At 69.4% G+C, this 57,671-nt stretch carries 42 protein-coding genes (1 of these 42 running past the window's edge); 21 read left to right on the top strand and 21 right to left on the bottom strand.

All coding sequences use genetic code 11. From position 1 onward, the window contains the following. On the bottom strand, positions 1-108 hold the 5' portion of the coding sequence (locus UG56_RS09475) for a hypothetical protein (RefSeq protein ID WP_045549034.1). It extends 1,107 nt beyond the left edge of the window; the window shows 108 of its 1,215 coding nt (coding positions 1-108); it begins with the start codon at positions 106-108; the stop codon falls past the left edge of the window. 131 nt (positions 109-239) lie between these two features. Here UG56_RS09475 and UG56_RS09470 point away from each other — a divergent pair, with 131 nt between their 5' ends. Together UG56_RS09470 and UG56_RS09465 are read left to right on the top strand one after the other, a co-directional pair. Further along, a complete protein-coding gene (locus UG56_RS09470) occupies positions 240-827 on the top strand; it encodes a nucleotidyltransferase domain-containing protein (protein ID WP_045549033.1) in 588 nt (195 codons plus the stop codon). Further along, a complete protein-coding gene (locus UG56_RS09465) occupies positions 827-1,228 on the top strand; it encodes a hypothetical protein (protein WP_045549032.1) in 402 nt (133 codons plus the stop codon). Before UG56_RS09470 ends, UG56_RS09465 begins: the two co-directional genes overlap by 1 nt. Before the next feature lie 239 nt (positions 1,229-1,467). Here the strand turns inward: UG56_RS09465 and UG56_RS09460 are convergent, their stop codons facing one another. From UG56_RS09460 to UG56_RS09440, 5 genes are all read right to left on the bottom strand, one after another. After that, on the bottom strand, positions 1,468-4,014 hold the full coding sequence (locus tag UG56_RS09460; RefSeq protein WP_045549031.1) for a bifunctional FO biosynthesis protein CofGH: 2,547 nt from the start codon (positions 4,012-4,014) through the stop codon (positions 1,468-1,470). Positions 4,015-4,050: 36 nt separating this feature from the next. Beyond that, the gene (locus UG56_RS09455; protein ID WP_052693576.1) at positions 4,051-6,318 is read right to left on the bottom strand and encodes a serine/threonine protein kinase; all 2,268 of its coding nucleotides are present in this window, start codon (positions 6,316-6,318) and stop codon (positions 4,051-4,053) included. A 111-nt stretch (positions 6,319-6,429) separates the two neighbouring features. Further along, on the bottom strand, positions 6,430-7,833 hold the full coding sequence (locus UG56_RS28310; RefSeq protein WP_177191449.1) for a hypothetical protein: 1,404 nt from the start codon (positions 7,831-7,833) through the stop codon (positions 6,430-6,432). A gap of 100 nt (positions 7,834-7,933) precedes the next feature. Continuing rightward, on the bottom strand, positions 7,934-10,168 hold the full coding sequence (locus UG56_RS09445; RefSeq protein ID WP_045550432.1) for an MMPL family transporter: 2,235 nt from the start codon (positions 10,166-10,168) through the stop codon (positions 7,934-7,936). 91 nt (positions 10,169-10,259) lie between these two features. Next, positions 10,260-11,300, bottom strand: a complete 1,041-nt coding sequence (locus UG56_RS09440; protein ID WP_045550431.1) for an LLM class F420-dependent oxidoreductase — start codon at positions 11,298-11,300, stop codon at positions 10,260-10,262. Between the two features lie 23 nt (positions 11,301-11,323). Between UG56_RS09440 and fgd the strand changes: the two genes are divergently transcribed. The 3 genes from fgd (at position 11,324) to UG56_RS09425 (ending at position 14,339) form a co-directional block, all read left to right on the top strand. Beyond that, entirely contained in the window at positions 11,324-12,328 is a 1,005-nt protein-coding gene (fgd, locus tag UG56_RS09435; RefSeq protein WP_045550430.1) for a glucose-6-phosphate dehydrogenase (coenzyme-F420), read from the top strand. A gap of 168 nt (positions 12,329-12,496) precedes the next feature. Beyond that, complete coding sequence (locus tag UG56_RS09430; RefSeq protein ID WP_084100831.1) at positions 12,497-13,459, top strand: RNA polymerase subunit sigma-70; 963 nt, start codon at positions 12,497-12,499, stop codon at positions 13,457-13,459. Positions 13,460-13,556: 97 nt separating this feature from the next. Beyond that, positions 13,557-14,339 (top strand): SDR family NAD(P)-dependent oxidoreductase, encoded by a 783-nt coding sequence (locus UG56_RS09425; protein WP_045550429.1) that lies wholly within the window; start codon positions 13,557-13,559, stop codon positions 14,337-14,339. A gap of 9 nt (positions 14,340-14,348) precedes the next feature. Here UG56_RS09425 and UG56_RS09420 read toward each other — a convergent pair whose 3' ends face one another. Together UG56_RS09420 and UG56_RS09415 are read right to left on the bottom strand one after the other, a co-directional pair. Beyond that, positions 14,349-16,085 carry an ABC transporter ATP-binding protein gene (locus UG56_RS09420; protein ID WP_045550428.1) on the bottom strand — a complete coding sequence of 579 codons (1,737 nt, stop codon included), beginning with the start codon at positions 16,083-16,085 and terminating at the stop codon, positions 14,349-14,351. Then, positions 16,082-17,818 (bottom strand): ABC transporter ATP-binding protein, encoded by a 1,737-nt coding sequence (locus tag UG56_RS09415; protein ID WP_045550427.1) that lies wholly within the window; start codon positions 17,816-17,818, stop codon positions 16,082-16,084. Before UG56_RS09415 ends, UG56_RS09420 begins: the two co-directional genes overlap by 4 nt. A 92-nt stretch (positions 17,819-17,910) precedes the next feature. Between UG56_RS09415 and UG56_RS09410 the strand changes: the two genes are divergently transcribed. The 3 genes from UG56_RS09410 to UG56_RS09400 all read left to right on the top strand — a co-directional run bounded on the left by UG56_RS09410 (position 17,911) and on the right by UG56_RS09400 (position 20,253). After that, positions 17,911-18,636: an acyltransferase gene (locus UG56_RS09410; protein WP_256206524.1), complete on the top strand. Its 726-nt coding sequence runs from the start codon at positions 17,911-17,913 to the stop codon at positions 18,634-18,636. Positions 18,637-18,725: 89 nt separating this feature from the next. Next, positions 18,726-19,604 (top strand): glycerophosphodiester phosphodiesterase family protein, encoded by an 879-nt coding sequence (locus UG56_RS09405; protein WP_045550425.1) that lies wholly within the window; start codon positions 18,726-18,728, stop codon positions 19,602-19,604. 28 nt (positions 19,605-19,632) lie between these two features. Beyond that, the gene (locus UG56_RS09400) at positions 19,633-20,253 is read left to right on the top strand and encodes a TetR/AcrR family transcriptional regulator (protein ID WP_045550424.1); all 621 of its coding nucleotides are present in this window, start codon (positions 19,633-19,635) and stop codon (positions 20,251-20,253) included. 23 nt (positions 20,254-20,276) lie between these two features. Here the strand turns inward: UG56_RS09400 and UG56_RS09395 are convergent, their stop codons facing one another. Then, positions 20,277-20,927, bottom strand: coding sequence for a TetR/AcrR family transcriptional regulator (locus UG56_RS09395; RefSeq protein ID WP_045550423.1), 651 nt, complete (start codon positions 20,925-20,927; stop codon positions 20,277-20,279). 95 nt (positions 20,928-21,022) lie between these two features. On the opposite strand from UG56_RS09395, the gene UG56_RS09390 reads away from it, so the two are divergent. After that, positions 21,023-22,222, top strand: coding sequence for an FAD-dependent monooxygenase (locus tag UG56_RS09390; RefSeq protein ID WP_045550422.1), 1,200 nt, complete (start codon positions 21,023-21,025; stop codon positions 22,220-22,222). A 4-nt stretch (positions 22,223-22,226) separates the two neighbouring features. Here UG56_RS09390 and UG56_RS09385 read toward each other — a convergent pair whose 3' ends face one another. Together UG56_RS09385 and UG56_RS09380 are read right to left on the bottom strand one after the other, a co-directional pair. Further along, positions 22,227-22,481 carry a hypothetical protein gene (locus UG56_RS09385; protein WP_045550421.1) on the bottom strand — a complete coding sequence of 85 codons (255 nt, stop codon included), beginning with the start codon at positions 22,479-22,481 and terminating at the stop codon, positions 22,227-22,229. Then, positions 22,478-23,788, bottom strand: coding sequence for a PspC domain-containing protein (locus UG56_RS09380; RefSeq protein WP_045550420.1), 1,311 nt, complete (start codon positions 23,786-23,788; stop codon positions 22,478-22,480). The genes UG56_RS09385 and UG56_RS09380 overlap by 4 nt, the downstream gene beginning before the upstream one ends. A 124-nt stretch (positions 23,789-23,912) precedes the next feature. Here UG56_RS09380 and UG56_RS09375 point away from each other — a divergent pair, with 124 nt between their 5' ends. Both UG56_RS09375 and UG56_RS09370 read left to right on the top strand, forming a co-directional pair. Next, entirely contained in the window at positions 23,913-25,223 is a 1,311-nt protein-coding gene (locus UG56_RS09375) for an ATP-binding protein (protein WP_071326991.1), read from the top strand. After that, positions 25,220-25,867: a LuxR C-terminal-related transcriptional regulator gene (locus UG56_RS09370; RefSeq protein ID WP_045551512.1), complete on the top strand. Its 648-nt coding sequence runs from the start codon at positions 25,220-25,222 to the stop codon at positions 25,865-25,867. The genes UG56_RS09375 and UG56_RS09370 overlap by 4 nt, the downstream gene beginning before the upstream one ends. Positions 25,868-25,879: 12 nt before the next feature. Here UG56_RS09370 and UG56_RS09365 read toward each other — a convergent pair whose 3' ends face one another. Beyond that, positions 25,880-28,150: a SulP family inorganic anion transporter gene (locus UG56_RS09365; RefSeq protein WP_045551511.1), complete on the bottom strand. Its 2,271-nt coding sequence runs from the start codon at positions 28,148-28,150 to the stop codon at positions 25,880-25,882. A gap of 169 nt (positions 28,151-28,319) precedes the next feature. On the opposite strand from UG56_RS09365, the gene UG56_RS09360 reads away from it, so the two are divergent. After that, a complete protein-coding gene (locus UG56_RS09360) occupies positions 28,320-28,682 on the top strand; it encodes a hypothetical protein (RefSeq protein ID WP_045551510.1) in 363 nt (120 codons plus the stop codon). 61 nt (positions 28,683-28,743) lie between these two features. Beyond that, the gene (gene pcrA, locus UG56_RS09355; RefSeq protein WP_084100819.1) at positions 28,744-31,203 is read left to right on the top strand and encodes a DNA helicase PcrA; all 2,460 of its coding nucleotides are present in this window, start codon (positions 28,744-28,746) and stop codon (positions 31,201-31,203) included. A 126-nt stretch (positions 31,204-31,329) separates the two neighbouring features. Here pcrA and UG56_RS28660 read toward each other — a convergent pair whose 3' ends face one another. Next, positions 31,330-33,357, bottom strand: coding sequence for a M23 family metallopeptidase (locus UG56_RS28660; RefSeq protein WP_218145179.1), 2,028 nt, complete (start codon positions 33,355-33,357; stop codon positions 31,330-31,332). A 470-nt stretch (positions 33,358-33,827) separates the two neighbouring features. On the opposite strand from UG56_RS28660, the gene sucC reads away from it, so the two are divergent. The 3 genes from sucC to UG56_RS09335 all read left to right on the top strand — a co-directional run bounded on the left by sucC (position 33,828) and on the right by UG56_RS09335 (position 36,825). Next, positions 33,828-34,991 (top strand): ADP-forming succinate--CoA ligase subunit beta, encoded by a 1,164-nt coding sequence (gene sucC, locus UG56_RS09345; RefSeq protein WP_008364063.1) that lies wholly within the window; start codon positions 33,828-33,830, stop codon positions 34,989-34,991. A 17-nt stretch (positions 34,992-35,008) separates the two neighbouring features. Further along, positions 35,009-35,905, top strand: a complete 897-nt coding sequence (gene sucD, locus UG56_RS09340) for a succinate--CoA ligase subunit alpha (RefSeq protein ID WP_045551348.1) — start codon at positions 35,009-35,011, stop codon at positions 35,903-35,905. Positions 35,906-36,018: 113 nt separating this feature from the next. Further along, positions 36,019-36,825: a muramidase family protein gene (locus tag UG56_RS09335; protein ID WP_084100813.1), complete on the top strand. Its 807-nt coding sequence runs from the start codon at positions 36,019-36,021 to the stop codon at positions 36,823-36,825. A gap of 22 nt (positions 36,826-36,847) precedes the next feature. On the opposite strand, the gene UG56_RS09330 is transcribed toward UG56_RS09335, so the two are convergent. Continuing rightward, entirely contained in the window at positions 36,848-37,684 is an 837-nt protein-coding gene (locus UG56_RS09330) for a helix-turn-helix domain-containing protein (protein WP_045551347.1), read from the bottom strand. 102 nt (positions 37,685-37,786) lie between these two features. Here UG56_RS09330 and UG56_RS09325 point away from each other — a divergent pair, with 102 nt between their 5' ends. Continuing rightward, on the top strand, positions 37,787-38,383 hold the full coding sequence (locus UG56_RS09325) for an NADPH-dependent FMN reductase (RefSeq protein WP_045551346.1): 597 nt from the start codon (positions 37,787-37,789) through the stop codon (positions 38,381-38,383). Between the two features lie 54 nt (positions 38,384-38,437). Here the strand turns inward: UG56_RS09325 and UG56_RS09320 are convergent, their stop codons facing one another. The 6 genes from UG56_RS09320 to UG56_RS09295 all read right to left on the bottom strand — a co-directional run bounded on the left by UG56_RS09320 (position 38,438) and on the right by UG56_RS09295 (position 46,049). After that, positions 38,438-39,805, bottom strand: a complete 1,368-nt coding sequence (locus tag UG56_RS09320; RefSeq protein ID WP_045551345.1) for a dicarboxylate/amino acid:cation symporter — start codon at positions 39,803-39,805, stop codon at positions 38,438-38,440. A 119-nt stretch (positions 39,806-39,924) separates the two neighbouring features. Beyond that, on the bottom strand, positions 39,925-41,439 hold the full coding sequence (locus tag UG56_RS09315; RefSeq protein ID WP_071326989.1) for a hypothetical protein: 1,515 nt from the start codon (positions 41,437-41,439) through the stop codon (positions 39,925-39,927). Between the two features lies 1 nt (position 41,440). Then, the gene (locus UG56_RS09310; RefSeq protein WP_045549323.1) at positions 41,441-41,944 is read right to left on the bottom strand and encodes a SigE family RNA polymerase sigma factor; all 504 of its coding nucleotides are present in this window, start codon (positions 41,942-41,944) and stop codon (positions 41,441-41,443) included. 116 nt (positions 41,945-42,060) lie between these two features. Next, positions 42,061-43,587 (bottom strand): hypothetical protein, encoded by a 1,527-nt coding sequence (locus UG56_RS09305; RefSeq protein WP_045549324.1) that lies wholly within the window; start codon positions 43,585-43,587, stop codon positions 42,061-42,063. Next, positions 43,584-44,093: an RNA polymerase sigma factor gene (locus tag UG56_RS09300; RefSeq protein ID WP_045549325.1), complete on the bottom strand. Its 510-nt coding sequence runs from the start codon at positions 44,091-44,093 to the stop codon at positions 43,584-43,586. Before UG56_RS09300 ends, UG56_RS09305 begins: the two co-directional genes overlap by 4 nt. Positions 44,094-44,210: 117 nt before the next feature. Next, complete coding sequence (locus tag UG56_RS09295; RefSeq protein WP_045549326.1) at positions 44,211-46,049, bottom strand: hypothetical protein; 1,839 nt, start codon at positions 46,047-46,049, stop codon at positions 44,211-44,213. A gap of 161 nt (positions 46,050-46,210) precedes the next feature. Here UG56_RS09295 and UG56_RS09290 point away from each other — a divergent pair, with 161 nt between their 5' ends. After that, on the top strand, positions 46,211-47,467 hold the full coding sequence (locus UG56_RS09290; RefSeq protein ID WP_045549327.1) for a cell division protein PerM: 1,257 nt from the start codon (positions 46,211-46,213) through the stop codon (positions 47,465-47,467). Between the two features lie 28 nt (positions 47,468-47,495). Here the strand turns inward: UG56_RS09290 and UG56_RS27500 are convergent, their stop codons facing one another. Beyond that, positions 47,496-47,906 carry a winged helix-turn-helix domain-containing protein gene (locus UG56_RS27500; protein WP_084100807.1) on the bottom strand — a complete coding sequence of 137 codons (411 nt, stop codon included), beginning with the start codon at positions 47,904-47,906 and terminating at the stop codon, positions 47,496-47,498. Between the two features lie 215 nt (positions 47,907-48,121). Here UG56_RS27500 and UG56_RS09280 point away from each other — a divergent pair, with 215 nt between their 5' ends. The 3 genes from UG56_RS09280 to UG56_RS09270 all read left to right on the top strand — a co-directional run. Next, positions 48,122-48,598, top strand: a complete 477-nt coding sequence (locus UG56_RS09280) for a hypothetical protein (RefSeq protein ID WP_143054974.1) — start codon at positions 48,122-48,124, stop codon at positions 48,596-48,598. Between the two features lie 124 nt (positions 48,599-48,722). Further along, positions 48,723-51,548: a LamG domain-containing protein gene (locus tag UG56_RS09275; RefSeq protein WP_143054973.1), complete on the top strand. Its 2,826-nt coding sequence runs from the start codon at positions 48,723-48,725 to the stop codon at positions 51,546-51,548. A gap of 666 nt (positions 51,549-52,214) precedes the next feature. Then, positions 52,215-57,671 (top strand): LamG-like jellyroll fold domain-containing protein (locus UG56_RS09270; protein WP_218145178.1); only part of this gene is annotated, 5,457 nt, incomplete at its 3' end.

Here is a 57,671-nt window from a genome sequence, read left to right as displayed (position 1 = left end):
CAACGGCGGCAGTCCCAGCCGTCGCCGGCGCGCCTCCTCGGCCGCTGCGTTGGCGAGGTCGGTCGGTTTGAGGCCTTGTTGAGCGGTGCTTCCGTTGGGGTCGGACATCTCACTCCCTCGAGAACGGTTCAGCGAGGATCGTAGAGGGTAGTCGTTTCAGATACCCCCTGCCACTCCCTCAGAAGCTCCACATCAAGCTATGACTGGAAATGTGGTCATGTGACCGATAATTTAGTCATATGGACCTCAGCGAACCCTTTGGGGGCGTCATCCCAGGCGCCAGGGGCGCTGTGCTGGCTGCCCTGCTTCGCACAGGGCAGGAGCTGACGGGGCGTCAGGTGCATGGTGTGGTTGGCGCCTACAGTCTCGGGTCGGTTCAGGACGCTTTGAAAGCCTGGGAACGGCTCGGGATCATCGAGTCGCGCACCGTAGGTCGAGCGTACGTCTATCGCGTCGAAGAGTCCCATGTCGCCGTGGGGCCGCTTCGGGCTCTGCTCGATCCGCTTTCTGTGTTGACCGAGATCGTTTCACGAGTGGTCGGCGACAGTGCCGAGTCCGTGATCCTCTTCGGATCCGTCGCTCGAGGTGAGGCGAACGCCGACAGTGACATCGACCTTGCCGTGGTCGCTCCTGAACCTTGGGATGGGCGTGCAGACCTGCGCGAGGCGATCAGGGTCGCCACTGGCAACGACAGCGACATCCTGGTCTTCACGCCAGCTTCATTTTCGGACGCTCTCGACCGAGGTGAACCTGTGGTCGCCGACATCGTCAAGGACGGCGTCGCTCTTGTCGGTAGCAAGCCCAGACGTCGGAAGAGGTCAGCCTGATGGTCACGGCCGCTCAGCGGAACCATGCCAAGGCGTTCCTGCAGAAGGCAGAGGAGTACGTCGAGTCGGCCGAGGACAACCTCGACCTGGAGCGATACACCCCTGCCGCTGGTGACGCTATTCATGCGGGCATCAGCGCCAAGGACGCGATCGTCACGTCGCTGTCGGGTGCGACCGGCAAAGCCAAGGATCACGCCCGCGCGGCCAAGGAGCTCTCGGAGGCGCTCGGAACTCGCGCCGAAGGAAAGCCTGCGGAGCGGGCGCTACGCGACCTCATCTCCGCCAAAGGTGACGTCGAGTACGGGGTCGAGCTCATCACCGCGGTGAAGGCCGAGACCATGGTGCGTCGAGCACGCACGCTCGTCGACCTCGCGATCTCGATCGTTCGGCTCGGACGCTGACCGGTTCTATCGCAGGAGATCGCCGGGACCACTTCGAGGTGTTCCAGCGCAGCGTCGAGGAACATCACCGAGTCCGCCTCGTACACATCCGCTCGAAGGCGGTTGGACCTGAGCGGCTCCACTGCCGCGTCGCCGGCGATCAGGACAGCTGCCGTGCACAGCGGAGCGGCTGTCAGGTCGCCGTCGCATCAACTTCAGGTAGAACGGCGCGACGAGTCGTCGCTCCACCTGCCGCAGGTTCATCGCGTCCCGTACAGCGTGGTCCGTTCGTCGACCGGGCGGCCGATGCCTGAGCCGATCTCCTCGAGCTCGGCGACGGTCTTTGCCGAGCCGTGCTCGGAGCCGGCCATCCGGGAGATGGTCTCCTCCATCAGGGTGCCGCCGAGGTCGTTGGCGCCGGCCTGGAGCATCGCCCGGGTGCCGTCGACACCGAGCTTGACCCAACTCGTCTGGATGTTGTCGATGCGGCCGTGGAGCATGATCCGCGCCAGCGCGTGCACGGCGAGGTTGTCGCGCATCGTCGGGCCCGGGCGGGCTGCGCCGGCGAGGTAGATCGGTGCGCTGGTGTGCACGAAGGGGAGCGGCACGAACTCGGTGAAGCCGGCGTTTCCGTGCTCGCGGGCCTGGTCCTGGATGCCGGCGAGGACGCGGAGGTGGCCGACCCAGTGGCGCGGGTTGTCGACGTGGCCGTACATCATCGTCGAGGTCGTCGGGATGCCGACGCGGTGGGCGGTCGAGACGATCTCGATCCAGGTCTTCGCGGGCAGCTTGCCCTTGGTCAGCACCCAGCGGACCTCGTCGTCGAGGATCTCGGCCGCCGTGCCCGGGAGCGAGCCCAGCCCGGCCTCGCGCACCTTGATCAGGAAGTCCTCGATGGAGAGGCCGGTGCGGGCGGTGCCGTTGACGATCTCCATCGGGGAGAACGCGTGCACGTGCATCTCCGGCACCCGCTGCTTCACCGCCTGGACGAGATCGAAGTAGGCGGTCGAGGGCAGCTCGGGGTCGATCCCGCCCTGCATGCAGACCTCGGTGGCGCCGAGGTTCCACGCCTCCTCGGCGCGGTCGGCGACCTGGTCCAGGTCGAGGGAGTACGCATCCGCGTCCGTGCGCCGCTGGGCGAAGGCGCAGAACCGGCAGCCGACGTAGCAGACGTTGGTGAAGTTGATGTTGCGGTTGACCACGTACGTCACGGTGTCGCCGTTGACCTCGCGGCGCAGGTCGTCGGCGAGCCTGGTGACCTGGCGCAGGAGGTCGCCCTCGGCGGTCATCAGGGTCAGCGCGTGCTCGTCGGAGAGGTTGCCGGGGTCCTTCTCGGCAGCTCTGAGCGCCGCAAACCCCTCGCTGGACCCGGTGGTCGAGCTTGTCGAGACCACCCCGGAGGAGGCAGTCTCCACCGCTGCTTCCCGCACTGCGTCCCAGTCGCCGTAGACCGTCTCGAAGTCGTCGCGGCGGTCGTGGGTGCGACCCTCGGTGTCGACGGAGGCGTGCAGATCGACCCGGCCGGCGGAGGTGAAGCCACCGTCGGGCTCCTGCCACGGGTGACCCTCGGGCCGGACGCCGTCACGGGCCAGCCCGTCCTCGTCGGCGAGCGCCTCCACGTGGGAGAGGACGCGCGGGTCGATCCAGGCCTGGCCGTCGCGCAGGGTGCCGGTGACGTACTCCGGGTGGACGGTCAGCCGCGGCCGGAGCTGGAAGCCGGCCTCGGCGGTGACCTGGCGGAGCGCGTCCAGGGAGGGCCAGGGGCGCTCGGGGTTGACGTGGTCGGGGGTGAGCGGAGAGACGCCGCCCCAGTCGTCGATCCCGGCGCCGAGCAGCGCCCGGCACTCGTCGAGGTCGACCAGGTTGGGCGGGGCCTGGACCCGGGCCTTGGGTCCGAGGACGATGCGGGTGACCGCGATCGCGGCCAGATACTCGTCCAGGCCCAGGTCGTCGACGTGACGCATCGCGGTCGACGGCTTCGCCCGGAAGTTCTGCACGATGATCTCCTGCAGCCCGGCGTACGCCTTGTGCACCTTCCGCAGCGCGAAGATCGTCTCCGCGCGCTCGGTGAGCGTCTCGCCGATGCCGACCAGGAGGCCGGAGGTGAACGGGATCGAGAGGCGTCCGGCGTCCTCGAGCACCCGCAGGCGCACCGCCGGGTCCTTGTCGGGGGAGCCGAAGTGGGCCTCGCCCTTGGTCTCGAACAGCCGGCGCGAGGTGGTCTCGAGCATCATCCCCATCGACGGGGAGACCGGCTTGAGCCGGTTCATCTCCTCCCACGACATCACCCCGGGGTTGAGGTGGGGGAGCAGCCCGGTCTCCTCGAGCACCCGGATCGCCATCGCCCGCACGTAGTCGAGGGTCGACTCGTAGCCGCGGCTCTCCAGCCACTCCCGCGCCTCGGGCCAGCGGTCCTCGGGGCGGTCGCCGAGGGTGAAGAGCGCCTCCAGGCAGCCCAGCTTCGCTCCCTCGGCGGCGATCTCGAGGATCTCGTCGGGGCTCAGGTAGGGCTCGCGACCCTCGCGTGCCGCCTGTCCTGGCGTCTCCACGAACGTGCAGTAGTGGCAGCGGTCCCGGCACAGCTTGGTGATCGGGATGAAGACCTTCGGGGAGTAGGTCACCGTCTCCGGGCGCCCGGCCGCGACCAGCCCGGCGTCGCGTACCTTCGCGGCGGCGGCGGTCAACCGTTTCAGGTCGTCGCCACCCGCCGCGAGGAGAGCCGAAGCCTCCGCCACGTCGAGGGCTGCGCCGCGTTCGGCCCGGGCCAGGGCCCGGCGGATCTGCTGAGGTGTCGGCTGCTCGCTCATCACGAGCAGCCTAGTAGGCACCGCCCAGTTGTCGAACTAGTTGTCGATCTGGGCGCTCGCGCCGGGTGCGGTGGCGACGAACTTGGCGGTCCAGTTCTGCGGGCCGGACCAGTCGACGACAGCGCCCTTGCCCTCGCCGTCGGGGGTGCCGGGCCAGACGCACTTCGCGCCCTTCCCGTCCGAGCACTTGCCGCCGTTGAGGGTGAGCTTCACGTCGAACCTCTTGCCGGGCTGGAAGCCCTCGAAGGTGAGTCGCCAGGTGTTGCACGCGACCTTCTGCTTCGTATAGATCGGGTCGGTGCACTTGTCCTGCTTGACCCACTCGAGCTTCTTCGGCTGAGCCTTGCCGCAGGCATTGGCGTCGGTGGCCTTCTCGGTGCCCCAGGCGAAGGTGACGGTGGTCTTGACCGCGATGCAGCCCTCGACGCCACCTTCGGTGACGGGGAGCTCGTAGGAGGAGCCCTTGAGCTCCTCGTAGCTGCTGCTGCCCGACTTGGCGATCCCGATCACCGACTGCCCGCCGGGAGCGGTGGGGTCCTGCACGTCGAAGTCGACCTGCATGTAGGCGGGCTTGGGGGTCACCTTGGCACCGAGCGCGTCGGCCTTGACATAGCACGCGTCGAGGGCCTTGACGGCCTTCTCGCTGGCCGGGCCGGCGGCGCCGGTGTCGCCGTCCTTGAGGAGGTCCGTGACCGCGAGGAGGCCGGCCATGGAGGTCTTGTCGACCTCCTTCTCCATGCAGCGGGTGTCGCCGACCTTCCAGTTGTCGCCGATCTCGGTCGACCAGGACTCGGTGCAGTCGAGCAGACCCTGGGTGAACTTCATCGCGTCGTCGGCGGGCCACGCGCCGGTGTAGGTCCAGTCGTCGCCCGCGTCCACGATCCCGTGGGAGCGCAGCTCGTTGGCCGGAACCTTCCCGACCAGGGACTCGGCCGCGCAGGTCATCTGGTCCTCGCTGGCCCACCCGGGCTTGGGTACGCCGCTGGCGATCGCCTCGGCCGCCTTGGCGTCGTCGCCGTGGAGACCGAACATGCCGAAGCCCTGGGTGAAGATGCCGACGCCGACGAGCAGGACCGCGGCGACCCCGCCTCCGATGATGGCGTAGCGCTTCTTCTTCTCGCCGTCGCCGCTCTGGCCGGCGTTGGAGTGGTGCGACGGCAGCCACTCGGGCTGGCCGCCGCCGGTGCCGCCTGCGGAGGAGGCCGCGGCGGCCGCAGCGACCGCCGGCAGGCCCTTGCCGCTGTGCACGACGGTGGAGTCGGTCTCGTTGGCGAGCGGGGCCGGGGTCGGGGTGCCGTCGCCGGGACGCTTGACGATCGTCGGCTGGGCCTCCGCCTCGGGTGCGGGAGTGCCGGCTCCGGAGGCGTCGCTCGACGTGGTGTCGTAGCTGGCGCCGGGACGGGAGCCGAGGTCGGCGGCGGCCGCTCCGGCGGCGCCACCGATGATGCCGCCGCCCAGACCGGACTCCTCGAGCCGGTCGGCCGCCTTGTCGAGCGCCTTGGCGAGCTCGGCAGCGGTCGTGAAGCGGTTCTCCGGCTTCTTGGCCAGCGCCCGCTGGATGATCGGGTTGATCAGGTCGGCGCCCGGGGTCGCGGCGGGCAGCCGCGGCACCGGGCTGTTGATGTGGGCGCTCATCAGCTCGAAGTCGGTGCCGGCGTAGGGCGCCTTGCCGGTCAGGCAGGCCCACAGCAGACAGCCGGCGGCGTAGATGTCGCCCGACGCGGTCGCCTGCTCGCCCATATGGCGCTCGGGCGACATGTAGGGCAGCGAGCCCACCACGGAGCCGGCCCGGGTCACGTTGGAGTCGCCTTCGGTCGCGATGCCGAAGTCGGTGAGGTAGGGGACGAGCTCGCCCTCCTGGCGCTCCCACAGGAGCACGTTGGACGGCTTCACGTCGCGGTGGACCACACCGGCGCGGTGGGCGTCGAAGAGCGCGTCGCTGACGTCACCGACCAGGCGCAGGGCCTGGACGGTCTCCAGCGGCCCCTTGGTCTTCAGCCAGCCGTGGAGGTCGCCGTCGGGGACGTACTCGGTGACGAGGTAGACGGTGCCCTCGACCTCGCCGTACTCGATGATCTGGACGATGTTGCGCGAGCGCAGCTTGGCCAGGATGTTGGCTTCCCGCTCGAAGCGGGTGATGAAGTCCTTGTCGACCGTGAGCGAGGGCAGCACGAGCTTGAGCGCCACCTTGCGGCGAAGCGCCGGGTCCTTCGCCTGGTAGACGACACCCATGCCACCTTGACCCAGGACCCGCTCGATCACGTAGCGACCGAACTGCTCGCCTTCCTGGGGGAACGCAACCATCTTTAGAACCTCGCCCTGATTTTTTTACCCGAATGACCTCTGCCGAAACCCTAGCGTCCCGTCAACGATCGGCGCGCTCCAACGCCACGGGCGAGACCAATTGTTAAGGCGTTAGTTAGGAAGTACGGCGGTCAGTCCGTCGACCTGCGCGGTGAACCGGTCCTTCCAGCCCTTGGGTGCGGTCCAGTTGGTCCAGGTGCCGCTCGGCTTGGTGACGAACGCGGTGTCCGAGCAGGACCCGGAGGCCGAGCGGCAGTCGCCACCGTTGAGCTTCAGCTTGATGGTGACGCTGGAGAGGAGCTCGTAGCCCTCGTAGTGGAGCGTCCAGGAGCTGCACGGGGCGTACTTCGGCTGGGCGCACGACTTGTCCTTCGTCCACCACAGCCGGCGGTCCTTCGCCTTGCCGCAGGCCTCGGCCTCGCTGGTCTTCGTGGTGCCCCACGGGTAGCTGATCGAGGCCTCGAACGTCGCGCAGCCCTCCTGGCCGCCCTCGCGTACGGGGATGTTGACCTTTCCGCCGGTCACCGGGGTCCACTCGGTGGAGTCGGCGGACTTCGCCCGCACCACGACCTCGCTGCCCTCGACGGCCGGGGCCTTGACCGAGAAGTCGACACCGAGCACGGCGGGGGTCGCCGTCGCGGTCGGCGCGGTGAGCTCGTCGCTCGCGTAGCACTCGTCCAGCGCCGATACGGCCTTGTCGGCCTGCTTCGTCACGCCGGCGTCCTCGACCTCCATGACCTGCGTGGTGATCAGGCCGGCCATCGCGGTCTCGTCGACGTCACCGAGGCAGTCGGTGTCGGTGAGCGCCCAGTCCTTGCCGATCGCCTTGCTCCAGTCGCCGGTGCAGGAGAGCAGACCCTGGGAGTACGTCGTCGCCTGCTGCCCGCGCCAGGCGCCGGTGTAGGTCACCGACTCGTCGGCGGTCGTGATCAGCCCGGCCTTGGTGAGGCCGTCGGTGCGTTCGTCCTTGACCAGCTGCTCGGCGGCGCACGTCGCGTCCCCGGCCGAGGCCCAGGCCGGCTTCGGCGCGGCCGCGGCGATCGCGGTCACGGCCTTCTTGTCCTCGGCGCTCAGCGGGCCGAACCCGAGACGCCCGGTGAAGAACGCCCACGCCCCGGTGCCGAGCAGCAGGACCAGCACCACCGCGCCCGCCGTGCCCAGGCCGATCAGCAGGCCCTTGTTGCTCTTCTTCGGCTGGTGGTGCGACGGCAGGCCGTACGCCGAGCCGTAGACCGTCGGCGGCTGCCCCGGAGGGGGACCGTAGCCGCTGGGCGGTGCCGCGGGCATCGCCATCGTGGGCGGTGGCGGAGGCGGTGCCGTGGGCGGCTGGGCAGGCGGCGGCGTGGTCGGGGGAGGCGGCGGGAAGCTCGGCGGCGGAGGCGGGGTGGGGCGCGCGCTGGGGATCCGGGTTGCGTCCGGGTCGATCGGGTTCGTCGGCTCAGGCGTCGGAGGCGTCGGCGGCGGCGTGGGCCGCGGCGTACCGGGTCTCGTCTTGTCCTGGTCGTCTGGCCCCATGTCGCACGCCCCGCATGTCAGTGAAGTGGAGCGACCGGGCCGAGCGACCCGAGTCGTAGGGCACATAGTAAAGACACTTCGCCGAATCCGCAGCCAGGACTCAAGAGCGGCCGGGATCGCGTGGTCGGGGCTGCGGACGGCCGCGCAGATCGGGACGGCGCGGGAGGTCCCGCGGAGGCATGGGTCGCCGGACCGGCTCGGGATGCGGTGACCGAGTCGTCGTTCGTCCGCGGGTGAGCCTGCTCGGCCACCAGATGATGTCGCCGAGGTCGAGGTTGACGGCGGTGACCAGGATGGAGCGGACGACGAGGGTGTCGAGGAGCACGCCGAGGGCGATCGCGAGGCCTATCTCGATGAAGCTCACGTGCGGCAGCGTGGTGAGCACCGCGAACGTCGCGGCCAGGACGATGCCGGCGCTGGTGATGACGCCGCCGGTCGCCGAGAGCGCGACGAGCGAGGCGCGCCGGGTGTCGCCGTGCGTGACGACCTCCTCGCGGACGCGGTGCATCAGGAAGATGTTGTAGTCGATGCCCAGCGCGACCAGGAACACGAAGACGAACAGCGGGAACTCGCGCCCCTGCCCGGCGAAGCCCATCGCGTCGAAGATGACCGCCGAGAGGCCGAGTGCCGCACCGAAGCTCAGCACGACGGTGGCCATCAGCAGCAGCGGGGAGAGGACGGAGCGGAGCAGGATCATCAGGATGATCAGGACGAGCCCGAGCACCAGCGGCATCACGACCTTGGTGTCGCGGTCGGTCGCCGAGGCCATGTCGAGCTGGATCGCGGCGGTGCCGGTGGCGAGCGCGTCGGCTCCCTCGACGGTGTGGACCACGCTGCGTACGTCCTCGACGGTGTCGAACGACGCCTTCGACATCGGGTCGGTGGACAGCGGGACCGCGGTCAGCGCGACCTCGTGGGTGCCGTCGGTGACCGGGGTGACGCCCTGGTAGCCGGCCTTCGTGAGCGCCTCGACGACGTCCTTCTCGCTGCCCTGGGCCGAGACGACCTGGATCGGGTTGGAGGGGTCACCGAGGTCGTGCTCCTCGAGCACCCGGTCGCCGACGAGCGAGGGGAAGTCCTTGGTGTAGGTCTCCGAGCTGTCCAGCGTGGTGATGTTGAGCATCGAGAGCCCGCCGCAGCAGGCCAGCAGCACGGCGGCGGTGCCGATCCAGACCGCCCGCGGCCGCTTCCGGATCCAGCCACCGAGTCGTGCCCAGATGCCGCCGTGCTTCTCGCCGGAGGTGCCGTACGCCGGCCTGACCGGCCAGAACACCCAGCGGCCCGTGATCACCAGCAGTGCCGGGAGCAGGGTCAGCATCACGACGAGGCCGGCGACGATGCCGATCGCGCAGACCGGGCCGAGGCTGGCGGTCGAGCCCATGGTGGCGACCATCAGACCGAGCATGCCGACGGTGACGGTCCCGGCCGAGGCGATGATCGCGGGGGCGGAGCCGCGCAGCGCCGCCGCCATCGCGCGGTGCCGGTCCTCGTGCCGGCCCAGCTCCTCCCGATATCGGGCGATGAGCAGCAGCGCGTAGTCCGTGCCGGCGCCGAAGACGAGCACGTCGAGGATGGCCCGGTTCATCTGGTTGAGGGTCAGGCCGGCGTACTTCGCGCAGAGGTAGACGACGCCCATCGACACGACGAGCGCGACCAGTACCGAGACGAGGGGGAGGAACCACAGCACCGGGCTGCGGTAGGTGATCAGCAGGATCACGATGACCACGCCGGCGGCCGCGTAGAGCAGCGCACCACCGATCCCGGCTCCTGCCTCCATCTGGTCGGCGGTGGAGCCGCCCGCACCGCCGATGTAGACGTCGACGCCGTCGATCTCGGTCAGCTCGACCAGGTCGTCGCGCAGGTCGAGCAGCGCGGTCGGGTCCTCGTCGGCGTAGTTGACCACGAGAGAGACCGTGGCGACCTCGCCGTCGGCGGAGACCAGACCCTGCTTCTGGCCCTTCTTCTCCCCGGTCGGGTAGGCGATCGCGGGCATGACGGGCTGGTCGGGCTTGCTCTCCTGCGTGACCACCCCGTCGAGGGACGCGATCTCGGGAATCTGCAGCACGATCGCGGTGTAGTCGGCCTTCGTCAGGCCACCCTCGCGGTGGTAGACGATCGTGGTGGTCAGGTCGTCGGGGTCCTGCACCTTGGCGAGCTCGTCGATCGCCTGGGTCGACTCCGCGTTGGCGGGGAGCCAGTCGGAGTTGTCGTGGGACTCGACGTCGCCGAGCTTGCCGGTCAGCGGCCCCACCAGGACCAGCATCACCAGCCAGAAGCCGAGCACCACCCACTTCGTGACGGGCCCGGTGATGGCGCTGACGATCCGCTCAGACATGCGTCCATGCAACCAATGCCCGTGGGGGCAGGTCACAGGGGGACGGCAGGGCCGGCTGTGGGTGTAAGCGAGTTCACAGCCGGCCGGGCGATCAGACCAGCCACTCCTTGACCTGGGCGATCGACGCGAGCCCGTCGGTGCCGGCGGCGGGTGTGACCTGGAGGCTGGTCACACCGGCCTCCTTGAAGGCCGCGATCCGCTCCTTCACGAACGACTCCGGTCCGACCAGGTTGCCGGCCTCGAGCCAGGCCTCGGGGACCTCGGCCTCGGCGTCGCGCTTGTGGCCGTCGAGGTAGAGGTCCTGGATCTTCTTGGCCGCGTCGCCGAAGCCGTACTTCACGGCCATGTCGTTGTAGAAGTTCTTGCCGCGGGCGCCCATGCCACCGACGTACAACGCCAGCAGGCCGCGCATCGTGTCGCGGTGGCGCTTGGCCTCGTCGGGGTCGTCGGTGATCGCGAGCAGGCCGCCGGCGGAGATCTCCAGGGGCTTGAGGTCGGGCGAGCGCTTGGCCAGGCCCTTGTCGAGCGCGTCGCCCCAGACGTCGCGCGCCTTGTCGGGCAGGAACTGGAACGGCAGCCAGCCGTCGGCGACCTCGGCGGTCATGGCGACGTTGTTGTCGCCGAGCGCGGCCACCCAGATCGGGGTGTCGGCACGCTCGGGCCGGTTGAGCAGCTTGAGCGGCTTGCCGAGCCCGGTGCCCTGGTCGGCCGGCAGCGGGATCTTGTAGAGCCCGTCGCTCTGCAGCCGCTCACCACGCAGCCCGGCGCGCAGCAGCCCGATGATCTCGCGGGTGCGGGCCAGCGGCTTGTCGTACGCCACCCCGTGGAAGCCCTCGATGACCTGCGGTCCGCTCGCGCCGAGGCCCAGGATCGCGCGGCCGCCGGAGACGTTGTCGAGGCCGGCCGCGGTCTGGAGCAGCGCTCCCGGCGTACGGCTGTAGATGTTGAGGATGCCGGCCCCGAGCTCGACCCGCTCGGTCTTGGCGGCCAGGTAGCCGAGCAGGGAGACCGCGTCGAAGCCGTACGGCTCGGCGACCCAGAGCTGGTCGAGCCCTGCCTTCTCCAGGCCGACGACCTGGTCTGCGGTGTCACGCGGGTTGCCGAAGTAGGTCAAGGGCATCGCAAGCTTCATGAAGGGGAGGCTACCGTGGGCGCGTGACGGAGATCAGGTTCGGATACAAGGCGTCCAACGAGCAGTTCGCACCGACAGAGCTGCTGAACTACGGCGTGATGGCGGAGGAGCAGGGTTTCGACTCGGTCTTCATCTCCGACCATCTCCAGCCCTGGCGGCACGACGGCGGGCACGCGCCGTTCGCGATGACCTGGCTGGGCGCGCTCGGCGCGCGCACGGAGCGGATCGTGATGGGCACCTCGGTGCTCACCCCGACGTTCCGCTACCACCCGGCGATCGTGGCGCAGTCCTTCGCGACCCTGGGCTCGCTCTTCCCCGACCGCGTCGTGCTCGGCATGGGCACCGGTGAGGCGATGAACGAGGCCCCGCTGGGTGTGGAGTGGCCCGAGGGCAAGGTGCGCTTCGCGCGCTTCCGCGAGGCCGTGCGGGTGATCAAGAAGCTCTGGACGGAGGACCGGGTCACCTTCGAGGGCGACTACTACCAGCTCGACCGGGCGACCATCTACGACAAGCCGTCCACCCCCGTCCCGATCTACCTGGCGGGTTCGGGTCCGGCCGCGACCAAGTACGCCGGCCGTGCCGGTGACGGCTACATCACCACTTCCGGCAAGGGTGCCGAGCTCTACACCGACACGCTGCTGCCGGCCGTGCGGAACGGCATCGAGCTCTCCGGCCGCAAGCCGGAGGACGTGGACATGATGATCGAGGTCAAGGTCAGCTTCGACCACGACCTGGAGCAGGCCATGGAGGCGACCCGGTTCTGGGGCGCGCTCGGGCTCACCCCCGAGCAGAAGCACTCCGTCGAGGACCCGGTGGAGATGCAGCGCCTCGCCGACGCGCTGCCGACCGAGGCGACCGCCAAGCGGTTCATCGTCTCGACCGACCCCGACGAGCACGTCGCCCGGATCAAGGAATACCTCGACATGGGCTTCACCCACCTGGTCTTCCACGCCCCGGGTCCCGACCAGGCGAAGTTCCTCGAGCTCTACGGCACCGAGATCCTCCCCAAGCTCCGCGGGCTCGTCTGACCGGTCCGAAAACGCACCAGGGCCCCGGCCGGGAGCACTGCGGCCGGGACCCTGGGAGGACCGCCCCACATACTTCGTACGTCGTGCGGATGGGTTGCGTTGCACCGGTTTGACATTGCTTGCAAAATCGGTCTCGCGACGGCCGTCCGGGGTTTACGCTCGCCAGCCATGGAAGCGTTCGTGGAGGCCGCGGAACAGCACCGGCGCGAGCTGAGGGTGCACTGCTACCGGATGGTGGCGAGCTTCGACGAGGCCGAGGATCTGGTGCAGGAGACCCTGGTCAAGGCGTGGGAGCGGCGTGACCAGCTGACCGACCCCGGGGCGATGCGCGCCTGGCTCTACCGGATCGCGACCAACACCTGCCTCGACTTCCTGCGTCGCAACGAGCGGCGGCCGAGGACGTACGCCCCGCTGCCGGGGTTCGACCACGGCACCGGTGAGCCGCCGGAGCTGCTGGAGTGGCTCCAGCCGTTCCCCGACTCCCTGCTGGAGCCGGAGCGCCCCGAGGAGGAGGCGGTCGCGCGGGAGACGATCGAGCTGGTCTTCCTGATCGCGATCCAGCACCTGACCCCGCAGCAGCGGGCGGTCTTCGTCTTCCGGGAGGTGCTCGGCTGGTCGGCCGCCGACACCGCGGCCGCGCTCGACGTCGGTGTCGCCACGGTCAACTCGCTGCTCCAGCGCGCCAAGCCGGCCCTGCGGCGGCATCTGCCCGAGGACCGGTCGACCTGGCGCACGGAGGGGCCGACCGAGGAGGAGCGCAAGGTCATCGACGCCTACATCGCGGCGGGGGAGAGCAACTGGCGGGAGGGCATCGTCGACCTGCTGACCAGCGACGCGGTGCTGACCATGCCGCCGAACCCGTTCTGGTTCACCACGCGCGACGCGATCATCGACTTCGTGGTGCCCAACCTCGACCCGTCCTCGCCGACCTACCTCGGCGAATGGCGCTTCGTCCCGGCGAGCGCCAACCGGATGCCGGCGGTCGCGGGCTACGTACGCCGGCCGGGGACGACGGTCTTCCGCCCGCAGATGCTCGACGTGCTCCGGGTCGTCGACGGCCGGCTCGCCCAGATCACCACCTTCGAGCCCCATCTCTTCCCCGCCTTCGGGCTTCCTCGGACGCTGATCTGAAAAAAGTTTCGGCCGACCCGATGAGTGGACGACGCGGCGTACGTCCTAACGGTCAGATCACGCGCACCAGGTGCGTGACGACACCTCAGGAGACATCGTGAACGCACAGCTTCAGGACCGCACCGCCATCGTCTGGGGCGGCGCGGGTGACATCGGCTCGACCACCGCCAAGGCGTTCGCCGAGGCGGGCGCCAAGGTCTACCTCGCGGGCCGCACCGAGGCCACGCTCGCGGCCCGGGCCGAGGAGGTCGGCGCCGCCGGCCACGGGGTGGTCGACGTGCTCGACGAGGACGCCGTGGTCGCCTTCGTGGAGCGGGTCGTCGCCGCGACCGGCTCGCTCGACATCTCGTTCAACGTCGCCGACCGTGGCGACATCCAGGGGCAGGCGCTGCTGGAGATCTCGGCGGCGGACTACACCCAGCCGGTCGTACGCGGCATCACCGGCTCCTTCCACACCGCCCGCGCGGCGGCCCGGCAGATGGTGGAGCAGAAGCGAGGCGTCGTGATCGCGCTCGACTCCGGCTCCGCGCGAGGCTCGGCGCCGGGCATGGGCGGCACCAGTGCCGCCGACGGTGCGCTCGACGCGCTGGTCCGTGACCTGGCGGCGGAGGTCGGGCCCTCCGGCGTACGCGTCGTGGGGATCTGGACGGCCGGGATCACCGAGACCTTCACCGCGGAGAAGTTCGAGCGGGTCCTCGGGACACGGCTCCCGGAGGAGGCCCTCGAGGGGATCCGGGCGAACCTCGACGGGCTGCGGATGACCAAGCGGTCACCGCGGCTGCGGGAGGTCGCCGACACCGCGACCTTCCTCGCCTCCGACGGCGCCGGGGCGATCACCGGCACCTGGCTCAACGTGACCAGCGGGATGTACCCGAGCTGAGCCGTGCTGTCAGATGCGCCAGGAGTCCCAGAGCCGGGCATAGGAACCGCGAGCGGCGACGAGCTCGTCGTGGGGGCCGAACTCGGTGATCCGGCCGTCCTCGACCACGGCGACGCGGTCGGCGTCATGGGCGGAGAAGAGCCGGTGGGCGATCGCGATGACCGTACGTCCCTCCAGCACCGCCGCCAGCGACCGCTCCAGGTGGCGGGCGGCGCGGGGATCGATGAGCGAGGTCGCCTCGTCCAGCACCAGGGTGTGCGGATCGGCGAGGACGAGCCGGGCGAGGGCGACCTGCTGGGCCTGCGGTGCGGTCAGGGCACGGCCGCCGGAGCCGACCGCGGTGTCCAGGCCGTCCGGGAGCGCCGAGACCCACTCGCGGGCATCCACCGCCGCCAGGGCGTCGAGCACCTCCGTGTCCGAGGCTCCGGGGCGGGCCAGGACGAGGTTGTCGCGCACGGTCCCCGCGAAGACGTGGTGCTCCTGGGTGACCAGCGCGACGTGGCCGCGCAGCTCGTCGAGCGGGAGGTCGACCAACGGCACATCGCCCACGGTCACGGCTCCCGTGCGCGGCGGATGGATGCCCGCGAGCAGCCGCCCGAGCGTCGACTTGCCGGCGCCGGAGGGCCCGACCATGGCCACCCGCTCGCCGACCCCGACGTCCATCGAGATCCCGTGGAGGACGTCTCGGCCCTCGACGTAGGAGAACGTCACGTCGGTCGCCCGGATCCTCTCGCCGGCGGGCTCGGCGCCGGTGGCCACCCGGTCGTCGGGGACGTGCGCGACACCGAGAAGGCGGGCCAGGGACGTGTTGCCCATCTGGAGCTCGTCGAGGATCGAGACGATCCGGTCGACGGGGTCGATCAGCATCTGGACGTACAGGGTCGCCGCGGTCACGTCGCCGAGCGAGCAGACGCCCTGGGTGTAGAGCCAGCCGCCGAACAGCAGGGTGACGACCGTGGGGACGAGGTAGGAGATCTCCATCGCCGGGAAGAAGACCGTCCGCAGGAACAGCGTGTAGCGCTCGGCACGGAACGATGCCGCGATGTCGGCGTCACCGGCCCGGACCCGGGCGCTCTGGAGGCCGAGCGCCTCCACCGTGCGCGAGCCCTCGGCCGTCTCGGTGAGCGTCGAGTTGATCTGTGAGTAGGTGGCCGACTCGCGCAGGTAGCCGTCCTTGGCGCGGCGGAGATACCAGCGCAGACCGATCACGAGCGCCGGCACCCCGAGCAGGCACGGCAGCGCGACCCACCAGCCGACGGTGAGCGCGGCGACGAGCGTCGCGACCGCGGTCAGGCAGGCGATCGTCCACTCCGGCAGCGCGTAGCGGATCGACCAGTTGAGCTGGTCGACGTCGCGGCCGGTGCGGGTCAGCAGGTCGCCGGAGCCGGCCTCCTCGACGGTGCCCAGCGGGAGCGCCAGGGTGTTCTCGACGAACTCCTCGCGCAGCTCGGCCAGCACCTGCTCGCCCAGGACCTGGGACAGGAGCCGGGCGTACCGGGTCAGCAGCACCTGGATCACGAGGAACCCGGCCAGGAGTGCCAGCAGGAGGTCGACGTGTCCGGCCGTCGTGCCCGCCTCGACCGACTCGACCAGGTCACCGATCAGTCGTGGCGGTGCCAGCGCGGCACCCGCGGCGAGCAGGTGCAGGCCCAGCGCACCCCAGAGCATCCGTGGGTGGCGGCGGGCCAGGGTGGCGACATAGGCACGGACGTCCTTGTTCGACGCCACCGGGAGCGCGGTTGTCACGACGTGACCTCTTCCTCTACGTCTCGCACGACCACACGGCGATAGCCGGGGCAGCTGCGCAGCAGCTCGTGGTGCGTCCCGGTCGCGGCGACCTTCCCGTCCTCGAGGAAGACGACCACGTCGGCGGCGTCGAGCAGCAGCGGGCTGGTGGTCGTGACCACGGTCGTACGCCCGGCGCGGTGGGCACTCAGCCGCGAGGCGATGCGGGCCTCGGTGTGGGCGTCGACCGCGGAGGTCGGCTCGACGAGGATCAGGATCTCGGGATCGAGGGTGAGCACCCGGGCCAGCATCAGCCGTTGGCGCTGACCGCCGGAGAGACTGCGGCCACGCTCGGTCACCTGGGCCCGGTAACCCTCGGGCAGCGCCTCCAGGATGTCCTCGGCCGACGCCGTGTGCATCGCTGCCTCGGTGCCTGCCCTCCCGGCCCGGCCGGTCACGTCGAGGACCTCGCCCAACGGGCCGGAGAAGAGCTGGGTGCCGGTGTCGGAGACGACGATCCTGCGGCGTACATCCGCCAGCGGCAGATCGCACAGGGGCACTCCGCCGAGAGTGACCGACCGGTCCGTCAGCTCGTTCGGCGGTGACATCAGACCGAGCCGGTCGGCGAGGTGAGAGGTCTCGTCGGGCTGCTCGGAGACCAGCGCGGTCAACCGCCCCGGCTCGATGCGCACCTTCGAGGCGACGTCGCGCAGCTCGGATCCCGCGGGAGGCATGGGCAGCGGAGAGTCGAGGGAGACATTGTCCGGGTCCTGTGCGAGGACCGTGATGATCCGCTTGGCCGAGACCCGGGCACGGATGAACTTGTTGGCGTACTCCACCACCGTCCTCAGCGGCAGCATCAGGAACGCGGCGTAGCCGTAGAGCGCGACCAGCTGCCCCGCGGTGATCTCGCCCGCGACCGCCATCCGCGCGCCGAGCCACACCACGGCGACCACGAACAGACCGGGCAGGAGGATCTGCATCGCATCGAGCACCGACTGCAGCCGCGCGACCCGGACCCCGGCGTGGCGTACGTCCTGCGACTGTCGCCGGTAGCGCGCGCCGAAGACCTCCTCGCCGCCGATCCCGCGCAGAACGCGCAGGCCGCCCACGATGTCGGCCGCGGTGTTGGACAGCTCGCCCATCAGCTGCCGCTGGTCGGCCGCGACCTTCTGCAGCGGCGAGAGCAGCGGGCCGACGAGAAGGACGACGAGCGGAACGCCGATCAGCACGACCAGCCCGAGCGTGACCGAGGTCTGCAGCAGGACGACGGCGACGACCACGAAGGAGACCACCGCGCCGGAGAACCGGGCGGAGACGTCCATGACCTGACCGACGTGGGACAGGTCGGAGGTGCCGATCGCGGCGACCTCGCCGGTCGAGACCTTGCGGGGGAGGGATGCGCCGAGGCGTACGGACTGCCGGGTCACCAGCTGCACGACCCGGTAGGCGGCGGTCAGCCAGTTGGTCACCGCGAACCGGTGGCGCATGATCCCCGCGACCGCCTGCACCAGGCCGACACCGAGCAGCACGGCCGCGTAGGCGGTGAGCGTGGGGACGTCCTTGGTCGCCACGCCCTCGTCGATCGCTCGCCCGATCACCAGCGGCATCACCGCCTGGGCGCTCATCCAGACGATCCCGAAGAACATCCCGCCCAGGAGCGTGTCCCACTGCCCCTTCGCCATCCACCACAGGAACCGGCCGGGAGACCGATGGTCCGCGACCCCGGGATCATCGAGAGGGAGTCTGCGCACCCGACCGATTATCAGCATCTCGGGACGCGGTTGCGAACGGTTTTCCTGCCGCCGGCCATGCCGCCCGAGCGGCGCGGGTTATGGTTCCCGGCATGTCGTGGACCAGGGGTGAGCCGCTCACGGACGTACATCGGGAGCGGCTCATCGCCGCGGGGCTCGATCCGGAGGTGCTCACCGGGCTCGAGCTCAGCGAGATCACCGGACCTCTGCCGGAGTGGTGGCACGAGGGCGGCAACGCGCTCTACCTGCGTGACGGGTTCCGCCTCGACCAGCGGCTGATCGACCTGCTGGGGTTCTACCCGTTCTCGGATGCGCTGATCGTGGTCGCGACCGACATCACCTCGATGCAGGCGCTGCTGGTCGGGGGCGACCGGCCGACGATCTTCATCGGCCCGGACACCAGCATGGTCTGGGGCGAGATCTATTGCGGCGGCGACTCCGCGGTGATCCTCTCCGGTGGCCTCGTCGCCACCTCGCGCGCGCAGGTCGACGCCCGCAACGGCGGCTCGATCGTCGCCGCCCGCGACCAGCTCTGGGCCGCCAACGTCTATGTCGCCACCGACGACATGCACCGGCTCGAGGACGGCGAGACGGGGCAGCGGATCAATCCGTACGGCGCCAACATCCGCCTCGGCGAGCACGTCTGGCTGGGCCGCGACGCCATCGTCACCGGCCACGTCGAGATCGGCGACGGGGCGGTCGTCGGGATGCGGAGCATGGTCCGCAACCAGAAGGTCGAGCCGCGTACGGCCGTGGCCGGTGTCCCCGCCCGGCTCATCCGCGAGAACGTCGTCTGGTCCGGCGAGGACACCCCCTGAGGGTGCCGAACCGAACGGCCCGCCGCTCGTAACGTCCCATTCACATTGCGCCCGCCGCGGCGTCGCCGCCGGCACGCACGCTGGGTGCCATGGCATCGGCCTCCCGCCCCCTTGTGATCGGCCATCGCGGAGCACCCGGCTATCTGCCGGAGCACTCCTTGGAGTCCTACCGCCTGGCACTGCGCCAGGGTGTGGACGCGCTCGAGACCGACGTGGTGATGACGCGCGACGGGGTGATGGTGCTCCGGCACGAGAACGAGCTCACCCGCACCACGGACGTCGCCTCGCGCGAGGAGTTCGCGGAGCGGCGTACGACCAAGGTGATCAGCGGCAAGAAGTGGACCGGCTGGTTCACCGAGGACTTCACCTTCGCCGAGCTGCTCAGCCTCGGTGCGCCGACGACGAGCCAGCCGATCATCACCCTCGACACGCTGCTGCTGCTCGTCGCCGACGAGTCGCAGCGCCGCGGGCGGCGGGTCGGGCTGCACGTCGAGGTCAAGCACCCGACGTACTTCGCCTCCATCGGCCTCCCCGTCACCGAGACCCTCCTGCAGACCCTCGCCGACCACGGCGTCGACGCCTGGAACGGCCTCCCGGGCCTGCCCACGCAGCGGCTGTGGCTGCAGAGCTTCGACGAGGCGTGGGTGCGGGAGATGAGCACCCGCACCGAGCTTCCGCTGGTGCAGCTCGTCGACAAGAAGTGGGGTGCGGTCGACTGCGCGGAGATCGCGACGTACGCCCAGGCCATCGGCCCCAAGAAGTCGATGGTCCGCAAGAAGGGACAGCCGCCGACCGGCCTGGCCGACGAGGCCCACCGGCACGGGCTGAAGGTCTTCGTCTGGACTCTGAAAGCAGGCCGCGACCAGGCGAATCGCCTCTTCGAGGCCGGGGTCGACGGGGTGTTCGCCGACTACCCGAACCGGCCGATCGCGGCGTTGGCCGACATCACACAGGCACGTACGGCCTGAGGCTGGCGCCGCCCCGTAGGGTGTGGGCATGCCGCCCCCCAACGCAGACCGCGCGGTGCTGATGGCTGCTCGCGAGGTGCTGCTCAGGGACCCGCGCGCGACCATGGCCGCGGTCGCCGAGGAGGCCGGGATGGGGGTGGCCGGGCTCTACCGCCGCTACGCCAACAAGCAGGCGCTGCTGCGGGCCGTCGCCGCCGACAACTACCGCCGCTACATCGCCTTCGCCGAGGCGGCGCTGAGCGACACCGACGACCCCTGGCACGCATTCACGGGCTTCCTGCGCCAGGTGCTCGACGACGGTCTCCCACGGCTCACCCTCGCCCTGCGCGGCGAGGTCACCTTCGACCAAGGCCTGCGTGACCTGGACAAGCTCGCCGTCCACACCACCAACCGGCTGCTGCGCGGCGCCCGCGGCAGCGGCATCCTCCGTCCCGACGTCACTCGCACCGACATCACCGTGCTCCTCGAGCAGATCGGTCGCATCGACGTAGGGGACGACGTACGCAGCGCCGCCCTCCGCCGCCGCTACCTCGCCCTCGTCTGCGACGGCCTGCGCGCCGACGCGGCCAGCCGCCGTCTTCCCGGCCCACCCCCGCACGAGGCCGAGCTCCTCGTGGGTTGGTCGGGGGAGATCTCCAGCGTCTCCTAGCCCCGACGCCACCCGGGGAACCCTTAGGTGAGCGCCCGGTCGAACTGCGCGTCGGTGATCGCCGGAGCCGCGAAGGGGGTGGGCGCGTCCCGCCGAGTACGCAGCCCGTCGAGCATGAGCGTGACGTAGCGCTGCCACAACTCCGGGGCGACGTCCCTGGTGTGATGGGTGACCGCGCCGAGCATGAGCTGGATCAGCGGGAAGTCGACGGGTTCGAGATCGTCCCGGAGCTCGCCGGCCTCCTGGGCGCGGCCGATGAGCGTGGTCGTGGCGGGCTGGAATCCGTTCCGGACATCGACGAAGGCGTCCGCGGTCCCGCGGTGGCGTTCGAGGACGAGCTCGCGGAGTCCACGGTTCTCGGCGAAGTCCCGGGTCGCGGCCACGAAGAACTCCTCGAAACCGTCCCAGGGGTCGGGGTTGGCGAGCGCCTTCTCAGCGTGGTCGGCGAGTCGGCGTACGGCCCCGACGAGCACCACCTCGATGAGCTCGTCGCGGTTGGCGAAGCGGCGGTAGACGGTGCCGACGCCGACGCCGGCGTGGCGGGCGACGTCGTCGAGGGTGACGTCGATGCCCCGGGTCGCGAAGAGCTCCTGGGCGGCGGCGATGAGCCGCTGGCGGTTGCGCTCGGCGTCGGCGCGCAGGGGTCGGGTGCGCGGGGCTGGTGACGTACTCATGGATTCATCCTAACAAAATGGAGGACATATCTCCGCTTAGTGCTACGCTGAGCATTAACCGGAGAAGAGATCTCCGTTTGTGGGAGGAGAGAGAAATGACGACACCACGAGCTCTGATCGTCGGGATGGGCATCGCGGGACTGGCCACGGCGATGCGTCTGCGCGAGATCGGCTGGGAGCCGGTGATCGTGGAGCGTGCCCCGGACCGCAGAGCCGCCGGCTACTTCGTGGGGCTGTTCGAGACCGGCCGCGCGACCGCGCAGCGGATGGGGGTGCTCGACGCGATCGGCAACCGCACCGACCGGGACGGGATGACCTACAACGTCGATCGATCCGGCACGAAGCGTCGCCCGGGCATGGGCTACGGCGACCTGCCCGGCGAGCCGCGCCTCATCCTGCGCGGCGACATCGAGTCCGCCCTCTACGACCAGGTCGCCGGGACGACCGAGATCCGCTACGGCACGAGCCCCGTCACCATCGACGAGCACGTCGACGGAGTCCAGGTGACATTGCGCTCGGAGGCCGGGGAGACCACCGAGCGCTTCGATCTCGTCGTCGGTGCCGACGGGCTCCGCTCGACCGTACGCCGCCTGGTCTTCGGGCCCGACGAGGAGCACCTGCGGCCGCTGAACCACATCATCGGCGTCGCGCTCCTCGAGCGCCAGGTGCCGGGCTTCCGCCCCTCCGACGGCCTCATCCTCACCGAGGAAGGACGCTCGGTGTGGGTCTTCGGGTTCGCCGATCACACCCCGACCGTGATGTTCTCCTACCGGACCGACGACGAGAACGCCCAGTTCCGCGGCAGGCCGATCGACAGGATCCGCGCCGCCTTCGGGCCGGAGCCCGGCCCGATCCTGGAGCACCTCTTCGACCAGTTCGAGGCCGCGGAGGACAGCCTCTTCGACTCGGTCCACCAGGTGGTGATGCCGTCCTGGCACACCGATCGCGTGGTCCTGGTCGGCGACGCTGCCTGGTGCCTGACGCTCTACTCCGGGATGGGCGCCTCGACCGCCATCTCCGGCGCCGACCTGCTCGGCACGACGCTCGCCCGCAACCCCGGCAACACGGCGCGTGCGCTGCGCGAGTGGGAGCAGCGCCTGCGCCCCTTCATCGAGGTGCAGCAGCGCTCGGGGCGTACGGACGGGTTGGCGATGTTCGTGCCGCAGAACCGCCGCGACCTGATGATGCGCAACGCGATGTCGCTGATCAGCAGCAACAAGGTCACCAAGAATGCGTTCCGGTCGATGCTCGCCGGCAGGTTCAAGGAGAAGTCGGTCGACGTCGCGGCACCGTGAGCCGTCAGCTTTTCCTGAGGAGCGCGGCGAGCAGGCCGATGGAGCCGCCGACGATCCAGGGGAGCGGGAGGAGCCAGCGGAGGTCCTCGATGCTGTGGATGACGACGGTTCCGCTGACGACCAGGGCCCAGACGACGACGAAGACGAGGAAGACGAGCCCCATGACGAGGTGGCCGATGTTGACCGGGTGCCGCCCGCTGCGCCTGGGCGGCGGAGCCTGGTCCTCGAAACGCGGCGGCGGGGAGTAGTCGTAGCTCATCGGGTGCTCCTCTCGGCCGTCCCGACGAAGCGCGCGGCTCGGGGGTCGCTCTCCTCGTAGACGTTGATCGCGCCGAGGTCCGCGGTGGTGGTCAGATGGAGATCGGCGTCGTCGGCGAGGCCGGGCTCGCTGCCTTCCTTCCCGGCGACGTGGGTCCGGGTCAGGGCGAACCCGCCGATGTCGCTGCGGGTCTCGTCGAAGATCTGCGCCTCGCCGAGGGCACCGACGGTGGCCTGCGCGGCGACGGTGGCGTCGTCGGGAACGATGACGGTGATCTCGGCGAACGAGCTGGTGATCTCGAGGTCGCGGCCGTCGAGCGTCTTCGGGTCGATGGCGCTCAGGTCCACGACGATCGCGCCCGCGTCGACCGCGTAGGAGGTCTCCAGGGCCGCGACGCTGCGCGGATGGATCTCGACGCTGCTCCCGGTCTCGATGTCCGACAGATCGATCATCGTCAGCGGCAGCGCGGCCAGGGCCAGCAGCCCGAAGAAGATCAGCCCGCCGGCCCGGCCCCAGAACGCGCCGAGCACCAGGAAGCCGCCGAAGACGGCCAGCAGCGCCGCCGGGTAGGCACTGGTCGGGACGGGCATCCAGTCGGCGACGTCGATGAGGCCGAGGACACCCACCACCAGAGCGGCGACCGCGATGGCCCGGCCGAACAGCAGCGGCGGGCGCCGGCGGCCCGCTCGGGCCAGCGGCGCGCTGGGATCGTAGGATCCGGGCGGCCAGGGCGGCGGCAGAAGACGTGTCTGAGCTGCGGGCACGTCCATCCGCGCGGTTGCCGGAGACGTGGCCGGCGATGCCGCCGGGGGCGGTGGAGGTCCACCGCGCTTGCGGCTCCACCTGCCACGGTTGGCGTACCAGAGCGCGACGACGGCGAGGACCGCGAGCCAGAACCAGGGCACGCTGGTGTCGCCGAACGCGTCGCCGAGCAGGGAGATCGCCGCGATGCCGCCGGCGATCCAGAGCAGGAGGTTGCGGGCAGGTGGCCCGACCGGGATCATCCCGTCCTCGGCCTCCTCCTCGGGCACCAGCAGCCAGGCGGCGACGTACACGATCCCGCCGGAGCCGCCGAAGAACGCGGCCACCACCAGGACCACCCGCACCAGCAGCGGGTCGACGTCGAAGTGGCGTGCGATCCCACCCGCGACGCCGGCGATGTGCCGCCCCTCCGGGGAGGCATGGGTCGTACGCCGCAGGCCACTGAGGTTGCGCAGCTGCTCGCCGCTGGGGCGGGTGCGCGCCTCCGAGACAGGCGGTGGCGGCTCCGGGGTGGGCGGCAGCGGCGCCTCGGGCGGGATCGTCACACCCCTACTCTGTCTCCTCCGCGCCCCGCAGACCATCAGGGACGGCCCTGAGTTCTCGACGCGCCAGGATCAGGGTGAATCCTCATGGTACGCGCCCACGGTTGGTGTGACGATGGTTGTCATCATGACGACAACCCATGCGACGACGGAGCTGCCGGCACCGCCCCCGGAGCCCGCGGTACGCCGCGCCTACCGCGACACCGACGCCTCGGTGATCGGCGGCGTGGCGGCCGGCCTGGCCGAGCACCTCGGCCTGCCGGTGCTGGCCGTGCGCGCGTTCTTCGTCGTCACCGCGGTGTTCAGCGGCTTCGGTGTGGTGCTCTACGCCGCGCTGTGGATCTTCATCCCGGCCGCGCCTCACCTGGAGCAGTCCACCCCGGGCGGCGAGAGCGCGACCCGCGGCGGCCGCCGGCCGTCCTCGCGCCCAGGAGGGGTCGACAAGGGTCCGGCGATCGCGCTGCTCGCGCTCGGGTTCGGCGCGGTCGTGCTCTTCGACACGGTGCTCGGTGCCGGCGCGCTGATCTGGCCGGCGATGCTCGGCGTCGCCGGCGTGGCCCTGCTGTGGCGCCAGGCCGACGCGGCCCAGCGTGAGCGCTGGCTCGACGGCACCAGCCGCCTCGACCTGGTGCAGATGGTCTTCGGCAAGGGTGGCTGGCGGGCGTATGTCCGGGTCGGGGTCGGCGTCGGGCTGATGCTCTTCGCGGTGATCCTCGCGGGCGGCCAGCTCGACCTCGGCAACGCCACCGGTCTGATCATCGCCGGCCTGATCGTGCTCGCCGCGGGCTTCCTGGTCGCCGGCCCGTGGATGCGCCAGCTCGCCAGCGACCTGGGTAGCGAGCGCGAGGAGCGCATCCGCAGCCAGGAGCGCGCCGACATGGCCGCCCACCTGCACGACTCCGTCCTCCAGACCCTCGCCCTGATCCAGCGCAACTCCGGCGATCCGGCGATGGTGCAGAAGCTCGCCCGCGCCCAGGAGCGCGACCTGCGCGAGTGGCTCTTCTCGACCCCGGCCCAGGCCGACGAGACGTTCGCGGCCGCGCTCAAGGCGGCCGCCGCGGAGGTCGAGGACGCCCACGGCGTGACCGTCGACGTGGTGGTCGTCGGCGACGGGCCGTATGACGAGACGGTGAGGCCGATCGTCGCCGCCACCCGCGAAGCCGTCACCAACGCCGCCAAGCACGCCGGCACCGGACGGGTCGACGTCTACGCGGAGGCGACCGACGAGGCCTTCGAGGTCTTCGTCCGCGACCGTGGCGCGGGCTTCGTCCTCGACGAGGTCTCCGCGGACCGACACGGCGTACGCGACAGCATCATCGACCGGATGTCCCGCCACGGCGGCAGCGCTGTGGTGAGATCGTCACCCGGAGAAGGTACCGAGGTGCGGCTCAAGCAGCCTCGCACGAAGGAGGCTGGTCATGAAGGAGAACGGGCATGAGTGAGGTCAAGGTCGTCATCGTCGACGACCACGCGATGTTCCGCACCGGCGTACGCGCGGAGCTGAGCCGGTCGCCGGTGATCCGGGTCGTCGGCGAGGCCGAGGACGTCGACACCGCGGTCAAGGCGATCGCCGAGGGCAAGCCCGACGTGGTGCTGCTGGACGTACACCTCCCCGGTGGCGGAGGCGTCGAGGTGATGCGCAAGGCGCCGGCCGTCGACGGCTCGCCGCGCTATCTGGCGCTGTCGGTCTCCGACGCGGCCGAGGACGTCATCGGCACCATCCGCGGCGGTGCCCGCGGCTACGTCACCAAGACCATCACCGGCGCCGAGCTGGTCGCCGCGATCCAGCGGGTCTCCGGGGGAGACGCGGTCTTCTCGCCGCGCCTGGCCGGCTTCGTGCTCGACGCCTTCGCCGGCACCATCGCCATCGCCGACATCGACGAGGACCTCGACCGTCTGACCGAACGAGAGCGCGAGGTGATGCGCCTCATCGCCCGTGGCTACTCCTACAAGGAGGTCGCCGGCGAGCTGTTCATCTCGATCAAGACGGTCGAGACCCACATGTCCAACGTGCTGCGCAAGCTGCAGCTGTCGAGCCGTCACGAGCTCACTCGCTGGGCCAACGACCGCCGCCTGCTCTAGCTCAGATCCAGATCACGCCGGCTCGGCCGGCCTGGCCTCCATCAGGTGGGCGAGCTCGTCGGTCTCCGCATCGGTCAGCGTCGTGAACCCATCGGCACGCAGGATCTGCAGCGTGCCGTCGGAGATGTCCAGGAACAGGCCCACGAGACGTACGTCCCGGCCCGCCAGGAGCTCCCCGAGCCGGTCGATCATCACCGCGACGTTGACCTGCGAGACCTGGTCGACCTCGCTCCGGCCGGCGGCCGCAGCGGCGAGGCCGACCGGATGCCCGGCCTGCCACTCCTGGATCGCCGGAGCCGCGTGGCGCAGCCAGTCACCGACCGGCCCTGTGGGAACCGTGCCGGCCCGGGTGGTCTCCAGGGCCGAGGTGATCGCCCCGCAGCGCGAGTGGCCGCAGACGACGACGGTGTTGATGCCGAGGTCGTCCACGCCGAACAGCATGGGTGCGGCGACCGAGCTGTCCGTGCTGCCGGGCTCGGGCACGAGGTTGCCCATGGTGCGGACCGTGAGCAGGTCGCCCGGGCCGCTGGAGGTGATCAGGTTGGGCACGACCCGGGAGTCGACGCAGGTCAGGAAGACCGCGTGCGGCTCCTGGCCGTCGGCGAGCCCCTCGTAGACCGGCCGCAGCGGGGCGGCGTGCCGGCGGTGGTACTCGCGGACGCCGAGCGCCAGCGGGTGGTGACGGTCACCGCGGTCGGCGCGTACGTCCTGCCAGGCGCCCCACGGCAGCAGCCCACGCGGGCTGATCGGAGGCGCCTTCAGCGCGCGCTCCTGACGGGGCGCCTCGACGCCGTGCGGACCGGAGTGCTCCACGAGCACCGTCCCACCGCCGGCCTCGTAGCGGGCACGCCAGTGGTCGAGCTGGTCGCGCCCGGCCGGGTCGAGGTAGTCGACGAGGAGGTCGAGCTCGACGAGCTGACCCTCGGGGATGGCGTCGAGGCGGCTGACCAGGGTCGGCGTCGCCAGGAACGAGAGACTGCCGTGCACCTCGACCAGCCACTTCTCGCGGCCGTCGGTGGCCCGGCCGGCCAGGCGTACGTCGATCCGCACGTGGACCAGGCGCCACAGCACCAGGACCAGAGCGGCGACCAGGCCGATCAGGACACCCTCGATGAGGTTGAGCGCGAGCACACCGGTGATGGTGAGCCCGTAGATCCACAGCTCGCCCCGGGCATGCGCCTGGGAGATGTCGGCGGGCCTGACCAGGCCGGTGCCCATCATGATCAGCAGCCCGGCCAGGGCCGCGAGCGGGATCTGCTCGACCAGCCCGACCAGGACCAGGGCGAAGAGGAGCACCCAGACGCCGTGCAGGATCGCGGAGACACGAGTGCGCGCGCCGGCTGCGACGTTGGTCGAGCTGCGCACGATGACGCCGGTGACGGGGAGGCCGCCGAGTCCTCCCGACACCGTGTTGGCCAGCCCCTGACCGACGAGCTCGCGGTTCAGGTTGCTGCGCGGGCCGCCGTGCAGCTTGTCGACGGCGACCGCCGAGAGCAGGCTCTCCACGCTCGCGATCAGGGCGACGGTGAGCACCGCGCCGGCAACGGCGAGCGGGGTGCCCTCCGGTAGCGCGACCGAGCCGATCTCGTCGAGCAGGTCGCCGCCGAGGTGGACGCGCTCGGCTCCGGGCAGCCAGGCGGCGGCGAGCAGGGTGATCGCGACGATCGCGACCAGCTGGCCGGGCACCGCCCGGACACGCTGGGGCAGCCGCGGCCACACGAGCAGGATGCCGATCACCCCGAGCCCGGCCAGGACGGCGTGGATGTTGGGCTGCTGCGCGTTGACGACGATGTGCTCGAGGTTCTCGATCGCGCTCGCCTGCGACCGGCCGCCCAAGGCGACGTTGAGCTGGCCGAGGACGATGGAGATCCCGATCGCGGCGAGCATGGCGCTGACGACGGTCGGGGAGATCGCCAGTGCGTAGCGTCCGAGCCGGGTGGCGCCGAGCACGATCTGGAGGAGACCGGCCATCAGGGTGATCGCACAGGTCGCCTCCCAGCCGAACTCGGCCACCGTCTCGGCGACGACGACGGTGAGGCCGGCTGCCGGGCCGCTGACCTGCAGAGGAGCGCCGCCGAAGAGGCCGGCGACGATGCCGCCCGCCGCAGCGGCGATCAGGCCCGCGGCGACAGGTGCACCGGAGGCGACGGCGATGCCGAGCGAGAGCGGCACGGCGACGAGGAAGACGACCAGCGAGGCAGGTACGTCGAAGCGGATGGACTGGCGAACCTGATCGAGCGGTCGGGACCTGCTTGAAGGCAGGGTCGGGTTGGGTGATGACACGTCAGAATCCTCCTTGCGGAGCCGAGAGCGATGGTGGCGGTCACGGTGAGAGTAGGCAGACGCATCGGAATTCCCCAAGGCGAATGTGATCAAATTCGTGTGATCGTTCGAAAACGCGTCGATGAGGGCCGCTTCGTGGCCTCCGAGGCGGTGGCTCTAGTCTTTGCCCATGGAGATCGTGCGGCACATCCTGCTCGTCATTCACCTGCTCGGCTTCGCCGCGCTCTTCGGCGGTCTGCTGGTGCAGATCAAGGCGCCTGACAAGGTGTCCAACGGCCTCATGCGCGACGGCTCCGGCACCGCGTTCCTGGCCGGCCTGCTGCTCGTCGGCGTCCTGGAGATGGGCGACGGTCCGGTCGACCACGCGAAGGTCGCCGTGAAGCTCGTGATCGGCCTGGTCATCCTCGGCCTGGTGATGTCGCAGCTGCGCAAGCCCAAGATCTCCGACGGCCTCTACTGGACGATCTTCGGCCTGACGATCATCAACGTCTGCGTGGCGGTCTTCTGGTCCTCCGCGCACGTCGCTTCCTGACGTTCGTCACAGGCCCGCCGACCCGCCGGTTGTCGGTGCCAGCCCCTAGGCTGGAGCCAGCATGAGTACGCCTGACCAGACCCCTGTTGCCACCATCCCGGGCCTCGAGGCCTTCGCCTCCGCGCAGCCGGCCGACGAGCCGCGTACGAAACGGCGTGGCCCGAGCGCCGAGGAGCTCCTCGACGGGCTCAACGAGCCGCAGAAGGCGGCGGTCCAGCACCAGGGCGCGCCCCTCCTGGTCGTCGCGGGCGCGGGGTCGGGCAAGACCCGGGTGCTGACCAGGCGGATCGCGTGGCTGATCTCCCAGCGTGGCGCCCACCCCGGCAGCATCCTGGCGATCACCTTTACCAACAAGGCCGCGGCCGAGATGAAGGAGCGCGTCGAGGCCCTGGTGGGCAAGCGCGCGCGGATCATGTGGGTCTCGACGTTCCACAGCGCCTGCGTGCGGATCCTCCGCAAGGAGATCGACAAGGTGGGGTTGAAGTCCAACTTCTCGATCTACGACGCCCAGGACCAGAAGCGGCTGATGCAGCTCGTGCTCAGCGACCTCGACCTGGACCCGCGCCACTACCAGCCCGGCCAGGTGCTCAACTGGGTCAGCGACCAGAAGAACGAGCTGCGCGACGTCGAGGCCGCCGAGAAGGATGCCCGCAACCACCTCGAGCAGACCTACGTCGCGGCCTACAAGGAGTACCAGAAGCGCCTGCGGCAGGCGAACGCCCTCGACTTCGACGACCTGATCATGTCGACCGTCGAGCTCTTCCGGGCCTACCCCGAGGTGCGCGAGGTCTACCGCCGCCGGTTCCGTCACGTGCTGGTCGACGAATACCAGGACACCAACCACGCTCAGTACGCCCTGGTCCACGAGCTCTGTGCCGACCGGATGGACGACACCGCGCTGACCGACTCCTACGCCGAGGAGACCCCACGAGCCGAGCCGGCCGAGCTGATGGTGGTCGGTGACGCCGACCAGTCGATCTACGCCTTCCGCGGCGCCAACATCCGCAACATCCTCGACTTCGAGCAGGACTTCCCCGACGCGACCACGATCCTGCTGGAGCAGAACTACCGCTCCACCCAGACGATCCTCACCGCCGCCAACGCGGTCATCAAGCACAACAAGGGTCGCAAGGAGAAGGCGCTGTGGAGCGATGCCGGCAACGGTGAGCGCATCGTCGGCTACGTCGCCGACGACGAGCGCGACGAGGCCCGGTTCGTCTCCGACGAGATCGACAAGCTCGTCGATGCCGGGTTCAAGGCCGCCGACGTGGCCGTCTTCTACCGCACCAACGCCCAGTCGCGGGTCTTCGAGGAGGTGTTCATCCGCACCGGCCAGCCCTACAAGGTCGTCGGTGGGGTGCGCTTCTACGAGCGCAAGGAGGTGCGCGACGCGCTGGCGTATCTGCGCACCCTGGCCAACCCCGACGACCAGGTCTCGCTGCGACGGATCCTCAACACCCCCAAGCGGGGCATCGGCGACCGGGCCGTGGCCTGCGTCAACGCGCTGGCCGAGCGCGACGGTCTGACCTTCTGGGAAGCGCTGCAGAAGGCCGAGGACGCCCCCGGCATGGCCACCCGCAGCCTGACCAACATCAAGGCCTTCGTCGCCATGGTCGAGGAGCTGCTGCAGATGGTCGACGCCGGCGAGCGGGCCGACGTCATCCTGGAGACCGTGCTCGACCGATCGGGTTACCTCGCCTCGCTGGAGGAGTCCGACGACCCGCAGGACGAGACCCGCGTGGAGAACCTCGCCGAGCTCGTCGCCGTCGCCCGTGAGTTCTCCGACGACCCCGTCGCGGCCCCGAGCGCCGACCCGGCCGACGTCGATGCCGGCACGGTGGAGCCCGGGCTCCCCGACTTCCTGGAGCGGGTCGCCCTGGTCGCCGACACCGACCAGATCCCCGACGACGAGGACGGCGTCGTCACCCTGATGACGCTCCACACCGCGAAGGGCCTGGAGTTCCCCGCGGTCTTCCTCACCGGCATGGAGGACGGCGTCTTCCCGCACTCGCGGGCTCTCGGCGACGGCACCGAGCTCGAGGAGGAGCGCCGACTGGCCTACGTTGGCATCACCCGCGCCGAGAAGCGGCTCTTCATCTCGCGCGCCGTCGTCCGGTCCGCCTGGGGCGCGCCCTCGCACAACCCCGGCAGCCGCTTCCTCGACGAGCTCCCGGTCGACCTGGTCGACTGGCGGCGCACGGAGAAGGAGATGTCCTCGTGGGGCCGCCCCAACTTCGCCAACGACAGCTGGGGTGGTGGCCAGCGACTCGGTCAGCCCACGGCCGCCGGGCGCCGCAACTTCTCCTCGGCTGCGCTGCGCGCCGATGCCGCGTCGAAGTCGAAGCCGGCCCGCGCCGTGCCCTCGCTCGAGCCGGGCGACCGGGTCACCCATGACTCCTTCGGGCTCGGCACCGTCGTCACCATCGAGGGATCGGGCGACAAGCAGGTCGCCAGCATCGACTTCGGGGAGACGGGGGTCAAGCGGTTGCTTCTCCGGTATGCGCCGGTCGAGAAGCTGTGATTCGGGGCGGTTGAGGGCTCACGCGGCAGCAGTCGCGTGAGCGGCTGTCTCCTCGTGGTACGCCGAGTCGGCGCAACCGCGCGCCTCGCTCGCTTCGCTCCCAGGCGCGCAGTTGCGCCGACTCGGCTATGTCGGGTCTACGCCGTGCTCGTTGAGTGCGGCGTCGGGGTCGACGGCGTCACCACCACCGGGGCGGACCTCGACGTGGAGGTGGTTGCCGGTGGAGTTGCCGGTGGAGCCGACGTAGCCGATGACCTCGCCGGGCGAGACCGTCTGGCCGACGGAGACGCCGTAGTCGCTCTGGTGGCAATACCAGATCTCGGTGCCGTCCTCGAGGGTGATGATCGTTCGGTTTCCGTACGCCCCGCCCCAGGCGGTCGAGGTGACCGTGCCGCGGGCGATCGCGTGGATCGGGGTGCCGTAGGGGGCCGCGAAGTCCAGGCCCGTGTGGGTGCTGGCCCAGTTGGAGCCGGCGGAGCCGAAGGTGCCGGTGATGTGGTAGACGCCCGCCGGGATCGGGAGCTCCCACATGTTCGACTTGAGGAACTTGTCCTGCTTGTCGGCCTGGACGTCGACGCCCTGGAGAGCCTTCTCGCGGTCGCTGGCCGCGGTGTCGGCCTCGGAGCGCTCGTCGTTGCGGGTGACGGTCGCGGAGCGGTCACCGACGACCACCATGTCGCTGTCGCCACCGAGCGCGGTGGCGCCGACGAGGCGTACGTCATCGGCGGCGACCATCGTCGGACCGCCGGTCAGCGCGATGCCACCGATGGCGGCCGCGAGAGCCGCGGCACCGGCGGTCAGCGGGACCGTGGGACGGCCACCGGCTGCCGCAGCCGCGGCGCGGCGGGTGCGCGGCCGGGTGGGGCCGCCGATGCCGACCGTCGTGCCGGTGGTCTCGACCGCCGGGAACTCGTGCAGCTCGGGCCGGTAGGTCGCGATCTCGCTGATGCTCGGCAGGTCGATGCTGCCGGTCTCGGCGCGGAAGTAGGACTCGGAGTAGTCGTCGGCGTAGTAGGCCTGGTCGGCCTGCGGCTCCTCGTAGTAGGGAGCGTCGACGGTGTAGGGCTCGGCCGGGAGGTCGATCGCCATCGAGTCGAAGTCGATCTGCTGTGGCAGCGACACCGGCGGGGCCGGGAACGAGGTGGTGTCGATCTTGAACGACGTCGGCGGCGCGTCGAACGCCTCCTGGAACCCGCGGGGCTCCTTGACCTCCGGCTCGTAGGACGGCGCCGGCGGGGCCATCGGGGGAGCGGGGATCGGGCGGGCCTGGCGCACGGCGCGGACCTTGCCGGTCAGCGGCGCAAAGGTGTTGGCCATCCGCAGCGGCTTCGGGGTGTGCGTCGGCTCGGGCGCCTGGAAGCTCGGCTCGGGAGCGACCGGAGAAACCGGGGCCACCGGCTCGGGGAGCACCGGGGCGGGAGCAGCCGGAACGACCGGGGCGACGGGAGCGGCCGGAACGCCGCGCGGCGGCGTCTTGGTCGAGACCGCCTTGTGCGACACGGATTTCGGCGCGGGCTTGGTCGGCTGGGTGAGGAACAGGGTGAGCTCGGAGGTCGTCATGCCTCCGACGCCGAGGTCCTCGAGCACCTCGGGGGTCACCTTGTCCGGGTCGATGCCCATCGAGGAGAGCAGGTCGGCCAGGACGGGGTCGATCTGGGTCGCGCGGCGCTGGACAGGCACGATCGGCCGGGCCGGGGTCGTCGTCGGGAACGAGGACGGGAAGGCGGGGCCGTCGCCCTCGACGAGAGCGCGGAGCTCACCGGTCGAGATGCGGCCGTCGAGGGCCTCGTCGTTGCGCGGGGACCCGACGACCGGCATCTTGCCGGTCTGCTCGAGGACCACGCGGTTGGGCCGGGGCTTGGCCACCGGCTCTTCGGGAGTCTCTGGGGCGGGGGATGGTGTCGCGGTCCCGACGGCGGGGGACGGCGCGGCGCGTCGCTTCCCGACGTAGGAGGTCGATCCGGTCGCTCGCGGAGCGGGCCGTGAAGCAGGGCTGTCGGTCGCCGGCGCGGCGCGCCGCTTCCCGACGTAGCTGCTGCTCGTGGTTGCTCCGGGGGAAGGGGTGACCGAACGCGGACTGTCACTGGTGACGTCGGCTCGGTGGTTGCCCATCAGTTCATATCTCCGCTGCTCGGGGTTCAGACGGCGAGCCATGACTGTAACGGACCGGAGGGCACGGTCAAGAAATGTGGCACGCCCGTTTCGCTGATTTCACCTTCGCCGACAGCTGAATCAGTCGCTGATCTGCGTGTTTCCGCCAGATTCGAAACTCGATTGCGGAGTCTTCGTGTCACTGGAAACGCGTGTCTTCGGTCCATTTGCGCCTCGATGCGGTATCGAAACGGGCCGATCCTCGAGCGACGGGCTGTGTCGTACGGGGTCAAACGGGGTCTGCTTCGCAGGGCTACGGGCTGTTACCGAAGGTTGCCGATTTGTTGGTATATGTCCGGTGTGTCCCGCCTCTCACCCCGCTAGTGGCGTACGTCACGTCGTGGCCCCTGGGCTCGTAACCGGGCCTCGGCGGGGTCTAGGGTGCAGGACGGACACATCTGAAGACGAGGACGTCGACCGCTGATCCCTGCGGTACGCCGCCTCGTACCGCAACACACAGACCAGGTGGATCAGTGGATCTCATGGAGTACCAGGCGAAGAAGCTCTTCGCCAAGCACGGCGTCGCCGTGACCGAAGGTGTCGTCGTCGAGACGGCTGAGGAAGCCAGGAAGGCCGCCGAGGAGATCGGCTTCTGCGTCGTCAAGGCGCAGGTCAAGGCCGGTGGCCGCGGCAAGGCCGGCGGCGTGAAGCTGGCCAAGACCGCGGACGAGGCGTTCGAGCACGCCTCGAACATCCTCGGCATGGAGATCAAGGGCCTCAAGGTCAACCGGGTGCTGATCACCCCGGCGACCCCGCCGGTGGAGGAGTACTACTTCTCCTTCCTGCTGGACCGTTCGAACCGGCAGTACCTCTGCATCGCGTCCGTCGAGGGTGGTGTGGAGATCGAGGAGGTCGCCAAGACCAACCCCGACGCCGTGAAGCAGATCGGCATCGACCCCGGCAAGGGTGTCGACGAGGCCAAGGCGCGCGAGATCGCGACCGAGTGCGGCTTCCCGGAGCCCGTCTTCGAGCAGGCCGTGTCGATGATCCAGAGCCTCTACACGGTGTTCACCGAGGAGGACGCGACCCTCGTCGAGGTCAACCCGCTGGCTCGCCTCGAGGGCGACAAGCTGGAGGCCCTGGACGGCAAGGTGTCGCTGGACGACAACGCCTCCGAGGTGCGCCACGAGGACCACGAGCAGTTCGTCATCCGTGACGAGGAGGACCCGCTCGAGGCGAAGGCCAAGGACAAGGGCCTCAACTACGTGAAGCTCGACGGCCAGGTCGGCATCATCGGCAACGGCGCGGGTCTGGTCATGTCGACCCTCGACGTCGTCGCCTACGCCGGCGAGGCTCACGGCGGCGTGAAGCCCGCCAACTTCCTCGACATCGGTGGCGGCGCGAACGCGCAGGTCATGGCCGACGGTCTCGACGTCATCCTGAACGACGAGCAGGTCAAGTCCGTGTTCGTGAACGTCTTCGGCGGCATCACCGCCTGTGACGAGGTCGCCAAGGGCATCGTCGGCGCGCTGGACATCCTCGGCAACGAGGCGACCAAGCCGCTCGTCGTGCGTCTGGACGGCAACAACGTGGACCTGGGCCGCCAGATCCTCAGCGAGGCCAACCACCCGCTGGTCACCATCGTCGACACCATGGACGGCGGCGCCGACAAGGCCGCCGAGCTGGCCAACGCCTGAGGTCAGGAGAGAGAAACATGAGCATCTACCTCAACAAGGACAGCAAGATCATCGTCCAGGGCATCACCGGCGGCATGGGTGCGAAGCACACCGCCCTGATGCTCGACTCGGGCGCCCAGATCGTCGGTGGCGTCAACGCCCGCAAGGCCGGCACCACGGTCACCCACAAGGACCACGACGGCAAGGACGTCACCCTCCCGGTGTTCGGCACCGTGGCGGAGGCGATGAAGGAGACCGGCGCCAACGTGTCTGTCCTCTTCGTGCCGCCGGCGTTCACCAAGGACGCCGCGATCGAGGCCATCGACGCCGAGATGCCGCTCATCGTGGTCATCACCGAGGGCGTCCCGGTCCAGGACACCGCCGAGGTGTGGTCCTACCTGCAGGGCAAGGCCACCCGGATGATCGGCCCGAACTGCCCCGGCATCATCACGCCGGGCGAGTCGCTGGCCGGCATCACGCCGCACACCATCACCGGCAAGGGCCCGGTCGGTCTCGTCTCCAAGTCGGGCACGCTGACCTACCAGATGATGTACGAGCTGAAGGACTTCGGCTTCTCCACCGCCATCGGCATCGGCGGTGACCCGATCATCGGCACCACCCACATCGACGCCCTCGAGGCGTTCGAGAAGGACGACGAGACCAAGCTCATCGTCATGATCGGTGAGATCGGTGGCGACGCCGAGGAGCGGGCCGCGGCCTACATCAAGGAGAACATCTCCAAGCCTGTCGTCGGCTACGTCGCCGGCTTCACCGCGCCCGAGGGTAAGACCATGGGTCACGCCGGCGCGATCGTGTCCGGCTCCGCCGGCACCGCGCAGGCGAAGAAGGAGGCCCTCGAGGCCGCCGGCGTCAAGGTCGGCAAGACGCCGTCCGAGACCGCTGCTCTCGCTCGCGAGATCCTGCAGTCCCTCTGACGTACGTCAGATCTTGACCGCCCCGCGACCGGCATGGTCGCGGGGCGGTCTTGTCTGTGCGGACTTGGGGCGAATGCGCGCGCCTGAGCGTATGGACGGATTACTGTGCGTTCATGACCAAGCGAATGACGCGGTTGATCTCGGGTGCGGTTGTCATCGGGGCCTCGGCCTCGTTCGCGTCGATGGGCGCCGGTTTGGCTCCCGCGACGGCGGTGTCGGCGCAGAGCGTGAGTGGGAGCGTGGCGCAGGCGGAGCCGGCCCGCAAGACCCACATCGTGCAGCCGGGGGAGACGCTCTCCGGCATCGCTCAGAAGTACGGCGTCAAGGTCGCCGACCTCGCGACCTGGAACCAGATCGCCGACCCGGCCAAGATCCGGGCGGGAGCCGAGCTCGTGGTGAGCCCGCCCGCGAAGCCGGCGGAGAAGACCTACACCGTGGTGCCCGGCGACACCTTCTCCGGGATCGCCAAGAAGTTCGGTGTCGAGGTGGCCGAGCTGATGGCCCACAACGGCTACGAGGATCCCACCAAGCTGCTGGCTGGGAGCGAGATCAAGATCCCGGCAGCGAAGCCGAAGCTGAAGAACTACAAGGTCGTCGCCGGTGACACGTTCGTCGGCATCGCCAAGAAGTTCGGCGTCACCGCGGCCGAGCTGATGGCGCACAACGGCTACGACGACCCGACCAAGCTGCTCGCCGGCACGACGATCGAGATCCCGGCCAAATCGAAGCCGAAGCCCAAGCCCAAGCCGACGCCCCAGCCCGGCACCGGGGAGACGGTCTACACGACCGTCGCGGGAGACACCTACGCGAGCGTCGCCAAGAAGTTCCGCATCACCGAGGAGGAGCTGCGGACCTACAACGGCCACCGGGCGCCCGACAAGCTGCCCGCCGGCTTCAAGCTGTACATCCCGTCGAGCTGACCGCTCGGGTCAGAGGGCGTCGTCAGACGGCGCGCAGAGCGCCCGAGCGGCGGCGCCGCATCGCGTCGAGTGACTCGGCGGTGGCGTCGTCGGCCGGCATCAGCACCAGGATCTGCTGGTTGTCGCCCGCCGGGAGCTCGAGCTCCTCGACGTCGAGTCGGAGCTCGCCCGCCTCGGGATGGTTCCAGCGCCACACCCCGCCGTGCGGCTGGTCGTGGCGGTTCAGCCGACCAGTGAACTCCGGTCCGGCCTCCTCCGAGATCGCCTCGATGAGCCGGCGTGAGGCGCCGGCGGTCGGTCCGCGGTAGAGATTGGTGACCCGGTCGTCGGCCACCCGGTCCCAGTCGGGGAACGCCTCGCGGGCGCGCGGGTCGAGGAAGACGTACCTCGTCAGGTTGGGCTCCGCCGGGTCCAGCAGGCCGAGCGGCCGGGCGAGCGCGTCGAACCCGGAGGTGTGGGCGAGCAGGTCGCCGAGCCGGTTGGTGAGCACCGCCAGCCCCGGCTCGAACTGCTCCACCACGGCACGGGCGCCGGGACGTACGTCGCGGCCGGTGGAGTAGGGCCCCATGCACTGCCCGCTCGAGGCCATCGCCAGGGCGCGCAGGTGCTCGTGGGCGGCGGCGTCGAGGCGGAGCGCGTCACCGATGGCCCGCAGGACCTGGGGCGAGGGGTGACGGTCGCGGCCCTGCTCGATCCGGACCAGGTATTCGACGCTGATCCCGGCCAGGGTGGCCAGCTCGGAGCGGCGTAGCCCGGGCGCGCGGCGGCGTACGCCGACCGGAAGACCGACGCTCTCCGGCGTGGTCCGGTCCCGGCGGTCTCTGATGAACGAGCCGAGGGCTCCCGGGTTGGCGGGCATGGCCTCAACCCTACGGGGCACGGTGGTGTTCAGGGTGGCCCTGCCGGGGCCAGCCTCGGCTCGGTCTCCCGGCGTCCGCTGATCCACGTGAGGCTGGATGACATGAACGAACCACTACGTATCGCCGTCATCCTCGCCAGCGTCCGGGAAGGTCGCGGTGGCCCGATCTTCGGCTCCTGGATGGCCGAGCAGGCCGAGGCGTACGGCGGTCTCGACGTCGAGCTGATCGACCTGGCCGACCACGAGATCCCGTTGTCCCTGCCCGCCGAGTCACCGAAGGCCGCCGGCGCCGACTACCCGCGGCCCGAGGGTCAGAGCGACCTCACCGAGGCGCTCGAGGCCGCCGACGGCTTCGTCATCGTCACGCCCGAGTACAACCACAGCTACCCGGCCTCGCTGAAGTCGGCATTGGACTGGCACTTCACCCAGTGGCAGGCCAAGCCGGTCGCGCTGGTCTCCTACGGCGGCGACAGCGGCGGCCGCCATGCCGCCCTGCACCTGGAGAACGTCCTCACCGAGCTGCACGCTCACCCGCTGCAGGCGCGCCTCGCGTTCCCGCGCTACTGGGAGCGCCTCGACGAGAACGGCCGACCGAACGACCCGGAGTCACCCGTCTACGCCAAGGCGATGCTCGCCCAGCTCGCCTGGTGGGCCGAGGCGCTCCGGACCGCGCGTTCCGCCGCCTCCTACCCCGGGTGAGACGTCAGCGCCCCGGCAGCCGGATGGCTGCCGGGGCGCTGGAGCCCGAAGAGGTCAGGCAGCGACGGTGGCAGGCTCGTCTGCCAGCAGGCCCTCCGCGGAGGCGGAGCGGTAGCGGTCGATGTCGAGGATGCCCTCCCGCTTGGCGACGATGGTCGGCACGAGCGCCTGGCCGGCGACGTTGACGGCGGTGCGCCCCATGTCGAGGATCGGGTCGATCGCGAGCAGCAGGCCGACACCGGCCAGCGGCAGGCCGAGCGTCGAGAGGGTGAGCGTCAGCATCACGACGGCGCCGGTGAGTCCGGCGGTCGCGGCCGAGCCGACGACCGAGACGAAGGCGATCAGCAGGTAGTCGGTGATGCTCAGGTCGATGCCGAAGATCTGCGCCACGAAGATCGCCGAGATCGCCGGGTAGATCGACGCGCAGCCGTCCATCTTGGTCGTGGAGCCCAGCGGGACGGCGAAGGATGCGTACTCCTGCGGGACGCCGAGGTTCTTGACCGTCACCTGCTCGGTCACGGGCATCGTGCCCACCGAGGAGCGCGAGACGAAGGCGAGCTGGATGGCCGGCCAGGCGCCGCGGAAGTAGGCGAGCGGGTTGAGCCCGTGGACGCGCAGCAGCACCGGGTAGACCACGAACAGGACGAGGGCCAGGCCGACGTAGACGGCCACCGCGAACCAGGCGAGGGAGCTCAGCGAGTCCCAGCCGTACGTCGCGACCGCGTTGCCGATCAGGCCGAGGGTGCCGATCGGCGCCAGCCGGATGATCCACCACAGCACCTTCTGCACGATGGCGAGGAACGAGCGGTTGAGGGCGAGGAACGGCTCGGCCTTCTCGCCGGTCTTGAGCGCCGCGATACCGATCGCGAGGGCCACCACGAGCACCTGGAGGACGTTGAAGCTCAGCGCGGTCTCCGCGAGCGGGCTCCCGCCGACCTGCTCGACGCTCGTCGAGGCCTGGAGGCCGAGGAAATTGCCCGGGATCAGGCCCTGGAGGAAGTCGAGCCACGACGCGGACGCGCCGGCCTCGGCCGCGTCGGCGGTGCTGACCGCGGTGTTGCTGCCCGGCCGGAAGAGCAGCCCCAGGCCGATACCGATGGCGACCGAGATCGCCGCGGTGACGGCGAACCACAGCAGCGTCTGACCCGCGAGCCGGGCCGCGTTGCTGACCGTGCGGAGGTTGGCGATCGAGGCGATGATGGCCGTGAAGATCAGCGGTACGACGACGGCCTTGAGCAGCGAGACGAACGAGCTGCCGATCGTGGCCAGGGTGGTCGTCAGCCAGTTGGCCTCGTCTCCGGCCGCGGGGCCGATCGCTCGCGCGACGGCACCGAGGGCGACGCCGAGCGCGAGGCCGAGGATGATCTGGACCGAGAACGACGGGAGCGGCAGCCGCCGTCGAGTGGTGGGGGCGGTGGACACGAGAAGGCTTCTCCAGGGGTTGGTACGGGTGGGGCTCTGCTCACCCGAACGCCCTGACCGAAAACCGTCTTCCCTGCGTACGCCCGGTGTGACCGGAGTCTCCGACCCCGGTAGGAGCCTCAGCGCAGGTCGCTGATCCCGGCGGTGACCGCTGCCTTCTCGATCGCGAGGATCCGGCCGGGCCAGGAGTCGGGCTGGTCCGGCTGGTAGCACGGGTCGTTCTTGTCTCCGGTGCTCGGCGGGCACGGTCCGGCGAGCTCGCCGTAGCCGACCAGGACCAGCCGGGTCTGGTACTCCGCGACCAGCTCGGTCTCGAACCAGGTGCTGTCGCCGCCGTCGGCGCCCGGGTAGGTCGCGTGCGACCGGGCCGCGCGCTTCGGCCCGGCGTCGAGGTCGGTGCTGACGTCGATCGGCAGCTCTGTGACGGTCGGGTCGACGCCGAGCTTGTTGGCCGGGCAGACCTCCATCCACTCCATGACCTCGTTGTACGCCGCGCCGGCAGCATCCTCGTCGGCGAACTCCAGCACCGCGACGTGCACCTGGCCGACCATGGCGCGGTCGGTGTCCCAGCGGTAGTCGGAGGCGACCTTCGCGGTGGCGCCGAGCGAGGAGAGCCATTCCTTCTGGCAGGCCAGCGTCGGCACATCAGGGGTGGGCGTGTACTGGTTCCAGCCCAGAGCGCTCTCGAAGCGGTCGAGCGCGGGGAAGGTGCTGCCGTCGACCAGGTTGGCGGCACCGAGTCCGTCCTTCGCCGGGGACCGGGTCGCCGTCGAGCCCGCAGACGGGTCCGTGGACGGCTCGCCCGGCGGCGTGGCGCCGACCATCCGGTAGGCGGCGTTGACGGCCGAGGTCTGCAGGGTGGTCGGCCGGACGTAGTCCTGGACGCCACGCTTCCTGGTCATCACCAGCACCCGGTCGTCGGCGGACACAACAGCCGTCGCGACCTCCCAGACCGCGTTCATCTCCGGGTCATCAGGCTGGTACGTCACCACGCCGATGCTGCCGTCCGAGATGACGCCGCCCTCGACCGGGAGCGTTCCGGCCAGCTCCGCGCCGTCCACGCCGGGGCACGAGATCGCGGCGTCGGAGAGCTCGACGCTCACCTTCCGGGCCTCGTCGGCCGAGTCGAACTCGCCGACGACCGCGTTCAGCGTGCCTGCCGCATCGGCCATCTCCTCCCCGGGTTTCGCGACGAAGTCGCGGCGGAACGTCGTCTGCGCACCCAGGTCGCCCAGCGACTCGGTCAGGCAGTCGTTGTAGGTGTCGGTGCCCTCGCCGTCGTAGGTCTGCTCCTGGGTCCATGCCGGGTAGGGGTCGTCGGCGACGAGGTCGTCCTCGGTCGGCAGGTTGGCGCGGGTGAGGCCGGACGCCGGAGCGGAGTCCGCGGGGCTGGAGGCGAACGCGCTGTCGCTCGTGGCCGGTGCGGGGTCGACGCCCCGGTCGCCGAGACCGGTGGAGAGGAAGACGACCGGCCCGGCGACGACCGCGGCCACGGCCGCGGCGCCGGCGGTGACGAGAGCACGGCGGCGGCGCCGGATCTGGTCACCCCGTCTCCGTGCCTCGGCGGCGGAGCTCATCGGCGCTCCGGGGGCGTCGGCGCGGAACTGGTCCAGACGCGAGATCGGGTCACTCATCTCAGGCCTCCTTCCAGACGGCGCCGGGATTGTCCTCGGCGAGGAGCTCCGCCAGGGCGGCTCGTCCTCGAGCCAGGCGGGCTTTGACGGTGCCGGTGGGGGCACCGACCTCCACGGCCACCTGATGCACCGGCAGATCGGCGATGTGGTGCAGGACGATGGCCTGGCGCTGAGCCTCGGGGAGCTGCCTCAAGGCGGCGACCAGAGCGACGTGGGACTCGTCGATCGCGGGCATCTCCGTGCGAGCACCGACGGCTCTGTCGGCGGCGCGGCCGGCGTACTTCTTGCGGCGCCAGCGGCCCACGGCGAGGCGGTAGGCGGTGGTGCGGACCCAGGCTTCGGGGTAGTCGACCGAGGACATCTTGCGCCGGTGCGCCCAGGCGCGGGCGAACGCCTCCTGCACGCACTCGGATGCCTCGTCGAAGTCGCCGATCATGGCATACAGCTGAGCACACAGGCGGCGGTAGGACGCGTTGTACAGCGCGTCGAACTCGTCCTCGTCCATCGTTCGCCTCCCCGGCTGGCTGTCCCGCACACGTGGCCTCACGCTGGCCCGAGCGTCAGTGTCAGCGGTGACAGGCGTGAGCGTAAAGTTCAATTGCAGCTGATGCGCACCCGGGGTCACGACAGGTCCCGAACGGCCCGGTCGACGGTCGCCTCGACGGTCTGCGCGACCCGTTTGTCCCACTCGGCGTAGTCCGCGTCCTGCTCCGGCGGGCAGGCGGTCGTCGGCGGACAGGGGCCACCGGCCTCGGCGTGGGTGACCAGCACCAGCCTGGTCCCGATCTGGGCGACGGTCTGGTGGTCGTACCAGGTGGAGTCGCAGCCCTCGCCACCGCAGTCGGCGGCGTACTCGGCGAGCGTCTGCGCAGCACGGTCGACCTTCGGGTCGCTGTCGATCTCGACGGACTCGATCGGCCCGGCCGTGTAGAGCTTCGCGTCGGCCATCGTGGCCGGGCAGGTGTCGAGCCAGCCGTGGACCTTCTCGTACGCCGCATCGGCAGCCGCCTTCGTGGCGAACTCCAGCACCGCCACGTTGACCTTGCCGATCTCCTCCGGGTTCTCGAGGCGGAACTCCCGGCTGACCGACTCGGCGGCCTTCAGCGAGGAGAGCCAGGCGCCCTGGCAGTAGAGCGTCGGGGTCGGCTGCGTCGCGACCTGCTGCCACGTCGCCGACGACTCACCCGGCAGCGGCAGCCCCGGCAGCGACCCGGCGAGGACCAGATCGGCGTCGCTGAGGATCGGCGCGGGTGCGGACGAGGGCGGTGAGCTCGGTGGCGAGGTCGACGCCGTCGTGGGTGGCGGCGTGGACCCGGCGAGACGGTAGGCGGCGGCCAGGGCCGAATCCCGCACGCTGGTCGGCGACACGTAGTCCTGTACGCCCCGCCGCCGGGTGATCACCAGAAGCCGGTCCTCGACGGTGACGACGGCGGTCGCCACCTCCCGACGGGCGTTCAGGCTGGGGTCCTCGGGCACGTACGTCACGACGTTGACGTCGCCGTGGGAGATGACGCCGCCCTCGACGGGGAGCGAGCCGGCGACGTCCGATCCGTCCACGGGAGTGCAGGAGCTGGCGGCCTCGGAGAGCTTCGCGCGCACCTTCTCGGCCTCGTCCGCCGAGGCGAACTCGGCGGCGACCGCCGTCAGCGTTCCGGCCGAGTCGGCGTACTCCTTCCCGGCCTCGGGGACGAAGTCGCGGCGGAAGGTCGCCAGCGCTCCGGCATCGGCCAACGACGTGGCCAGGCACTCGTTGTAGTCGCTCCTGCCCTCGCCGTCGTAGGTCTGGTCCTGGACCCACTTCGGGTACGGCTCCTCGGCGACCAGGTCGCCCTCGACCGGCAGGTTGGCGCGGGTGAGGTCCGAGACGGGCGTCGAGGCGGACGGGCTCGGTGCCACGGTGCTCGGCGTCTGGCTCGGTGTCGGCGCCGGGGCGGGCTCGGGCTCGGTGGCGCGCTCGCCGAACCCGGCGGAGAGGAAGATGATCGGTCCGGCGACGACCGCGGCCAGGGCCACCGCGCCGGCGGTGACGATGGTGCGCTGGCGGCGGCGGATCTGGTCACCCCGTCGGCGTACCTCGGCTGCGGACTTCATCGGTGCTCCAGGGGTGTTGGCGCGGAACTGGTCCAGGCGGGAGATCGGGTCGTTCATCGCACGCCTCCTTCCAGTGCTGTGCCAGGTGCTTCGTCGGCGAGCAGGGCGGCCAGGGCGGTCCGGCCGCGCGAGAGCCGCGCCTTGATGGTTCCGGTCGGTACGCCGACCTCGGCGGCCACCTGGTGGACGGGCAGGTCGGCGATGTGGTGCAGGACGATGGCCTGGCGCTGGGCTTCGGGAAGCTTCTTGAGGGCGGCGACGAGAGCGACGTGCGTCTCGTCGACGGCGGGCATCTCCATCCGGACGCCGACGGCTCTGTCGGCGGCGCGACCGGCGTACTTCTTGCGGCGCCAGCGGCCCACGGCGAGGCGGTAGGCGGTGGTGCGGACCCAGGCCTCGGGGTAGTCGACCGAGGACATCTTGCGCCGGTGCGCCCAGGCGCGGGCGAAGGCTTCCTGGACACATTCGGCGGCCTCGTCGGAGTCGCCGATCATGGCGTACACCTGAGCGCACACGCGGCGGTAGGACGCGTTGTAGAACGCGTCGAACTCGTCCTCGTCCATCGCTTGCCTCCCCGGACCGGCGGATCCACGATCTGGCCCTGCGCCAGTCTCAGAGGTTCAGATGGCTGAGTGGCAGGTCCGGTTGCATCCGGAGGAGAAAGTCTTGGCGGGGGAGCCTCAGAGATAGTCGAGGCGGTACGCAGCGCGCTTGGCGAGCGCGACGAAGTCGGAGTTGCTGATGTCGGCGTCGCCGTCGGGCACGAAGCTCATCTGGGCCACGTTGGCGCCCCGCCGGATCGCCGCCATCCGGTAGTAGATGGAGGTGTTCTCGAGCTCGACCCGGATGTACCACACCGTGATCGCGCCGTCCTTGATCGACTCGGTCGCGACCTGGGTGACGTGGCTGCCGAGCTGCTTGTCGCTGCACTTGTCCAGCCGGCCCTTGATCGCGACGTTGAACGCCTGCGCCTCCTTGGCCGAGCCGAACTTCCCGACCGTCTCGGTGAGCCCGAAGATCGGGGCGAGCTTCTTCTTCGTCTCGGGGATCACGAAGGAGCGCGTCTGGGCGGCGGAGATGCCCTTGGCGGTGAACTCGGTGCCGTCGCAGCGGGTCTGAGCCGGGTTGGTCTTGGCGGCCTTCGCCTCGGTGCCCTCCCACGGGTCGCCGACCGTGCTGACCGGGGGAAGATCGGTCTCGTTGATCAGGCCGGGCGCCTTGCCCGTGGGGATCGGGACCACGACCGCACGCGGTCGCTTGGTCTCCACGCACGCGCCCGCGCCGGGCATCGAGCAGAGGTTGTGGACGGCGGTGCCGAGCATCGTCGAGGTCTTGGCGGCGGTCGTGCTGGACTTGCCCTCGGTCTTCACCGTGACCGCGGCGGTGTGCCTGCCGGTGCGCGCGACGCCGTAGGTGACCGCCCGGTCGTTCTCCCAGTCGCGGTAGGTGAACAGGGTCGCCTCGTCGCCGATCCCGCCGACCGACTCGGTGTACATCAGCTGGTAGCGGGGCTCGGCACACGCTGCGTACCAGCCCTGCATCTTCTTGTACGCCGCGGCAGCCGCCTTCGCGTCGACCGAGGACTCGATCGTGGTGCCGGCGGTGGTCGCCTTGGCCTTGGCGATGAAGGTGCGCGCCAGGCTCGCGACCGGACGCTTGTCGGCGGAGGTGTCGGCCTGGCAGGGGATGGTGAGACCGGTGCCCTCGAGGTTGTCGGAGGAGATGTCGACGGCCCAGGAGCCGCCGTAGATCTTCGCGACCTCCTCCTCGGTCATCAGGTCCTTGGCGGTCAGCTTCTTGCCGGGGATCTGGCTCGGCTCGACCTCGAACTCCTCGGCCGCCGACTGCATCGAGAGCGTGTTGAGCCGCGGCTCGGTCTCGGCGTCCTGGGTGACGAAGAAGCCGGTGCCGACCAGGGCGGCGATGGCCGCGGCCGCGCCGATGGCGGTGTGCACCCGACGGCGCACGGCGCCGGCGGTGGTGATCGTGGCGGTCTTCGGCCAGGGCTGCTCGGTGAGCACGTCGACGAGCGGGTCGAAGATCGACTGCAGCTGCTCCGGCGCGATCCCGAGCTCGTCGCAGATGGCGGCGTTGGCGCCCTGCAGATCGGTCTCGGTGCGGCTGATCGGGGTGCCGACCTCGCGGGCCAGTTGCGCCAGGTCGACGCTGGTGAGGTGGCCGAGCAGGAAGACCTTGCGCTCGTGGAGCGGCAGGCTGCGCAGCGCGGAGAGGGTGTGGCGGGCCTGCGGCGCGATCGTCTGGTCGCGGTGGAGCAGCGGCACCGAGTGGTTGCGGATCGCCTTGGACCACGCGATCGGGCGCACCCAGTCCTCGCGCTCGAAGTCGTCCATCGGCTTCACCTTGCGCCAGTGGTGCCAGGTGATGACCAGCGCGCCGCGTACGGCGGCCTTGGCGGCCTCCAGATCACCGGTCAGCGACCAGGTTTGGAGAAGGAGGCGTCCACGGACGTCCTGATAGAACGCCTCGAAGGTCTCGTGGTCTGCCGTGGTCATGCCCATGTCAGCCGCCAACTGTAGGTGATTCGGTCGAATGATCGGCAATACCGGCAGATGACCCGCAGATGCACAGCTGGGTATCAACGGCTGTGACCAAGCCGGTGACCGGCGCTGGCGGCGCGTCGCCGAGATCGCGGCGACGCGGGTTGCGAGGATGAGTGGCGATGTCGTCGCTGCTGCCTCCTCGCACCCCTGACCCTGGGCGGGTCGCGGATGATCTCCACGATCTTCGCCACCGTCGCCCACTGGTCGCGGTCGCCCTGCTGGGCGGCGTCGGCACGGCCGCCTCCACGCTGGTCGTGTGCCTGGCGATCGGCATCCTCGGCTGGTTCATCAGCGACATGGGGGCCCACGGCGAGCCCTCGGACGCCCTGCGTGTCGCCGCGCTCGGCTGGCTGGTCGGCCACGGCTCGGGTGTCTTCGTCTCGGGCGTCGCGGTCACCGTCGTCCCGCTCGGGCTCACCCTCGTCCTGGCCTGGGCGATGTGGCAGGTCGCGGTCCGGGTCGGCGACGCCGTCTCGCTGCACGGCCCCGACGCCAACGCCCTCGCCGACGGCGAGCGCGACCTGACCGTCCCGGTCGTCGCCGGGCTCTTCACGCTCGGCTACGCCGGCACCGCGCTGGTCACCGCCATCGTCGCCGGCACCCCGGAGACCGCGCCGAGCATCGCCGGCGTCTTCGCCTGGTCGGTGGGGCTCTGCGTCGTCGTGGCTCTGCCCGCGATCGCGGTCGGCTCGGGGCGTGCGGCGCTGTGGATCACCCTGCTGCCGCGCGCGGCCGTGGACGTACTCGTGATGGTCCGATCCATCCTGCTCTGGTGGTTCGCGGTCAGCACGCTGGTCTTCTTCGCGGCCCTCTTCGCCGACTTCACCACCTCGATCAACGTCGTCTCCCAGCTCCACCTCGACGTCGGCGGGATCATCCTCTACTCGCTGCTCGCCGTCCTCGTGCTGCCCAACGCCGTCCTCTTCTCCAGCGCGTATGCCCTGGGCCCGGGCTTCTCGGTCGGCGTCGGCACCACCGTCACCCCGACGGCGGTGACCCTCGGTCCGCTGCCGATGTTCCCGATGCTCGCCGCGCTCCCCGACAACGGCGCCCCGCCCGCCTGGGTCGCCGCCGTGATGGCCCTCGGCCCGCTCACCGCCTTCTGGGCCGTCTGCCACGTCTCCCGGGTCCGGCCGACCCTGCGCTGGTCCGAAGGCGCGCTCCGCGGCGTCAGCGCCGGCGTCGTCGCCGGCCTGCTCGTGGCGATCCTCTCCGGTGTCGCCGGCGGCGCCGTCGGCCCCGGCCGGATGGCCGACGTCGGGCCGTACGCCGGGCAGGTGCTCGTCAACGCCATCGCCTTCTTCGGTCTCGCCGGTCTGCTCGCCGGGCTCACGATGACCTGGTGGCACCGGCGTACGCTCGCGGCCGGCGAGTGATGAACCTGATCCAGTAGCGGGCCCTTGGCTAGCGAGGATCGAGACGGTATCCGTAGTTGTTGACCGTGTGGATGATCCGCCGCATCCTGCGCTCGCGGGCAATCTCCGCACTTTGAGGGCTATGGATCTTCCAGCGCGGGTCGGTCTCGATCTTGTCGCGGAGGCGGCTGATGTGGGTGTCGAGGCTGCGGTCGCTGCCGGGGAGGCGACCGTTGGCGGCGGCCATGAGCAGTTGCATGCGCGGGACAGCTTGGTGAGCGTGGTCGTGTAGCAGGCGAAGGATGCGCCATTCGGCGATGGTCAGCCCGATGGCGTGATCATTGCGTAGAAGTCGAATGCCCCTCTCGTCAAAGAGAAGCGGACCGTTGAGCCTGTCAAGCGTGATGTGCTGTCGTGCATCGTGTGTGCATGGCCATGCGGCCGATACCTCCGGTGGCATTCCGGAACTATCTCCTCGACCTTGCCAGGTTCGGTTGACTTTCGGTCAAAGGTTGATCTTTTGTTTACCTTCCTTGGTAAAGGAAAAGGCAGGAAGCCGGTAGGTCTTCGCGACCTGTTCGCATGGTCCATTCGGAAAGATGTGGGATCTGCTCCAGAGGCTGGATCGGGCCGGGGACTCCAGAGCTGCGTTGTCTTCGTTCTCGAGGAGTTCTGTTGAAGATTCCCAACATCGCATCTTGGCCGGCCCGGATGCTGCGCCCCGCCGTCGGACTCGTCGTCGGTCTTGTTGCCGGGTGGTGGCGTCGTCGACCGATCCTGACGGGAATTGTCGGCGGCCTCGTCGTGGTCAGCCTGTTGGCCGGCTCGGCCTCGGCGGCGTTGGTGGCTGCCTCGAGCGAGTCGCCGACGGCGAGGCGTCTGCTGGCTGCGTTTGGGTTGACGACAGTTGACGTCGTCGATCCGGAGGACTTCGATCGGTACCCGAACTCGACTGTGGACTGTTCGAAGGTCGATCCAGGGACGGCTGCTGCGGAGTCGGCGGCGTTGGCGACCGAGATCTCGGCGGTGTGCGACGTGGAGGTGGCGATCGGGGAGCGGAACACTCCGTGGGACACCTATTACGCAGTCGATCAGGGCTCGGCAACGAAGTTGGTGCGCCGCGGCCGCGACCCGGACGAAGATCTCGGGTGAGTGGGAGCCGGTCGCGCCTGCTCTGGTGCGGGTGGCGGGGTCGGACGACCTCACATTGGCCTCGGGGGTCTTCGACTTCCGGTTCGACGCAGGTCCTGTTGCTGCTGGGAGCACGTTTGCATCGATGACCGACCCGGGCGTGACCGACGCCGGGGTTTCGGTCGGGTTCGAGCTCCCGCTGGGCCTCGGTGTGGCGAAGGTCGAGGACGTCGCCAATGGCTCGGGAGCGGGTGAGTCGAGCGTTGGTTCGCGGGTGTCGTGGCCTGTGTTGGACGCCGGCGGATCTCCAATTGTGGGCGCTCGTCTTTTGGCATCGGTCGAGCCTGATGCTTCCGGGATGGTGCCGGTCTTGCGAGTCGACTCGCCGGATGCGTTCAAGGCAGTGGAGTCGGCGGCTGCGGCTGCGGGGTCGGACCAAGTGGCGTTTGAGATGACCCTCAAGGGCGCGCAATGGAAGCCCGAACCCGATGGTGCGGGTCCGGATGGCGTTGCCTCGGACGGCACGCTGCAGGCGGTGAACCCTGAGGGCGAGGTCGTGCTGGTCTCTCCGGTGGCACGTCAATGGGATGCGGCCGGATCGGAGTCGACCGCAGCCGAGAGTGGGTCGCGGACGAAGACGTCAGGCAGCAAGTCCTCCGGCAGCACGTCCTCGGGAACTGAGTCGTCGGACAGCGCGTCTGCCTCGAAGACTGCGTCTGAAGCGGCCGCGGCCGACCGTGCAGGTGCGCCGCTTTCTGGGGATGAGGTCGCTTTGATGCGCACCAAGGTCGCTGCAAACGGACGTTCGTTCACGGCAGCGGTCGATGAGGCGATGGTCAATGACGATCGGACCTCTTGGCCCCTGCACTTCGATCCGGCGGCGACGAACTCGCGTTCGGAGTGGACGATGATCGAGTCGGCGTTGCCATCCTCTTCTTCGGGCTACAAGTTCAGCAGCGATAACGGCACCGGGGTCGGCCGGTGTGTCTATGGAGTTGCGGCGGAGTGCAACCGGACAACGACCAAGCGCCTGATCTGGGAGTTCGGTGGCCTGGGTGAGTTCACGGTGTTGGAGCCGCGTGAGCTGATCTCTGCGTCGTTCTCTGCCTACGGGACGCATTCCTACAGTTGCACCGACAAGATGGTGAAGTCCTACCGGATGGCGGACCTGACCTCGACCTCGACGTGGAACTCTCACGCGGGCTACTTCACCTCCGACCGTGAGATGGGCAACAGGACGCTCCACCACAAGTCGGGTTGCCCGACCGGCCCGAAGTGGGTCGAGTTCAATGTCTTGGCGGGGGCGAAGCAGAAGGTTGAGTGGAACGACGACACGTTCTCGATCGGTCTAGCAGCGGCTGATACCTCGTCGATGGCGGGGTGGAAGCGTTATCGGTGGGACGCGAAGCTCGAGGTGGAGTACAACCGAGCCCCGAACACACCGACCAGCCTGTCGACCGACTCGCGGGGCTGCGTAACGGGCTCCACTCGCCCGTTGTTGAACGAACCGACCGTTCTGTTGTCCGCCTCGGCCAGCGATCCTGATGGGGACCTCTCGCGGGTGCGGTTCACCTTGCAGAAATACGTCTCGGGCGCATGGTCGACGACGTGGACCTCGGGCTACACCACTGCCCGGAGCGGGAGCCCTCACACCACCTCCGGGCTGGGGATGCCGTCCTTGGCGACGGCGACCTACCGGTGGCGTGCCACGGCCTATGACGACCCGAACATTGCCAAGCTTCGTCCGAACGATGTGCCGTTCGGGTCGACACCGTCGGCGTGGTGTGAGTTCGGAGTCGACCGAACCGATCCGGGCGCGCCGGTAGTCACGGCGCTACAGCCGAGCGAGGACTCTCGGGTTCAGGCGGTCTACGACGACCCGGACTTGGACCTGGGCGGTGTCGGCAAGACCGGTTGCTTCAAGATCACGAGGGGCGCGAACTCGTCAGACGTGGTCAAGTACGAGTACCAGTTCTCCAACCAGGCCAGTGTGACCACGGTGTCCTCGACGAGCTCGTCGATCGTGGTGTGCTGGGCGCCGACGGTGGCGAACACGGGCTGGTTGAAGGCGTGGACGGTCGACAAGGCGTTGAACAAGTCGACCCAGGGGACCGCGAACTTCACCGTCGCGACCGCTCGAGAGGACGGCATTTGGTCGTTCGATGATGTTGATGACCCGGGCCGTGATGTCTCGGTCAAAGACGCAGGGGAACAGACGCCGGCCGGGTCCCTGGTTTTGGATGGTGTCGACCACTCGGTCAAGGGGCCACATGGTGCCTTCGGGGCCCGTGATGACGACTACGCGCTCGGGTTCTCTGGGAGCGCGGATGAGGATGTCCATTCTGAGGCACAGGTGGTGGACACGACGCAGTCGTTCGTGGTTTCAGCACATGTGAAGCTCGATGATGCGATCAATCCGAACAAGTGGACCTCGATCCTGTCCCAGGAATACAACGGCAACGACGTGATCCGCCTCGCGTATCGGCCCCACACCGCATCTACCTCCTCAACGGCGGCCTGTCCAAGCACTGAGGGCACTGGATGTTGGGTGCTGCTGGTCAAGACTTCATCGAACACGTGGAAGCAGGTCTCCTCGGCCCGTGCCGCGAAGATCGGCGAGTGGGTCCATCTGACGGCCGAGTATGACAAGGGCGCCGTCACCAACCAGGCCGACGACACATTGCGGCTATGGACCTGCAATGCCGGTACTCCCGATGCACCCCGGGATGCAGAGGTGGTCCGGGCGGATGCCTCGTTCACCGGACCGTTGGCGCTGCCCAGGGGAGAGCTCTATATCGGCCACAGCCATTACTTGGGCGAGCCGGCCGACCACATCAAGGGCGTGATCGACAACATCCGGGTCTTCAAGGGCGACGTGCTCGCTGAGGCCAAGGTCCGCCGAATGTGTCAGGGCGCTGAGGCCTGGCAGGGCCAGGACGAGGACAAGTTCCTCAACCCCACCCAGAACTGATCCGCGAGTAGAAGCGACAAGATCATGAGTACTTCAACCATTGTTTCTCTCGCGCGTCGTGCCGCACGGGCCGCAGGCGTGCTGGCCGCTGCGGGCATGTCCTGGGCGATGCTGAGCGTCGCCGTGGGCGCCCCGGCGCAGGCGTCGGTGACCACGATCGGTGTGTTCACCGAGGACGAGCTGACGCCTCCGGTCGATTCTCGTGAGGTGACCTTCGACGCAGCGCTCGCGGCGCTGCCGGACCCGACCGACGTCACCGGCGGGGCCTTGGATCCGGCCGCGGAGACGGTAAAATCCGATGACACCATCGAGGGTGCTGTCGATGACGTCCAGCGGCTGGACGAGCCTGAGCCCGATCCGGGCGAGGAGCCATTGACGGCACCGGCAGCGGCTCCTTCCTCACAGCCAGCCGCCAAGGCCCCAGCCGCATCGATTGTGAAGTCCACCAGTGAAGACGAGTCGGCCGGGACGCAGACTGCGCCGTCTGCAGAGGCTACTGCCGGCCAGAGCGCAAGCGCGGCTCCGAGCGCCGACGCCTCGCTTGGGTTGGCTGAGCCGTCGCCCAGCTCGTCGACGTCTGCATCTGCGAAGTCGACGAAGCGCAGTGGCTCAGATAGTGACCGGCAAGCGGTCGAGCCCGAGGGCGCTGAGGGTGCGATCTCGGCTTTGACCACGACCCCGCCACAGACACCTGGATCGGCAGGAGAAGGCGGGGACTGGTCGGCGACCTCGTTGGCGCCGTCCTCGACATGGGGTACCTCGGGCGCGACAGGTGGGTTCACCTGGTCGTATCCGATCGACGTCCCCGAGACCGCCGGCGGCCTCGTTCCCGAGCTCGGCCTCTCGTACTCCTCGGCGTCTTCGGATGGCCGGGTCGCCTCGACCAACAACCAGACCTCATGGGTGGGAGAGGGTTTCGAACTGGAGCCGGGCTACATCGAGCGCTCCTACGTCCCTTGTGATGACGACCGCGACGACAAGTCCGGGACCACGGCGAACAACAAGACCCACCGCACCGGCGACCTGTGTTGGGGCATCGACAACGCGACCTTGATGCTGGGCGGGACCTCGGTTGCCCTGGTCAAGAACGATGAGACCGGCGAGTGGCTCCCGAAGGACATCGACGGCACCAAGATCCAACACCTCACCGGAGCCCCGGCGCCCGACGGTGTCCCGGCCGGGTTGCGAGATGCCAGCGGCGAGTATTGGAAGGTCACCGGCGTCGATGGGACCGTCTACTACTTCGGTCGTGACCGCGCACCAGTCGAGGGCGAGGCACTGAACTCGACCTGGACGACCCCGGTTTACGGCAACCACCCCGGTGAGCCGGGCTATGACTCCTCGTTCGCGGCCTCGGCGGTCCAGCAGGCGTGGCGGTGGAACCTGGACTATGTCGTGGACCCGACAGGGAACTCGATGACCTACTTCTACGGCTCCAACACCGCCGCGTACGGCGCGGACATGGGCGAGAAAGTCCGCCAATATCAGCCAGGTGGCTGGTTGAAGAGGATCGAATACGGAACCCGCCAGGTCACGGACGGCCCCGACACCCCGACGAATGCACCGGCGAAGGTGATCTTCGAAACCACTGCGCGCGAGTGGACGGACGCTGGCGCTACCAAGACCGACGTACCGACCGATCTGCGCTGTGCCGCGGACGCGACCGAGTGCAAGGAGAAGGTTTCCCCGGCGTTCTACACCACCAAGCAGCTCACCGGAGTCCGCACCCTGGCTTACGACACGAGTGCTGGTGCCGACGTGACGGTTGATGAGTGGCAGCTTGGGCAGTCGTGGTTCTCGCCCGGTGACTACTCGGTGGGTAAGGGCGGCACCGGCCGGATCCTGCGGCTGGACAAGATCACCCACATCGGCCGTGGCGGCTCGAGCAATGCCCCTGATGTCACGTTGCCGTCGGTGGAACTGGGCTGGGTAGCGATGAAGAACCGGCTCGACACCTCCACCGACAATGCGGCCGGCATGTGGCGCCCACGCCTGAACGCCATCCGCACCGAGTCGGGTGCGAGTGTCTCGATCGGCTATAAGGGCGGTTGCGCCACCAAGCCCGCCGCCACAGATCCTGGCGGAGACGGTGGTGCGGGGAACAGGCGGTTGTGTTTCCCGGTCAAGTGGATGAGCGTGGCCGGCGATACCACAGAGCCGGAGCCGATTGTCGACTGGTTCCAGAAATACGTCGTGTCCTCGATCGTCGCTTCCGGGTCCTCGAACCCCGCCGATGCGGCGATCCTTCCGACGGGTTCGGCACCGACCGAGACGCACTACGACTACGACACCGCGGGTGGAGCGTTTTGGGCCGAGCCGGTCGCAGCGATCACCGATCCCAAGAACCTCACCCACTCGGAGTTCCGTGGCTTCAAATGGGTCAAGACCACCCAAGGCGTGGGCACGGAGGCGACCAGCCCGGTCCAGACCTTCTACTACCGCGGCAAGGCATCCCAGACCCTGACTGCAGGCGCGGAGGGACACAAGGTCTCGGTCGCCGACGATGAGGACGCACGTGTCGGAGACGTGTTCGCCACTATCTCGTTCAACGAGGGTAAGAAGGTCTCTGAGACCGTCACGAGGACCGACATCTCCGCGCCTGTGGTGACCAAGGGCAAGCTCGAAGCGACCCGGGTCACTGGGTCGGACGAATACGGGTTCTCCTACGACGCCACCGGCGACACCACGACGGGCCTGGACTTCCGCACCCTCACCTCGACGACCTTTGACGAGTACGGTCAGCCGACCAAGGTCAGCGACCGCGGCGATCTGGGCACGGACTCTGATGACACGTGTGTCCGGATGGCGTATGCCCACCGTGATCGCACTGCCCCCGCTGACCTCGCGAACCAGCGTGGCCTGGTGTGGCGTACCCAGACCCTGAACACGACCGCAGCCGACGTCGGCGCCTGCCCCTCTTCGACCGATCTCGACGCGGTCGCGCCTTCGGACCTGCTCAGTGAGGAGGTCGTCAAGGTCAACGCCGAGGGGATCCCGGTCGAGACCTGGGCCATCGACCCCAAGGTTGCCACCACCTCGACCACGGTCGGTGCGGTCAAGGCAGGCACGATGGACGGTGCCGGCCGGGCAGGGATGGTCCGCATCAGCAAGACCACCACGGACGCTCTCGGCCGGACGGTTAGCGAGACGGTCTATCCAGACGACCCGGCGGTCGACCGAACCACGACCACCACCTACGCCCCGGCTGGTGCTGGTCTGGTCGAACAGATCACCACCAATCAGGGTGACATCGACGGCACAACTGGGTGGCGGCCGGAATTCGTGACCTCGAAGAAGTACGACCCGTTCCTCGGTGTCGTGCTCGAGGCCAAGGACGTCAACGACAGGGTCACCAAGGCCAGCTATGACGGCTTGGGCCGTCTGCTGACTGTGACCTATCCGCAGCACGCCAGCATCGGCAAGGCCTCGGTCAAGTACGACTACACCGACCGCGCCAACGGCATCAACGCGGTCACGACCCAGACCCTCAACGCTCACGGGGACGGCTACCACACAGCGGTCGCGATCAGCGACGGCTTGGGCCGCGAGCTTCAGACTCAGACTGAGTCCGCAAACACCGGCGACTCGTACCAGAACCGGTCCAAGGCGGTTGACACCCGGGTGATGACCCACACCGTCTACAACACTGCCGGGGAGAAGCAGAAAACGTACGGCCCGTGGCTCTCTGTTGCCGGGAAGCCGACCGCAGACTTGTTGAACTACAAGACGATTGTCGAGCCGGACAAGATGGTCTCGTGGCTCTACGACAAGGCGAGCCGAGTCACCGACGAGATCCTCTGGTCCGACCCTTCGGTCAACGGCTATGACGAGAAGTGGCGCACCCTCACCTCCTACAACGGTAAAGCGACCACCATCACCCCGCCCGATGGTGGGGTCAAGACCACGACGATCGTTGATGCGCTCGGCCGGACCAAGATCCAGCGCCAGCACGACGGCATTGCGACCCAGGACACCACGTATACCTACGACCAGTCCGACCAGCTGATCGAACTCAAGGACCCAGCGGGCACGACCTGGTCCTACGAGTACGACTTCGCTGGCCGCCAAACGCGCGCTGACGACCCAGATGCTGGGGTCACCAACACGACCTACACCACGGATGGGCAGCCGAAGACAGTCACCAACGGCACAGGCAAGACGATCGCCTACACCTACGACAAGCTTGGTCGACCTCTGACCCTCCGAGATGACACGATCGGCGGGAACATCCGGGTCGAGCACGCCTACGACGGCGACCCGACCGCCGACCCGGACACGGCCGGGATGCTCGGGATCGAGCACGCGACCACCCGCCACACCAGCGAGGGCGACTACACCACCCGGACGGGGAAGGTCGATGACGCCTACCGGCCCCTGACCACGACCCTGGAATACCCTCAAGCCGCTACCGGTGATGGCACCGGTGAGGGCGCCGGACCCGCCGGCGACATCCCCGAAGCTTTGGCCCGGCTCTCGACCGAGTCCGCCTCGGTGGATTACACCTACACGGCCGACGGCCAGGTCGCCTCCCAGACCACCTCCAAGATCTCCTCCACCGACTCCGCAGCGATTCTGGGGTCCGAGCGGGTCACGACCTACTACGACCAAGCCTCCAAGCCCCGGTGGATGGGTGGCGGTTTCGGGTGGGGTACCTACGTGGCCGACTCCCACTACGACGACCTCGGCAGGCTCGAGCTCGCCGACCTCGGCAACACCTACTCCGCCGCGCTCTCCCGCACCTACGACCCGACCACCGGCCGGCTCACCGGTCAGGTGCTCAAGCGAGAGGGCATCACGGGGAACGACCTGAACCAGAGCTACAAGTACACGGACTCGGGCAACATCACCGAGATCACCGACACCCCCAGCAACACCGCCCTCGGCGGGGACACCGGTGTCGGTGCGCGCGGAGAGAAGCAGTGCTTCACCTACGACAACCTCGCGCGCCTGAAGCACGCCTGGACCCCAGCGTTGGCGACCGAGTGCGGAACTGGCGATCCAGGCAACCCGGCCCTGGCCGGTCCGGCGCCCTATCAGGTCGGCTACACCTACAACCCGCTCAACAGCAACCGCGAGACTCAGAGCTATCGCGACGGCCTCACCGGGACCACCGAAACCGCCGACTACGACTACACGCAGGCTGGGAACGCCGGCCCCCACGCGGTCACTTCGATCACCGGAACAACAAAGGCGGCCAACGGAACCATCACCCCGCTCCCGACCCGCGGGTTCACCTACACCGCGACTGGCGGCCAGGAGACCCGGACTGGGACCGAAGTCGCCGAAGTCGCCGTTCCAGAACCTGATGTCCTGGACGTCGACTACACCGACGGCACCCCGACCGATGACGCCCAGGGCCGGGCGATGACCAAGCACGGCACCCCCGCCGTCATCGACGACACCACCCTGGACGCGACACGTCGGGCCAAGCTCGGGCTGGCAGGGTCGAAGGTTGCCAAGTTCGACGGCGTCGATGACGCCTACTCCTACGCGATGGGCGATGCCCAGTGGGACAAGCTCACCGACGAGATGAGCATCGAGTGCCTGATGAAGGACAACGGCACCCTCCCCAACACCACCGAGCACCCGGTGTGCTCAGCCAAGGAGGGCGGCGGTGCCTCCATGGTGGTCTACAACGGCAAGCTCACCTTCACCATCTACACCGACGGTGGCTATCGCCAAGCTCAAGCCGACATCACGGCCGGGAAGTGGTACCACGCGATCGGGACCTGGGATGGCGACACCGCCCGCCTCTACCTTGACGGCCAGCTCGCCGCCAGCGTCGATGCGCCAGGCCCGTTGAAGCGGCCCGGCAACCTCGGCCGCGATGGATTCTTCGTCGGTGCCGATGCCAGCTCCACGGCTGCGGGCCAGTTCTTCTCCCCAGTCTCCGTCGCGAAGATGGGTTTGTACTCCCGGGCCCTGTCCGCGACTGAGATCGCCGCCATCCACAACGGGGCCCGTACCGCCGAGGGCGCCGCTGCGCGTCGGTCCGTGGCTCAAGCGATGTGCTGGGACCGCGAAGGGAAGCTCGTCAAGACCCTCACCGCAGGCGAGACCTGCGCCGACGGAGTCGTCGACGAGCTCGGAGAGGCCGAGTATGTCTACACGGGTGCCGGTGAA

The sequence above is a fragment of the Nocardioides luteus genome (genome assembly GCF_000960475.2).
Lineage (GTDB): Bacteria > Actinomycetota > Actinomycetes > Propionibacteriales > Nocardioidaceae > Nocardioides > Nocardioides luteus_A.
Note: the sequence above shows the minus strand (reverse complement) of the source record. Positions and strands in the feature narration are given on the sequence as shown.

What these genes read in the sequence shown, in the direction of transcription:
- UG56_RS09470 (WP_045549033.1), top strand. Translation starts at nt 240, where the DNA reads ATGGACCTCAGCGAACCCTTTGGGGGCGTCATCCCAGGCGCCAGGGGC.
- UG56_RS09465 (WP_045549032.1), top strand. Translation starts at nt 827, where the DNA reads ATGGTCACGGCCGCTCAGCGGAACCATGCCAAGGCGTTCCTGCAGAAG.
- UG56_RS09460 (WP_045549031.1), bottom strand. Translation starts at nt 4,014, where the DNA reads ATGAGCGAGCAGCCGACACCTCAGCAGATCCGCCGGGCCCTGGCCCGG.
- UG56_RS09455 (WP_052693576.1), bottom strand. Translation starts at nt 6,318, where the DNA reads ATGGTTGCGTTCCCCCAGGAAGGCGAGCAGTTCGGTCGCTACGTGATC.
- UG56_RS28310 (WP_177191449.1), bottom strand. Translation starts at nt 7,833, where the DNA reads ATGGGGCCAGACGACCAGGACAAGACGAGACCCGGTACGCCGCGGCCC.
- UG56_RS09445 (WP_045550432.1), bottom strand. Translation starts at nt 10,168, where the DNA reads ATGTCTGAGCGGATCGTCAGCGCCATCACCGGGCCCGTCACGAAGTGG.
- UG56_RS09440 (WP_045550431.1), bottom strand. Translation starts at nt 11,300, where the DNA reads ATGAAGCTTGCGATGCCCTTGACCTACTTCGGCAACCCGCGTGACACC.
- UG56_RS09430 (WP_084100831.1), top strand. Translation starts at nt 12,497, where the DNA reads ATGGAAGCGTTCGTGGAGGCCGCGGAACAGCACCGGCGCGAGCTGAGG.
- UG56_RS09410 (WP_256206524.1), top strand. Translation starts at nt 17,911, where the DNA reads ATGTCGTGGACCAGGGGTGAGCCGCTCACGGACGTACATCGGGAGCGG.
- UG56_RS09405 (WP_045550425.1), top strand. Translation starts at nt 18,726, where the DNA reads ATGGCATCGGCCTCCCGCCCCCTTGTGATCGGCCATCGCGGAGCACCC.
- UG56_RS09400 (WP_045550424.1), top strand. Translation starts at nt 19,633, where the DNA reads ATGCCGCCCCCCAACGCAGACCGCGCGGTGCTGATGGCTGCTCGCGAG.
- UG56_RS09395 (WP_045550423.1), bottom strand. Translation starts at nt 20,927, where the DNA reads ATGAGTACGTCACCAGCCCCGCGCACCCGACCCCTGCGCGCCGACGCC.
- UG56_RS09390 (WP_045550422.1), top strand. Translation starts at nt 21,023, where the DNA reads ATGACGACACCACGAGCTCTGATCGTCGGGATGGGCATCGCGGGACTG.
- UG56_RS09385 (WP_045550421.1), bottom strand. Translation starts at nt 22,481, where the DNA reads ATGAGCTACGACTACTCCCCGCCGCCGCGTTTCGAGGACCAGGCTCCG.
- UG56_RS09375 (WP_071326991.1), top strand. Translation starts at nt 23,913, where the DNA reads ATGACGACAACCCATGCGACGACGGAGCTGCCGGCACCGCCCCCGGAG.
- UG56_RS09370 (WP_045551512.1), top strand. Translation starts at nt 25,220, where the DNA reads ATGAGTGAGGTCAAGGTCGTCATCGTCGACGACCACGCGATGTTCCGC.
- UG56_RS09360 (WP_045551510.1), top strand. Translation starts at nt 28,320, where the DNA reads ATGGAGATCGTGCGGCACATCCTGCTCGTCATTCACCTGCTCGGCTTC.
- pcrA (WP_084100819.1), top strand. Translation starts at nt 28,744, where the DNA reads ATGAGTACGCCTGACCAGACCCCTGTTGCCACCATCCCGGGCCTCGAG.
- UG56_RS28660 (WP_218145179.1), bottom strand. Translation starts at nt 33,357, where the DNA reads ATGGCTCGCCGTCTGAACCCCGAGCAGCGGAGATATGAACTGATGGGC.
- sucD (WP_045551348.1), top strand. Translation starts at nt 35,009, where the DNA reads ATGAGCATCTACCTCAACAAGGACAGCAAGATCATCGTCCAGGGCATC.
- UG56_RS09335 (WP_084100813.1), top strand. Translation starts at nt 36,019, where the DNA reads ATGACCAAGCGAATGACGCGGTTGATCTCGGGTGCGGTTGTCATCGGG.
- UG56_RS09330 (WP_045551347.1), bottom strand. Translation starts at nt 37,684, where the DNA reads ATGCCCGCCAACCCGGGAGCCCTCGGCTCGTTCATCAGAGACCGCCGG.
- UG56_RS09325 (WP_045551346.1), top strand. Translation starts at nt 37,787, where the DNA reads ATGAACGAACCACTACGTATCGCCGTCATCCTCGCCAGCGTCCGGGAA.
- UG56_RS09315 (WP_071326989.1), bottom strand. Translation starts at nt 41,439, where the DNA reads ATGAGTGACCCGATCTCGCGTCTGGACCAGTTCCGCGCCGACGCCCCC.
- UG56_RS09310 (WP_045549323.1), bottom strand. Translation starts at nt 41,944, where the DNA reads ATGGACGAGGACGAGTTCGACGCGCTGTACAACGCGTCCTACCGCCGC.
- UG56_RS09305 (WP_045549324.1), bottom strand. Translation starts at nt 43,587, where the DNA reads ATGAACGACCCGATCTCCCGCCTGGACCAGTTCCGCGCCAACACCCCT.
- UG56_RS09300 (WP_045549325.1), bottom strand. Translation starts at nt 44,093, where the DNA reads ATGGACGAGGACGAGTTCGACGCGTTCTACAACGCGTCCTACCGCCGC.
- UG56_RS09295 (WP_045549326.1), bottom strand. Translation starts at nt 46,049, where the DNA reads ATGGGCATGACCACGGCAGACCACGAGACCTTCGAGGCGTTCTATCAG.
- UG56_RS09290 (WP_045549327.1), top strand. Translation starts at nt 46,211, where the DNA reads ATGTCGTCGCTGCTGCCTCCTCGCACCCCTGACCCTGGGCGGGTCGCG.
- UG56_RS27500 (WP_084100807.1), bottom strand. Translation starts at nt 47,906, where the DNA reads ATGCCACCGGAGGTATCGGCCGCATGGCCATGCACACACGATGCACGA.
- UG56_RS09275 (WP_143054973.1), top strand. Translation starts at nt 48,723, where the DNA reads ATGACCGACCCGGGCGTGACCGACGCCGGGGTTTCGGTCGGGTTCGAG.